The organism is Mycolicibacterium pyrenivorans, assembly GCF_025821625.1.
GTDB lineage: Bacteria > Actinomycetota > Actinomycetes > Mycobacteriales > Mycobacteriaceae > Mycobacterium > Mycobacterium pyrenivorans.
Genome location: NZ_JACKSH010000107.1, coordinates 1 through 56,592, shown reverse-complemented (window position 1 = coordinate 56,592; position 56,592 = coordinate 1). Strand labels below are relative to the sequence as shown.

53 protein-coding genes and 4 pseudogenes (1 of these 57 only partly in view) are annotated in these 56,592 nt (G+C 68.1%); 31 read left to right on the top strand and 26 right to left on the bottom strand.

Translation table 11 applies throughout. The features are described 5' to 3' along the window. The 3 genes in view from H7I57_RS13985 to H7I57_RS13975 are tightly spaced (at most 5 nt apart) and all read left to right on the top strand, a layout consistent with a single transcriptional unit that may run on beyond the window. Positions 1-426, top strand: the final stretch of a protein-coding gene (locus H7I57_RS13985; RefSeq protein ID WP_264024148.1) for a thiolase family protein. 639 nt of this gene lie to the left of the window's left edge; 426 of the gene's 1,065 nt are visible here — the last part of the coding sequence; the start codon falls outside the window, past its left edge; its stop codon occupies positions 424-426. After that, positions 426-1,616, top strand: coding sequence for a thiolase family protein (locus H7I57_RS13980; protein WP_264024147.1), 1,191 nt, complete (start codon positions 426-428; stop codon positions 1,614-1,616). Before H7I57_RS13985 ends, H7I57_RS13980 begins: the two co-directional genes overlap by 1 nt. Before the next feature lie 5 nt (positions 1,617-1,621). After that, positions 1,622-2,503: a TIGR03619 family F420-dependent LLM class oxidoreductase gene (locus H7I57_RS13975; RefSeq protein ID WP_264024175.1), complete on the top strand. Its 882-nt coding sequence runs from the start codon at positions 1,622-1,624 to the stop codon at positions 2,501-2,503. A gap of 80 nt (positions 2,504-2,583) precedes the next feature. Here H7I57_RS13975 and H7I57_RS13970 read toward each other — a convergent pair whose 3' ends face one another. Beyond that, positions 2,584-3,177 carry a TetR/AcrR family transcriptional regulator gene (locus tag H7I57_RS13970; RefSeq protein ID WP_264024145.1) on the bottom strand — a complete coding sequence of 198 codons (594 nt, stop codon included), beginning with the start codon at positions 3,175-3,177 and terminating at the stop codon, positions 2,584-2,586. 4 nt (positions 3,178-3,181) lie between these two features. After that, on the bottom strand, positions 3,182-4,432 hold the full coding sequence (locus H7I57_RS13965) for an MFS transporter (RefSeq protein ID WP_264024174.1): 1,251 nt from the start codon (positions 4,430-4,432) through the stop codon (positions 3,182-3,184). 169 nt (positions 4,433-4,601) lie between these two features. Between H7I57_RS13965 and H7I57_RS13960 the strand changes: the two genes are divergently transcribed. The 3 genes from H7I57_RS13960 to H7I57_RS13950 all read left to right on the top strand — a co-directional run bounded on the left by H7I57_RS13960 (position 4,602) and on the right by H7I57_RS13950 (position 7,658). Further along, entirely contained in the window at positions 4,602-5,780 is a 1,179-nt protein-coding gene (locus H7I57_RS13960) for a 3-ketosteroid-9-alpha-monooxygenase, oxygenase component (protein WP_264024144.1), read from the top strand. A 2-nt stretch (positions 5,781-5,782) separates the two neighbouring features. Beyond that, the gene (locus tag H7I57_RS13955) at positions 5,783-6,268 is read left to right on the top strand and encodes a hypothetical protein (protein ID WP_264024143.1); all 486 of its coding nucleotides are present in this window, start codon (positions 5,783-5,785) and stop codon (positions 6,266-6,268) included. Positions 6,269-6,455: 187 nt separating this feature from the next. After that, positions 6,456-7,658 (top strand): serine/threonine-protein kinase, encoded by a 1,203-nt coding sequence (locus H7I57_RS13950; RefSeq protein ID WP_264024141.1) that lies wholly within the window; start codon positions 6,456-6,458, stop codon positions 7,656-7,658. Here H7I57_RS13950 and H7I57_RS13945 read toward each other — a convergent pair. Genes H7I57_RS13945 through H7I57_RS13935 form a run of 3 tightly spaced genes read right to left on the bottom strand, consistent with a single transcriptional unit; the run spans position 7,655 to position 10,763 of the window. Next, positions 7,655-8,830, bottom strand: a complete 1,176-nt coding sequence (locus tag H7I57_RS13945; RefSeq protein ID WP_264024139.1) for a sulfotransferase family protein — start codon at positions 8,828-8,830, stop codon at positions 7,655-7,657. The genes H7I57_RS13950 and H7I57_RS13945 overlap by 4 nt on opposite strands. 1 nt (position 8,831) lies before the next feature. Further along, positions 8,832-9,632, bottom strand: a complete 801-nt coding sequence (locus H7I57_RS13940) for an SDR family oxidoreductase (RefSeq protein ID WP_264024138.1) — start codon at positions 9,630-9,632, stop codon at positions 8,832-8,834. Between the two features lie 3 nt (positions 9,633-9,635). Then, positions 9,636-10,763 carry a hypothetical protein gene (locus tag H7I57_RS13935; RefSeq protein ID WP_264024137.1) on the bottom strand — a complete coding sequence of 376 codons (1,128 nt, stop codon included), beginning with the start codon at positions 10,761-10,763 and terminating at the stop codon, positions 9,636-9,638. Positions 10,764-10,874: 111 nt separating this feature from the next. Between H7I57_RS13935 and H7I57_RS13930 the strand changes: the two genes are divergently transcribed. Next, on the top strand, positions 10,875-11,786 hold the full coding sequence (locus tag H7I57_RS13930; protein ID WP_264024136.1) for an IclR family transcriptional regulator: 912 nt from the start codon (positions 10,875-10,877) through the stop codon (positions 11,784-11,786). On the opposite strand, the gene H7I57_RS13925 is transcribed toward H7I57_RS13930, so the two are convergent. From H7I57_RS13925 to H7I57_RS13905, 5 genes are all read right to left on the bottom strand, one after another. After that, positions 11,787-13,886: a RecQ family ATP-dependent DNA helicase gene (locus H7I57_RS13925; RefSeq protein ID WP_264024135.1), complete on the bottom strand. Its 2,100-nt coding sequence runs from the start codon at positions 13,884-13,886 to the stop codon at positions 11,787-11,789. 83 nt (positions 13,887-13,969) lie between these two features. Then, complete coding sequence (locus H7I57_RS13920) at positions 13,970-14,455, bottom strand: heme-binding protein (protein WP_264024134.1); 486 nt, start codon at positions 14,453-14,455, stop codon at positions 13,970-13,972. Between the two features lie 164 nt (positions 14,456-14,619). Next, positions 14,620-15,663, bottom strand: a complete 1,044-nt coding sequence (gene dmpG / locus H7I57_RS13915) for a 4-hydroxy-2-oxovalerate aldolase (RefSeq protein WP_264024133.1) — start codon at positions 15,661-15,663, stop codon at positions 14,620-14,622. Continuing rightward, the gene (locus H7I57_RS13910; RefSeq protein ID WP_264024132.1) at positions 15,660-16,586 is read right to left on the bottom strand and encodes an acetaldehyde dehydrogenase (acetylating); all 927 of its coding nucleotides are present in this window, start codon (positions 16,584-16,586) and stop codon (positions 15,660-15,662) included. Before H7I57_RS13910 ends, dmpG begins: the two co-directional genes overlap by 4 nt. A 13-nt stretch (positions 16,587-16,599) precedes the next feature. Further along, positions 16,600-17,385, bottom strand: coding sequence for a 2-keto-4-pentenoate hydratase (locus tag H7I57_RS13905; protein ID WP_264024131.1), 786 nt, complete (start codon positions 17,383-17,385; stop codon positions 16,600-16,602). Positions 17,386-17,458: 73 nt separating this feature from the next. On the opposite strand from H7I57_RS13905, the gene kstD reads away from it, so the two are divergent. Together kstD and chsH3 are read left to right on the top strand one after the other, a co-directional pair. Then, a complete protein-coding gene (gene kstD, locus H7I57_RS13900; RefSeq protein WP_264024130.1) occupies positions 17,459-19,177 on the top strand; it encodes a 3-oxosteroid 1-dehydrogenase in 1,719 nt (572 codons plus the stop codon). Positions 19,178-19,179: 2 nt separating this feature from the next. Further along, positions 19,180-20,052: an enoyl-CoA hydratase ChsH3 gene (gene chsH3 / locus H7I57_RS13895; protein WP_264024129.1), complete on the top strand. Its 873-nt coding sequence runs from the start codon at positions 19,180-19,182 to the stop codon at positions 20,050-20,052. Positions 20,053-20,058: 6 nt separating this feature from the next. Here chsH3 and H7I57_RS13890 read toward each other — a convergent pair whose 3' ends face one another. Continuing rightward, on the bottom strand, positions 20,059-20,526 hold the full coding sequence (locus tag H7I57_RS13890) for a hypothetical protein (protein ID WP_264024128.1): 468 nt from the start codon (positions 20,524-20,526) through the stop codon (positions 20,059-20,061). 207 nt (positions 20,527-20,733) lie between these two features. On the opposite strand from H7I57_RS13890, the gene H7I57_RS13885 reads away from it, so the two are divergent. Beyond that, a complete protein-coding gene (locus tag H7I57_RS13885; RefSeq protein WP_264024127.1) occupies positions 20,734-21,618 on the top strand; it encodes an MPT63 family protein in 885 nt (294 codons plus the stop codon). A gap of 16 nt (positions 21,619-21,634) precedes the next feature. Here H7I57_RS13885 and H7I57_RS13880 read toward each other — a convergent pair whose 3' ends face one another. Together H7I57_RS13880 and H7I57_RS13875 are read right to left on the bottom strand one after the other, a co-directional pair. Beyond that, positions 21,635-22,336 carry a hypothetical protein gene (locus H7I57_RS13880; protein WP_264024125.1) on the bottom strand — a complete coding sequence of 234 codons (702 nt, stop codon included), beginning with the start codon at positions 22,334-22,336 and terminating at the stop codon, positions 21,635-21,637. Further along, positions 22,333-22,587 carry a hypothetical protein gene (locus H7I57_RS13875; protein ID WP_264024124.1) on the bottom strand — a complete coding sequence of 85 codons (255 nt, stop codon included), beginning with the start codon at positions 22,585-22,587 and terminating at the stop codon, positions 22,333-22,335. The genes H7I57_RS13880 and H7I57_RS13875 overlap by 4 nt, the downstream gene beginning before the upstream one ends. Positions 22,588-23,753: 1,166 nt before the next feature. Here H7I57_RS13875 and H7I57_RS13870 point away from each other — a divergent pair. Continuing rightward, positions 23,754-25,118 (top strand): PGRS repeat-containing protein, encoded by a 1,365-nt coding sequence (locus H7I57_RS13870; protein ID WP_264024123.1) that lies wholly within the window; start codon positions 23,754-23,756, stop codon positions 25,116-25,118. A 159-nt stretch (positions 25,119-25,277) separates the two neighbouring features. On the opposite strand, the gene ltp2 is transcribed toward H7I57_RS13870, so the two are convergent. Genes ltp2 through H7I57_RS13840 form a run of 6 tightly spaced genes read right to left on the bottom strand, consistent with a single transcriptional unit; the run spans position 25,278 to position 31,372 of the window. Beyond that, entirely contained in the window at positions 25,278-26,444 is a 1,167-nt protein-coding gene (gene ltp2, locus H7I57_RS13865) for a 17-hydroxy-3-oxo-4-pregnene-20-carboxyl-CoA lyase (RefSeq protein ID WP_264024122.1), read from the bottom strand. Beyond that, a complete protein-coding gene (locus H7I57_RS13860; RefSeq protein ID WP_264024121.1) occupies positions 26,441-26,845 on the bottom strand; it encodes a MaoC family dehydratase in 405 nt (134 codons plus the stop codon). The genes ltp2 and H7I57_RS13860 overlap by 4 nt, the downstream gene beginning before the upstream one ends. Then, a complete protein-coding gene (locus tag H7I57_RS13855; RefSeq protein WP_264024120.1) occupies positions 26,842-27,819 on the bottom strand; it encodes a bifunctional MaoC family dehydratase N-terminal/OB-fold nucleic acid binding domain-containing protein in 978 nt (325 codons plus the stop codon). Before H7I57_RS13855 ends, H7I57_RS13860 begins: the two co-directional genes overlap by 4 nt. Before the next feature lie 31 nt (positions 27,820-27,850). Next, on the bottom strand, positions 27,851-29,026 hold the full coding sequence (fadE29, locus tag H7I57_RS13850; RefSeq protein ID WP_264024119.1) for an acyl-CoA dehydrogenase FadE29: 1,176 nt from the start codon (positions 29,024-29,026) through the stop codon (positions 27,851-27,853). A 29-nt stretch (positions 29,027-29,055) separates the two neighbouring features. Next, positions 29,056-30,057, bottom strand: a complete 1,002-nt coding sequence (locus H7I57_RS13845; RefSeq protein ID WP_264024118.1) for an acyl-CoA dehydrogenase family protein — start codon at positions 30,055-30,057, stop codon at positions 29,056-29,058. A 37-nt stretch (positions 30,058-30,094) separates the two neighbouring features. After that, positions 30,095-31,372, bottom strand: a complete 1,278-nt coding sequence (locus H7I57_RS13840; protein ID WP_264024117.1) for a cytochrome P450 — start codon at positions 31,370-31,372, stop codon at positions 30,095-30,097. 121 nt (positions 31,373-31,493) lie between these two features. Between H7I57_RS13840 and H7I57_RS13835 the strand changes: the two genes are divergently transcribed. The 7 genes from H7I57_RS13835 to H7I57_RS13805 are packed head-to-tail and all read left to right on the top strand — an operon-like array spanning position 31,494 to position 36,613. After that, complete coding sequence (locus tag H7I57_RS13835; RefSeq protein ID WP_264024116.1) at positions 31,494-32,669, top strand: steroid 3-ketoacyl-CoA thiolase; 1,176 nt, start codon at positions 31,494-31,496, stop codon at positions 32,667-32,669. A 7-nt stretch (positions 32,670-32,676) separates the two neighbouring features. Beyond that, the gene (locus tag H7I57_RS13830; RefSeq protein WP_264024114.1) at positions 32,677-33,060 is read left to right on the top strand and encodes a DUF8021 domain-containing protein; all 384 of its coding nucleotides are present in this window, start codon (positions 32,677-32,679) and stop codon (positions 33,058-33,060) included. Positions 33,061-33,069: 9 nt separating this feature from the next. Further along, on the top strand, positions 33,070-33,570 hold the full coding sequence (locus H7I57_RS13825) for a nitroreductase family deazaflavin-dependent oxidoreductase (RefSeq protein ID WP_264024113.1): 501 nt from the start codon (positions 33,070-33,072) through the stop codon (positions 33,568-33,570). A 47-nt stretch (positions 33,571-33,617) separates the two neighbouring features. Next, on the top strand, positions 33,618-34,997 hold the full coding sequence (locus H7I57_RS13820) for an EspA/EspE family type VII secretion system effector (RefSeq protein ID WP_264024112.1): 1,380 nt from the start codon (positions 33,618-33,620) through the stop codon (positions 34,995-34,997). Beyond that, on the top strand, positions 34,994-35,533 hold the full coding sequence (locus tag H7I57_RS13815) for a hypothetical protein (RefSeq protein ID WP_264024111.1): 540 nt from the start codon (positions 34,994-34,996) through the stop codon (positions 35,531-35,533). Before H7I57_RS13820 ends, H7I57_RS13815 begins: the two co-directional genes overlap by 4 nt. 2 nt (positions 35,534-35,535) lie before the next feature. Then, positions 35,536-35,853 carry a hypothetical protein gene (locus H7I57_RS13810; RefSeq protein WP_264024110.1) on the top strand — a complete coding sequence of 106 codons (318 nt, stop codon included), beginning with the start codon at positions 35,536-35,538 and terminating at the stop codon, positions 35,851-35,853. 31 nt (positions 35,854-35,884) lie between these two features. Next, positions 35,885-36,613 carry a mycothiol-dependent nitroreductase Rv2466c family protein gene (locus tag H7I57_RS13805; RefSeq protein ID WP_264024109.1) on the top strand — a complete coding sequence of 243 codons (729 nt, stop codon included), beginning with the start codon at positions 35,885-35,887 and terminating at the stop codon, positions 36,611-36,613. Positions 36,614-36,639: 26 nt separating this feature from the next. Here H7I57_RS13805 and H7I57_RS13800 read toward each other — a convergent pair whose 3' ends face one another. Both H7I57_RS13800 and H7I57_RS13795 read right to left on the bottom strand, forming a co-directional pair. Then, on the bottom strand, positions 36,640-37,545 hold the full coding sequence (locus H7I57_RS13800; RefSeq protein ID WP_264024108.1) for an SDR family oxidoreductase: 906 nt from the start codon (positions 37,543-37,545) through the stop codon (positions 36,640-36,642). A 29-nt stretch (positions 37,546-37,574) separates the two neighbouring features. Beyond that, on the bottom strand, positions 37,575-38,354 hold the full coding sequence (locus H7I57_RS13795) for an SDR family oxidoreductase (protein WP_264024107.1): 780 nt from the start codon (positions 38,352-38,354) through the stop codon (positions 37,575-37,577). A gap of 67 nt (positions 38,355-38,421) precedes the next feature. Between H7I57_RS13795 and echA20 the strand changes: the two genes are divergently transcribed. From echA20 to H7I57_RS13765, 6 genes and pseudogenes are all read left to right on the top strand, one after another. After that, a complete protein-coding gene (gene echA20 / locus H7I57_RS13790) occupies positions 38,422-39,183 on the top strand; it encodes a (7aS)-7a-methyl-1,5-dioxo-2,3,5,6,7,7a-hexahydro-1H-indene-carboxyl-CoA hydrolase (protein ID WP_264024106.1) in 762 nt (253 codons plus the stop codon). Then, on the top strand, positions 39,180-40,091 hold the full coding sequence (gene ipdA, locus H7I57_RS13785; RefSeq protein ID WP_264024105.1) for a cholesterol ring-cleaving hydrolase subunit IpdA: 912 nt from the start codon (positions 39,180-39,182) through the stop codon (positions 40,089-40,091). The genes echA20 and ipdA overlap by 4 nt, the downstream gene beginning before the upstream one ends. Beyond that, the gene (gene ipdB / locus H7I57_RS13780) at positions 40,088-40,843 is read left to right on the top strand and encodes a cholesterol ring-cleaving hydrolase subunit IpdB (RefSeq protein WP_308204359.1); all 756 of its coding nucleotides are present in this window, start codon (positions 40,088-40,090) and stop codon (positions 40,841-40,843) included. The genes ipdA and ipdB overlap by 4 nt, the downstream gene beginning before the upstream one ends. Then, positions 40,840-41,913 (top strand): (3aS,4S,5R,7aS)-5-hydroxy-7a-methyl-1-oxo-octahydro-1H-indene-4-carboxyl-CoA dehydrogenase, encoded by a 1,074-nt coding sequence (ipdC, locus tag H7I57_RS13775; protein ID WP_264024103.1) that lies wholly within the window; start codon positions 40,840-40,842, stop codon positions 41,911-41,913. Before ipdB ends, ipdC begins: the two co-directional genes overlap by 4 nt. Positions 41,914-41,949: 36 nt before the next feature. Continuing rightward, a pseudogene (locus tag H7I57_RS13770) lies at positions 41,950-43,541 on the top strand (phospholipase D family protein). 54 nt (positions 43,542-43,595) lie between these two features. After that, positions 43,596-44,708 carry an NDMA-dependent alcohol dehydrogenase gene (locus tag H7I57_RS13765; RefSeq protein WP_264024102.1) on the top strand — a complete coding sequence of 371 codons (1,113 nt, stop codon included), beginning with the start codon at positions 43,596-43,598 and terminating at the stop codon, positions 44,706-44,708. A gap of 73 nt (positions 44,709-44,781) precedes the next feature. On the opposite strand, the gene fadA6 is transcribed toward H7I57_RS13765, so the two are convergent. From fadA6 to ipdE1, 4 genes are read right to left on the bottom strand one after another with little or no spacing between them, the layout of a single operon-like run. After that, on the bottom strand, positions 44,782-45,951 hold the full coding sequence (gene fadA6 / locus H7I57_RS13760; RefSeq protein WP_264024101.1) for a steroid 3-ketoacyl-CoA thiolase FadA6: 1,170 nt from the start codon (positions 45,949-45,951) through the stop codon (positions 44,782-44,784). A 2-nt stretch (positions 45,952-45,953) separates the two neighbouring features. After that, the gene (kstR2, locus tag H7I57_RS13755) at positions 45,954-46,574 is read right to left on the bottom strand and encodes a TetR family transcriptional regulator KstR2 (RefSeq protein WP_264024100.1); all 621 of its coding nucleotides are present in this window, start codon (positions 46,572-46,574) and stop codon (positions 45,954-45,956) included. Beyond that, positions 46,571-47,362 (bottom strand): (5R,7aS)-5-hydroxy-7a-methyl-1-oxo-2,3,5,6,7,7a-hexahydro-1H-indene-carboxyl-CoA reductase, encoded by a 792-nt coding sequence (gene ipdF, locus H7I57_RS13750; protein WP_264024098.1) that lies wholly within the window; start codon positions 47,360-47,362, stop codon positions 46,571-46,573. The genes kstR2 and ipdF overlap by 4 nt, the downstream gene beginning before the upstream one ends. Before the next feature lie 28 nt (positions 47,363-47,390). Further along, a complete protein-coding gene (gene ipdE1, locus H7I57_RS13745; RefSeq protein WP_264024096.1) occupies positions 47,391-48,545 on the bottom strand; it encodes an acyl-CoA dehydrogenase IpdE1 in 1,155 nt (384 codons plus the stop codon). Positions 48,546-48,627: 82 nt separating this feature from the next. On the opposite strand from ipdE1, the gene fadD3 reads away from it, so the two are divergent. The 5 genes from fadD3 (at position 48,628) to H7I57_RS13720 (ending at position 54,434) form a co-directional block, all read left to right on the top strand. Continuing rightward, positions 48,628-50,145 carry a 3-((3aS,4S,7aS)-7a-methyl-1,5-dioxo-octahydro-1H-inden-4-yl)propanoate--CoA ligase FadD3 gene (fadD3, locus tag H7I57_RS13740; RefSeq protein WP_264024095.1) on the top strand — a complete coding sequence of 506 codons (1,518 nt, stop codon included), beginning with the start codon at positions 48,628-48,630 and terminating at the stop codon, positions 50,143-50,145. Between the two features lie 19 nt (positions 50,146-50,164). Beyond that, positions 50,165-51,316, top strand: a complete 1,152-nt coding sequence (locus tag H7I57_RS13735; RefSeq protein ID WP_264024093.1) for an acyl-CoA dehydrogenase family protein — start codon at positions 50,165-50,167, stop codon at positions 51,314-51,316. A gap of 6 nt (positions 51,317-51,322) precedes the next feature. After that, a complete protein-coding gene (locus tag H7I57_RS13730) occupies positions 51,323-52,282 on the top strand; it encodes an acyl-CoA dehydrogenase family protein (protein ID WP_264024091.1) in 960 nt (319 codons plus the stop codon). Positions 52,283-52,313: 31 nt separating this feature from the next. Further along, a complete protein-coding gene (gene ipdE2 / locus H7I57_RS13725; protein WP_264024089.1) occupies positions 52,314-53,255 on the top strand; it encodes an acyl-CoA dehydrogenase IpdE2 in 942 nt (313 codons plus the stop codon). Positions 53,256-53,321: 66 nt separating this feature from the next. Continuing rightward, entirely contained in the window at positions 53,322-54,434 is a 1,113-nt protein-coding gene (locus H7I57_RS13720) for a pyridoxal phosphate-dependent aminotransferase (RefSeq protein WP_264024173.1), read from the top strand. Positions 54,435-54,444: 10 nt separating this feature from the next. Here the strand turns inward: H7I57_RS13720 and H7I57_RS13715 are convergent. Then, positions 54,445-54,685, bottom strand: a pseudogene (locus H7I57_RS13715) (ABC transporter permease); the annotation flags it as partial. Between H7I57_RS13715 and H7I57_RS13710 the strand changes: the two are divergent. Both H7I57_RS13710 and H7I57_RS13705 read left to right on the top strand, forming a co-directional pair. After that, positions 54,642-55,213, top strand: a pseudogene (locus H7I57_RS13710) (FGGY-family carbohydrate kinase); the annotation flags it as partial. The pseudogenes H7I57_RS13715 and H7I57_RS13710 overlap by 44 nt on opposite strands. 74 nt (positions 55,214-55,287) lie before the next feature. Next, a pseudogene (locus H7I57_RS13705) lies at positions 55,288-56,592 on the top strand (13E12 repeat family protein); the annotation flags it as partial.

The following is a 56,592-nucleotide window of genomic DNA, read 5'->3' as shown; positions in this document are numbered from 1 at the left end:
ATCGTGCTCGCCTCCGGAGACCGGGCCCGTGAACTGCGGGAGCGCCCGGCGTGGATCACCGGGATCGAGCACCGGATCGAGACCCCGGTGCTGGGCGCCCGCGATCTGACCACTTCCCCGTCGACGGCGGCCTCGGCGCAGGCCGCCACCGGAGGAGACAGGTCCTCCATCGAGATCGCGGAGCTGTACGCGCCGTTCAGCCATCAGCAGCTGATCCTCAAAGAGGCCATCGGACTCACCGGCTCCACGAGGATCAACCCGTCCGGCGGTGCGCTCGCGGCCAACCCGATGTTCTCGGCGGGTCTGGAGCGCATCGGCTTCGCCGCCCGGCACATCTTCGAGGGCAACGCGTCGCGGGTGCTGGCCCACGCCACGAGCGGGCCTGCGCTGCAACAGAACCTGGTCGCAGTCCTGGAGGGGAAGTAATGGCCAAGAAACTCGCCGCCGTCCTCGGGACCGGTCAGACGAAGTACGTCGCCAAGCGCAAGGACGTCTCGATGAACGGCCTGGTGCGCGAGGCGATCGACCGGGCGCTGGCCGACGCCGGCGCGACGATGGCCGATATCGACGCGGTCGTCGTCGGCAAGGCGCCGGACTTCTTCGAGGGCGTCATGATGCCCGAGTTGTTCATGGCCGACGCGACGGGCGCCACCGGCAAGCCGCTGATCCGGGTTCACACCGCCGGCTCGGTCGGCGGGTCCACCGCGATCGTGGCGGCCAGCCTGGTCCAGTCGGGCAAGTACCGCCGGGTGCTGACGATGGCCTGGGAGAAGCAGTCCGAGTCGAATGCCATGTGGGCGCTGAGCATTCCGGTGCCGTTCACCAAGCCGGTCGGCGCGGGCGCCGGCGGCTACTTCGCCCCGCACATCCGCGCCTACATCCGCCGCTCGGGAGCGCCGACGCACATCGGCGCGATGGTCGCGGTCAAGGACCGGCTCAACGGGGCCAGGAATCCGCTCGCGCATCTGCATCAGCCCGACATCACGCTGGAGAAGGTGATGGAGTCGCCGATGCTGTGGGACCCCATCCGCTACGACGAGACATGCCCGTCGTCGGACGGTGCGGCGGCCATGGTCATCGGGGACGAGGCGAGTGCCGACGCCCGTGTCGCCGACGGTCACCCGGTGGCGTGGATCCACGCCACCGCGCTGCGGACCGAACCGCTCGCGTACTCCGGCCGTGACCAGGTCAACCCGCAGGCGAGTCGCGATGCCGCGGCGGCACTGTGGAAGGCCGCCGGAATCTCCAGTCCCATCGACGAGATCGACGTCGCGGAGGTGTACGTGCCGTTCTCCTGGTACGAGCCGATGTGGCTGGAAAGCCTGGGCTTCGCCCCGGAGGGCGAGGGCTGGAAGCTCACCGAGGCCGGGGAGACCGCGATGGGCGGCCGCATTCCGTTCAACCCGTCGGGCGGGGTGCTGTCCTCCAATCCGATCGGCGCCTCGGGCATGATCCGGTTCGCCGAGTCGGCGATCCAGGTGATGGGCAAGGCAGGCGAGCACCAGGTCGAAGGTGCGCGCAAGGCGCTTGGCCATGCCTACGGTGGTGGCGCGCAGTACTTCTCGATGTGGGTGGTCGGCAGCGATAAACCAGCCAAGCCGGCCGAGCCGGCATGACGCGAATGCAGTACACCTGCAGTGTCGCGATGGGCCCGGTCGACCAGCTCGTCGAGATTGCGAGGACCGCGGAGGAAGTCGGCTTCGACTCGATCGCGTTGCCGGATTCGCTGTTCTACATGGAGAAGCAGGCTGCGGACTACCCCTACACGCCCGACGGCTCCCGGATGTGGGACGAGGACACCCCGTGGGTGGACCCGCTCATCGCCGCAGGCGCGATGGGCGCGGTGACGTCGACGCTGCGCTTCTACACCAACGTGATGAAGCTCGGCTCGCGCAACGCGCTGCTGCTGGCCAGGCAGGTCGGGTCGGTGGCCAACCTGACCGGCAACCGGTTCGGGTTCGGCGTCGGGATCGGCTGGGCACCTGAGGAATTCGAATGGTGCGGCGTGCCGTACGCCAAGCGCGGCAAGCGGGTCGACGAGATGATCGAGGTGATCAAGCTGGTCCTCGGCGGCGGCATGGTCGAGTTCCACGGCGAGTTCTACGACTTCGATCGGCTTCAGATGAGCCCGGCGCCGAGCAAGCCCGTCCCGTTCTACGTCGGCGGGCACACCGAGGTGGCGCTCAAGCGGGCGGCCCGCGTCGGTGACGGCTGGACCAGCGCGATGATGACGGGCGACCAGCTGGCCGAGACGATCGCGAAACTCAACGCGCTTCGGGCCGAGTATGGCCGCGCCGACGAGCCGTTCGAGTTCCAGGCGGTGTGCATCGACAAGTTCGGCGTCGACGGCCACCGCGAGCTGGCCCAGGCAGGCGTGACCGACAACATCGTCATCCCCTGGGTTTTCGACGGACTGGGTTTCGACGCGCCGATCGAGAAGAAGAAGGACTCGCTCAAGCGGTTCGCCGACACCTACATCCACTCGGGCTGGCAGGACGCCTAATTCCAATACTCGCCGGAATTGCATTCCAGCAGCACGCTTCTCGGAAAATCGCTGCAGGAATGCAATTCCGGCGCGGAGGCTCAGCGGCGGCAGCCCTGCCACACCGTCTGCACCAGCCGCAGCACCGCGTCGCCGTCAAGCGGCGCCATCCCGAACACGAGCCGGTAATACGGCGGCGACACCAAAGCGTCGACGGCCACCTCGATATCCACGTCGGCGGATAGTTCGCCGCGGTCGACGGCCTCGCGCAACGTCGCCGCCACGGCTGCGCGACGCGGCGTGATCCACTGGTCGAGCAGCGCCCGTTCGATGGCGGGGTCCGCCGGCGATGCCGCGATCACGTTGCGCAGCAACGGACCGACGGCAGGGTCGGCCAGGATGGAGTTGAGCGAGCCGACGTGATGCGTGACGGCCTCCACCGCCGTGCTGCCCGGTGGCCGGGTGATGGAATCGCGCACCGTGTCGAGCAGGCCCTCGAGAACGATCGCGGCCGCGGACGGCCACCATTTGTAGATCGTCGTGCGGCTCACCTGGGCACGCTTGGCGATCGCCTCGACTGTCGCCGCCGCGGGGCCGCCGTCGAGCGCGAGGTCTGCGGCGGCTCTGAGCACCGCTGTGCGCGCGGCCTGACTGCGCGGGCGGCCGCGGCGGGCCGGGTCTCGGGTCGGGCCCACGGGCTCAGCCTATTGCCGGCGGGCGCTTCGCTCCCGCGAGCACGACGAGCAGGCACCCGATGGCCGCGAGCCCACCCGCCGAGAACATGACGGGGTAGGTCAACCACGCCCACCTCTGCGACAGGAAAGCCAAGGCGGCGGGCACCGCGAAACCGAGGTAGCTGACGCCGTAGAAGATCGCGGTGAGGCCGGCGAGATCGTCGGGACCGGCGATGTGTTGGATCTCCTGCAGGCCCGCCAGTAGGGCCATGCCGTACCCGGCGCCGAGCACCGCGGCCGCGGCCAGCGCCGCCCAGACCGTCAGCACCGAGGCCGCCCAGGCGGCGATCCCCATGCCGAGCACCAGCAGCACCAACGCGATCAGCACGCCGCGTAGGCCGTCGCCGCCCAGGCACCGTCCGAGGTGCTGCACGGCGAAGCCGACCCCGAGCGTGACGGCGCACAGCAGGGCCGAGAACGCGATCGGAGCGGCCGCAGCGCGGTGGGTCATCAGCGCGGGCAGCACCGCGTAGGCCGACGCCGCCGCACCGAACACCCACGGGGCGACGGGAACGACGACAAGCCAGAACCGCCGATTCGGTGCCGAAACGGCATTCCAGCAGCGAAAGTTCGACCGCGCCCCTGCCGGAATGCCGTTTCGGCGGGGCGCGCGGGTCTCCGGGGCGCCGACGAGCAGCACGGCGGCCACCAGCGCCATCGCGACGTTGACGGCGTAGGACAGCACCGTCGGCGCCGGGGCCCACTGCGCGAGCACGCCTGCAGTGCCGGCACCGAGGCCGAACCCCGCGGTCAGGCTCATCGCGGCGCGACGGGCGCCGGTGTCGCGGTCATCCCACGGCGGGCTGGACAGTTCCTTGATCCAACTGCCGCCGACGGCCATCGCAAGCCCGAGGGCCAGCCCGCTGAAAACCCGGCCGACGGCCAGGGTCACCTCGGAGTCCGCCCCGGCGGCGAGGATCGTCGACCCGAGCGCGGCGAGCACCGGCGCAGGCAACATGAGCCGGCGACGGCCGAACCGGTCCGACAGCGGGCCGCCGATGAGCAGCGCGGGCACGATGCCGAGCACGTAGGCGAACAGCAGCAGATCGACCGCCAGCGGGGAGAAGTCGCCACGCGTGCGGTACATGACCAGCAGCGGGGTGAACTCGTTGCCGCCCCAGGCGATCGCGAAGGTCGCGGTCGCGACCGCGAGCCAGCCTCGCGACCGTGAGCCCGCCGCCGTCCTGGCTGCCTGTACCGCGACGGAGGCCGTCACCACGGCACCAACCTATTCCTGAACACTGTGTCCACTATAGATGGGTATCCAAGTGGGACGAGAGTGTCGTTCACAACACTTGCCGCAGGTAAACGGCAATTGCATTGCGCGGGCGACCACAAAAACTGTAACGTGTTCTAATTCGAGACACTTTGTTGGGAGGCCACAGGTGAGCACCGATTCAGCTGCGGGAACCGCGAACATTCGCGAGATCGACACCGGCACTCTGCCCGACCGGTACGCACGGGGCTGGCACTGCCTGGGCCCGGTGAAGGACTACCGGGACGGCAAGCCTCATGGCGTCGAGATCTTCGGCACCATGCTGGTCGTGTTCGCCGACTCGCAGGGCGAGATCAAGATCCTGGACGGCTACTGCCGCCACATGGGCGGAAACCTGTCGCAGGGCACCATCAAAGGCGACGAGGTCGCCTGCCCGTTCCACGACTGGCGCTGGGGCGGCGACGGCAAGTGCAAGCTGGTGCCGTACGCCAAGCGGACCCCGCGCCTCGCGCGCACCCGCGCCTGGCACACCGACGTGCGCGGCGGACTGCTGTTCGTCTGGCACGACCACGAGGGCAACCCGCCGCAACCCGAGGTCCGCATCCCCGAGATCCCCGAGTTCGCGAGCGAGGACTGGACCGACTGGCGCTGGAACACGATGCTCATCGAGGGCTCCAACTGCCGCGAGATCATCGACAACGTCACCGACATGGCGCACTTCTTCTACATCCACTTCGGGTTGCCGACGTACTTCAAGAACGTCTTCGAGGGCCATATCGCCAGCCAGTACCTGCACAACGTGGGCAGGCCCGACGTCGGCGACATGGGCACCGCCTACGGCGAGGCGCACCTGGACTCGGAGGCCAGCTACTTCGGCCCGTCGTTCATGATCAACTGGCTGCACAACAACTACAGCGGCTTCAAGGCCGAGTCGATCCTGATCAACTGCCACTATCCGGTGAGCCAGGACTCGTTCGTCCTGCAGTGGGGCGTCATGGTCGAAAAGCCCAAGGGCATGGACGACGCGACCACCGAGAAGCTGTCCTCCGCCTTCACCGACGGCGTCAGCAAGGGCTTTCTGCAGGACGTGGAGATCTGGAAGCACAAGACCCGCATCGACAATCCGCTGCTGGTCGAGGAGGACGGCGCGGTCTACCAGATGCGGCGGTGGTACCAGCAGTTCTACGTCGACGTCGCCGATGTCACGGCCGAGATGACCGACCGCTTCGAGATGGAGGTCGACACCACCGCGGCCAACGAGAAGTGGACCGTCGAGGTTCAGGAGAACCTGAAGGCCCGCGACGCCGAGAAGACCGAAGCCGCCGACCAGCCCACCGAGGTCTCCTAGGTATGAGCTCGAGTCAGCAGCCGCCCGACGTGGACCGCCTTGCCCGGTCGATGCTGCTGCTGCACGGCCACGACGACGACGAACACGCTCACGGTCACGGCGGCGGCGGCGAGACCAAAGACAGCGGCGAGAGCGGCGGATCATGGCGCAAGGCACCGGATTTCGCCTCCGATCCGGACCGCGCGGCGGCGGTGCGGGAGAGCACCCAGCGCGATCGCGAGCGCTACCTGACCTCCGGGCTGGTGTCGATCGACTGCCGCTTCTGCCATGTCGCCGTGTCGGTGAAGAAGCTGGGCCCCGCGCACACGGCGGTGCAGTGGAACTCCGAGGCGACCCAGCGATGCGCACATTTCGCGGAGATCCGCGCCTCCGGCGGCGACCCGGCCCGCGAACGCTCCTGCCCGCGTCTTGCCGACAGCATCAAGCACGCCGTGGCGGAGGGCTGTCTGGAGGAAGCCTCTACCGCGCCGTCCCCGGGGGACGGCTGACCGCGTTTGCGATCGCGGCACGACGGGCAATACCTTGAGCCAAAGGGTCGGGAAGTCTGCCCTGGGAGGTGCACCCATGATGATGACGACGCTTGCCGCGATCAGCGAGTGGGGTAAGGGACCCGTGGGTATCCCGGTCTGCCACGACCTGAACCCGGACTGCGTTAGCCATCGTTAGGCCGGCGTGATGATTGCCGGCCGATACCGGCTGGGCGACGCGCTCGGCTGTGGTGGGATGGCCGAAGTGCGCGACGGGTGGGACACCCACCTCGATCGCCCGGTCGCCGTCAAACTGCTGCATCCGGTCCTGGGCAGCCAACCGGAGATGCGTACGCGCTTTCGCGACGAGGCCCGTGCCGCCGCCTCGTTGAATCACCCCAACATCGTCTCGGTGTACGACAGCGGTGAACACGACGGTGTGCCGTTCATCGTGATGGAGCGGTTGCCGGGAACCTCGCTGGCGGACGAGATCGCCCGGGGACCGCTGGCGCAGGAACGGCTCCGCGGCGTGCTCGACAACGTGCTCGGCGCACTGCATGCCGCACACAGTGCGCGCATCCTGCATCGCGACATCAAACCCGGCAACATCCTGCACGCCGTTTCCGGTGACACGGTCAAGCTCGCGGACTTCGGGATCGCCAAGGCGCTCGATGCAGGCAACTTCACCAGAACCGGCGAGGTGCTGGGAACCATGGCCTACCTGAGCCCCGAGCGGATCGCCGGGGCGCCGGCGTCGATCGCCGACGACTTGTACGCGGTCGGCGTCGTCGGCTTCGAATCGCTGGCCGGGCGTCCGCGGTTCAGCCACGGCAATGCCGCCGCGCTGGCACACGCGATCATGACCGACCGACCACCGCCGGTGTCCGCCGTGCGGCCCGATGTGGAACCGTCGCTGGCCGCCGTGGTCGAACGCGCCATGGCGCCCGTCCCGACCGAGCGGTTCGACGCGGCGGCGGACATGCTCGCGGCGCTGCAGGGACGTCCGATCGCCGCACCCGCGGCGACGATGGTGCAGGGCGCGCCGGTGCGGACGCCGACCAAGGTGATGGAGATGCCGCCGCACCTGCAGCCCGTCTCGCTGGCCTATGTGCCGCCGGCGCCGAACCGGGCCTCGCGCCGGACCAAGGTGCTGGCGGCCGCCGGTATCGGTGTCGTCGCGGCAGTCGCGGCAGTCGCGGCGACGATCATCGTCGCAGCGTCCCAGTCGCCGCCGACACCTGCCGTGTCGGTTCCCGAGCCGACGACGAGCAGCCCGGCGCCGGCGCCGACACCCGTCGTCAGCACGCCCCCACCCGTGATCGAACAGGCCCCGCCGGTGAAGCCGAAACCCGGCAACGGGCGAGGAAATGGAAACGGGAACGGCAAGAAGGACAAGAAGGACGACGACTAGGCCGAAGGCCAGCGACGCTCCAGGCCGCTGAACCGCTCCCGGACCTGTTCGCCGGTCAGCCCGTAATCGGCCAGTGAGTAGGTGTGCTTCGGTGCGCGCGGGCCCTGCTTGCTCTGCGCGTGGGTGGCCGTCATCGCGTCCCTGGCGGCGTCGGTCCATTCGATGCCGAAATGGCTGTAGACCCCCTCCACGGTGGCGATCGGGTCCCTGATCAACGCGAAGTAGTCCAGATCGTAGAACTGTGCCGGATCATGCTTGGCGCGTTCGGCATTGAACAACTCGAGGCCCCGCGACCATGTCTCCATCGAGTCGGCGCCGATGACGTCCCCGACGAACGTGTTCGACCAGCCCTCGGTGGTGTGTTGGGCCAGCGAGCACATCGACGCCATGATGGTCTCGGCGGGCCGGTGACACTGCACCACCAGGGCATCCGGGTAGGTTGCCATCAGCGCGTCCAACGCGAAGAGATGGCTCGGGTTCTTCAGCACCCAGCGCTTTTCGGCGTCGTTGAGGCCGATCAGTTGCAGGTTCTTGCGGTGGCGTTGATAGGGCTTGGTCCAATCCTGCCGGGCCAGCCATTGGGAGTACGTCGGCAGATGCGCGAGCGTCTCGTAGGAGACCGAGTGCAGCGACTGGCGCAGCAGCTGCCAGCACTCCTCCACCTCGTCGGCGGTCATGTAGTGCAATCCGGTGTAGTCCGGGTTCTCCTCGTGCGCCTTGGTGAACTGCGCGTCGATCTGCGTGAAAACCGGGTTCTGCGACCAGGTCTCGCGGGGCGGACGCGGTTGGGGGAACTCCGCGAGCCACAGCTCCAGACCCTGGTGCCGCGGATCGGCGGCGAGCAGCCGGTGGATGGCCGTCGTACCCGTGCGCGGCAGGCCGGTGACGAAGATCGGCCGCTCGATGGGGACCTCGGCGTGCTGAGGGTATTGCTTGAACGCAGCCTCGGACACGAGCCGCGCCACCAAGGCGTTTCGCGCGAAGAACCGCTGCATCTTGCTGCCGATCTCGGTGAGGTCGGCGTCGCGCGCGTAGGAATCCAGCAACACCGCGAGCGCCTCGCGGTAGTTGTCGTCGTCGGTTCCGAAATCGTCGAGGCCGCACGCCTTCGTGGCCGAGGCGTGCAGGTCCTCGACGGTTCCCACATTGGTCCTCGCGGTGTGAGCACTCATGTCAGGCCTTGAACTCCCCGCAGTTGACGTCGAGCGCCTGGCCGGTGATACCGCTGGACAGGTCGCTGGCCATGAACAGGATCGCCGAGGCGACTTCGTCCTCGGTGGGCAGGCGCTTCAGATCGCTGTTGACCGCGGCGGCCTTGTAGATCTCCTCGACGGTGGTGCCGTACTTGCCCGCCTGGTGCTGGAAGTATCCCTGCAGCGTGCCGCCCCAGATATAACCGGGCAGAACGGAATTCACCCGGATACCTTGAGGGCCGAGTTCACTGGCCAGTGACTGCGACATGGCCAGCAGCGCCGACTTGGCCATCTTGTACGCACCCTGCTTGGGGTCCGAGTGCCGGACCACCATCGAATTGACGTTCACCACAGAGCCTTTCGACTCGGTCAGGGCCGGGGTGAATCCCTGGATGAGGCGCAGCGCACCGAGGACGGTGAGTTCGATGGTCTCGCGGATGTGCTCGAACGACGTGTTGGCGAAGGGCTTCATGGAGGGCACCCGAAACGCGTTGTTGATCAGGACATCGACCTTGCCGTACGCGTTGAGCGACTCCTCGATCAGGTTGTTCACCTGCGCCTCGTCGGTGATGTCCGTGCCGACGGACAGCGCGCGCCTTCCGAGACCGGTGATCTGCTCGGCGACGTCGTCGAGCCGCTCCACGGTGCGAGCGGCCAGCACCAGATCGGCGCCGGCCTCGGCGCACCGCCGCGCGAGCGTGGTGCCCAGCGCCGGCCCGACACCGCTGATCACCACGACCTTGTCCTTCAACAGCCCGCTGGAGCCCTCGGAACCGGCCATGTCCTAACCCACCATTCTCTCGCCTATTTGCTTCTGACGTAACGCGATCCGCGCTCGCCAGTCCTCTTCGGAGATCTTGTTCGACTCGTAGTACGGCAGTGCCCCGGCAACGTCGTCGATGCCGACGAGCTCGACCGTCGGACCGTCGGCGGCGGTGAGCTCGCGGGAGACCCGCTGCCAGCGGAACTGCAGGAAACCCTTGCGGTGCCTCAGCGTCTCGACCCAGTTGGTGACGCCCGGGTTCCTGTCGGACACCACGATGCGGATCTTGTCGTCCGGATCCGCTTGCGCCTGAGTGCCGTTCAGCGAGGTCTGGTGGTTGATGTAGTCCAGCGAGATGTACCACAGGCTGCCCAGCTGGAAGCCGAGATACGGTGCGTCGGTGACCGGCAGCGTGATGATGAGCGCCTGGTCGTCGGCCAGGTCGAACTGGCCGGCCGACGAGTACTGGGTGGCCAGCCCACCGGGTGTGAGGCGCGGCGGCACCATCGTGTTGGCCGGGCTGTCGGTGTAGAACCACTGCGGGAACTGCAGCCATGTCTTGACGCGCTGCACCAACTGCTTGCCGGCCACCGCGTACCGCTTCTCGATGAGTTCCTTGGTCAGCGGTGGCGGCGCGGTGCCTGCGGTGTCGGTGCGCGCGATCGCGAAGGTGCCGCGTTGTGCGGACCAGTCGTTGTACACCTCGCGGATCACCAGCTGCGACGGACTGGGTGGCGTGAAACGCCACTCGAAGGTGCCGTCGGCGGCGATGTCGAGCTTGCGGTCGTCGAACGCCGTCTCGCTGTCGGGCACGTTGTCGTCGGTGTACTCACCGCCCAGCAGCTGGAAGCTCACGTCGGTGGTGGTGCCCCGCTTGCCGGTGACGACGTATTCGTGACCGGGCTGCACGCGGGTGCCGAAGTACATCGTGTCGGGGTTGTCCAACCCCATCTTGGTGAACGGACCGGTGCCGCTGTGGAGAAACGGGTGGTCACGGTCGTAGTCGAAGGCGACGTGCGTGCACGCCGCGATACAACCGGCGAGGTACTGCAGACCCTCGAGCAGATCCGCCTCGGACTCGATGAAGGGTGCTTCGGCGACGAGGCGCTCGGCCTCGGCGACGGCGTCGGCCAGCGGCTGGGAGTACATCCGGGTAATCGCCTCTCACTGTCCAGTGCGGTCCAATATTGGACCGAGCTGGTAGACTTTCCGCCCTGACAGTAGAACGCGTTCTAATTCGAGTCAACGGGCGGCGGGAGCATGCGGCAACCGGACAGCGCAGGCAGGACGTCGCCACCCACCGAGCGCGTCGTGGCCGTCCTCGACTTCCTGGCCGAGCACCCGCACGACGGATTCGGCCTCTCGGAACTGGCCCGCCGCCTCGGGATGAGCAAGCCGACGTGCCTCGGCATCGTCACAACACTCACCGACGCGCGCTACCTGGTCCGCGACGCCCACGACAAGACGTATCGGGTTGGGCCGAGACTGATTTCGCTCGGCCACACCGCACAGGAGTCCATGCGGGTCAACCCCGCGGCGCGCACGGAACTGCGTCGGCTGTCGGCGATGTACGGCACCACGGCCGCGCTTTCCGCGGTGATCGACGACCGCATCACCCTGCTCGAACTCGTCGGGCCCCCCGGCGCGGACGTCGGCGTCCAGGTGGGCCAGAGCTATCCCTTCGCTCCGCCGGTGGGGCTGATGTTCGTGCTGTGGGACGACGACGCGTTGCGCGACTGGCTGGCCAAGGAGCCCACCATCCCGCTGCGCACCGACACCGAACACCTCGACCGCGTGATCGCCGCGTGCCGGGCCGACGGCCATCTCGTCGAACGGCTGACCCCCGGTGGTCGTCGGCTGTACTCGCTGATGGCGGGGATGTCGAGCAACCTGCCCGACGAATTACGGGCGCTGCTGGGCGAATTGGTGTCCGACATCGGTGAGCGGGTGTACCTGCGCTCCGAGACCGAAGGACGCCGCCGCGGTGCCCGTTCGGACATCAGCGTGATCTCCGCGCCCGTCTACGACCACCACCAACGGCAGGTCATGGTCGCGTCCATGCACGTCGGCGAATCGTTGACCGACCGCGAGATCTCCGAACGCGCGCGCTCCCTGATGGCGACGGCCGACGCGGTGACCGCCCAACTCGGGGGCGCGAAACCGCGACGTTAGTCAGCTGGTTCCGGCCAGCGCGAAGGGAAGCACCGCGGGCGCCCCCGCGGCGCGCACCACCCGCGAGGCCATCGTCAGCGTCCAGCCGGTGTCGGTCATGTCGTCGACCAGGAGCACCGGCCCGCCCGCCGCGCGGATCGGGCCCTCATCCGGCGCCGACCACGACCCGTGCAGTGCCGCGACCCGGTAGGCCGAGTTCACGGCGGTCACCTGCCGACGCTCGGGTGCGTACCGCAGCGTGCCGAGATCGGTGAGCCGGCCCAGCTCGGCCAGCTTCCGGGCCAGCGACGAGATCAGCAGCGGATGGGCGTGCGAGTCCAGCGCCATCACCGCGGTCGGCCGCTCGGCCCAGTCCCAGGACGCCAGCACCTTCACCGCCGCCGCAACGACGTCGTCGGACACCTCGGCGTCGGGTTCGTCGAGCAGCCTGCGCAACCGGGCGCCCCAACCCAGGTCGGTCAACCGGCCGATGACGCGCCCCGGCTCCGGGCCGTCAGTGATCCGGCCGGTGAGTTCGACGCCGAGCTTGGCCATGCCCGACGGCCACTGCTTGCGCGCCGCGATCTCCACTCCCGGTCGCATGAGCCGCTGCCGCGCGTCCTCGGCGGCGCCGGCATCGACCTCGCCGCCGAAGCGGGTGCCGGTGCAGTTGTCGCACCGGCCGCAGCGCTCGTCCTCGCCGAGGTCGGGATCGTCGAGTTGGCGGCGCAGGAACGCCATCCGGCACCCGTCGGTGGCCTGGTAGTCGAGCATGGCCTGCTGCTCGCGCCTGCGGGCCTCGTCGAGGGTGCGGTAGCGCGGCTCGTCGTACTCCCACGGCGCACCGGTGCCGATCCAGCCGCCCTTGACCCGGCGCACCGCCCCGTCGACGTCGAGCACCTTCAGCACCATCTCCAGGCGGGAGCGCCCGAGATCGACCAACGGCTCCAGCGCGGGCGTCGACTGCGGCCGTTGCGGCTCGAGGGCACCGATCACGTTGCGCACCATGGCTTCCGAGGGGAAGGCCACCGAGGAGAAGTAGCGCCACACGTCCTGGTCCTCACGTCCGGGCAGCAGGATCACCTCGGCGCTCGCCGTCGATCTGCCCGCGCGGCCGACCTGCTGGTAGTAGGCGATCGGAGAGGACGGCGCGCCCAGGTGGACGACGAAGCCGAGGTCGGGCTTGTCGAAGCCCATGCCCAACGCCGACGTGGCGATGAGCGCCTTGACCCGGTTGGCCAACAGATCCGCCTCGAGCTGCTCGCGTTCCACCGCCTCGGTGGCACCGGTGTAGGCCGCGACCTGGTGGCCGTGCTCACGCAACAGCGCGGCGATGTCATGGGCCTGCGCAACGGTCAACGTGTACACGATTCCGCAGCCGGGAAGGGAATCGATATGTGTCGCAAGCCAAGCCGCGCGCTGTGCCGGGTTGCCCGCCGTCACCACCGACAGCCGCAGCGACTCCCGGTCGAGTCCACCCCGCAGCACCAGCGTGCCGTCCCCGGCCTCGGAGCCGCCGACACCCAACTGGGCGGCGATATCGGCGACCACGCGGTCGTTGGCGGTGGCGGTGGTGGCCAGCACGGGGACGTCGGTGCCGAGTTCGGCGATGAGCGTGCGGATGCGCCGGTAGTCGGGACGGAAGTCGTGGCCCCAGTCCGACACGCAGTGCGCCTCGTCCACCACGACAAGCCCGGCGTCGCGGGCGAGTGCGGGAAGCACCTCGTCACGAAAGTCCGGATTGTTCAACCGTTCCGGGCTGACCAACAGCACGTCGAGTTCGCCGCCGCGCACCCGTTCGTGGATGTCGGACCACTCCGCGACGTTGCTCGAGTTGATGGTGGCGGCGTGCACGCCCGCGCGGTCCGCGGCGGCCACCTGGTTGCGCATCAGCGCCAGCAGCGGCGACACGATGACCGTGGCCCCGCGTCCCTCCTCGCGCAGCAGCTTGGCGGCGATGAAGTAGACGGCCGACTTCCCCCATCCGGTGCGCTGGACGACGAGTGCTCGGCGACGGTGCACGACCAGCGCCTCGATGGCCGTCCACTGGTCGTCGCGGAGTCGGGCGTCGGGGCCTGCCAGTTGGTCGAGGATCGCCTGCGCGTCCGCTCGTGTCGCCATGCCCCCATCGTGCCCGAACGCACTTGCCGTGCCTGCGCCGAAGCGCGGGCACGGCAAGCGGTGTTGCTACGTGATCACCGGCATCAGGTGGCCGGGATCTCCTCCATCACAGGACCCTCAGGAACCTCGGCCGTATCGGGAGTCACCGGAGCCGGCTCGGTGCCGCTCCAGACGGCCTGGGCCACCGGTGTCGGGACCAGCTTCAGATTGCACTCGGTCTGCAGCGCGCTGACCGGCTGGTGGATCGCCTTCAGCTGCTCCTCGACCTGCGGGTTCTGCGCGAAGAATGCGCGGTAGGCGACCTCCGCCTCGGGCTGCGGCTGCGACGAGATCGCCGACAGCGCCTCGTTGGTCTGCGGATTCGCCGTCAGGTAGGCGCCCTCGGACGCGGTGGCGGCGCTCACGGTCCCTGCCACGGCACTGGCCGAGCAGTTGGGGCCCGGGGCCGGAGCAGGAGCCGGTTGAGCATTGGCGACCGGCGCGATGATCGCCGCCGACCCGAAGGCGAGCAGGCCGCCGGCGAACATGCCGAACAGGCCGCGGCGCACTGTGGTAGCGGACGGGTTCATGAAAAATCACTCCTCTGGGACGTGATGTGTTTTCACGATCAGTTGATCGCACCCCGAGGCCTAGCCGGTCCGCGCGCAACCCAAACGCCCGACGGGCTTCACCGGTGGTCGGCCGCACGGCATAGCCGCAGGCCAGACCGGCCGTCGGGCGATCTCAGAAAAATCTAGGCGGAGGCGTCCATCTCCCGCTTGATCTCCAGCGCGATTTCGATCAGCTGGTCCTCCTGGCCGCCGATCAGCTTGCGTTGCCCGGCGCGGTGCAGCAGCTTGTGCGCGGGCACCCCGTAGCGCTCGGACTGCCGGATGGCGTGCTTCAGGAAGCTCGAATACACCCCGGAATAGCCCATGATCAGCGCATTGCGGTCCAGCAGGCACTCGGCGGGCATGGCTGGGGCGACCACCTCTTCGGCAGCGTCGGCGATATCGAAGAAGTCGATGCCGGTCTTTACGCCGATCTTGTCGAACACCCCGATGAGCGCCTCGACCGGCGCGTTACCGGCACCCGCACCGAACCGGCGGCACGAGCCGTCGATCTGCTTGGCCCCGGCGCGCACGGCCTCGATCGAGTTGGCCACGCCGAGCCCGAGGTTCTCATGCCCGTGAAAGCCCACCTGGGCGTCGTCGCCCAGTTCGGCGACCAGCGCGGCCACCCGGTCGCGAACCCCCTCGAGCACCAGCGCACCGGCGGAGTCGACGACGTAGACGCACTGGCAGCCGGCGTCGGCCATGATGCGGGCCTGGGCGGCGAGCTTCTCCGGCGGGATGGTGTGGCTCATCATCAGGAAGCCGACGGTCTCCAACCCGAGCTCGCGGGCCAGCCCGAAGTGCTGGATCGAGACGTCGGCCTCGGTGCAGTGGGTGGCGATCCGGCAGATCGAACCGCCGTTGTTCTGCGCCTCCTTGATGTCCTCCTTGGTGCCGACACCCGGCAGCATCAGGAAAGCGATCTTGGATTCCTTGGCGGTCTCCGCCGCGAGCTTGATCAATTCCTGCTCGGGGGTCTTGGAGAAGCCGTAGTTGAAGCTGGACCCGCCGAGCCCGTCACCGTGGGTGACCTCGATGACCGGCACACCGGCGGCGTCCAGCGCCGCGACGATGGCCCCGACCTCATCCTTGGTGAACTGGTGGCGTTTGTGATGACTGCCGTCGCGCAGCGACGTGTCGGTCATCCGCACATCCCACATCGGGTTGAAGTAGATATCGGTCATGATTGGCCTCCCGATGCGGACAGCGATGCTCCGGCCTTCTCCTTGGCGATCTCCTCGCCCACCTTGGTGGCCGCGGCGGTCATGATGTCCAGGTTTCCAGCGTACGGCGGAAGGTAGTCCCCGGCACCCTCCACTTCGATGAATGTGGTGACGAGCGCCTGCCCGCCCGAATTCATCGACGGGTCGTCGAACTGCGGCTCGTTGAGCAGCCGGTAACCCGGCACATACGTCTGCACCTCGGCGACGACGTCGCGGATCGACTGCGCGATCGCGTCGCGGTCGGCGTCCTCGGGGATCGCGCAGAAGATGGTGTCCCGCATGATCATCGGTGGGTCGGCGGGGTTGAGGATGATGATCGCCTTGCCGCGCCGGGCCCCGCCGATGTTCTGCACGCCTGCGGCGGTGGTCTTGGTGAACTCGTCGATGTTGGCGCGGGTGCCGGGTCCGGCCGACGCCGACGACACCGAGGCCACGATCTCCCCGTACGGAACGTCGACGACGCGGCTCACCGCGTAGACGATCGGGATGGTGGCCTGCCCACCGCAGGTCACCATGTTGACGTTCGGCGCGTCGAGGTGCTCGCGCAGATTCGCCGGAGGTATCACTCCCGGCCCGACGGCGGCAGGCGTCAGGTCGATGGCGCGGATGCCGGCCTCGGCGTAACGGGGCGCCGCGTCGCGGTGCACATAGGCGCTGGTGGCCTCGAACACCATGTCGGGCTTCTCATCAAGGCCGAGCAGCCAGTCCACACCCTCGTGCGAGGTCTCCAACCCGAGCTTGCGGGCGCGGGCCAACCCCTCGCTGCTGGGATCGATACCGATCATCCAGCGCGGCTCGAGCCATTCCGAGCGCAGCAGCTTGTACAGCAGATCGGTGCTGATGTTGCCGGATCCGACGATCGCGACGGATGCCTTGTCAGGCATTGGGTTCTCCCTGTCATTCGAAGCTGAGCTGTACTGAACCTAACCCGGTGAAGTCGGCGACAAAATGGCTGCCGGGAGGTGCATCTATCGCACGGGTGCACGACCCCGGAAGCACGATGTCGCCGGCCTTGAGCCGGACCCCGAACGCCTCCACCTTGCGCGCCAACCACGCGACCGCCGTGACGGGATTGCCCAGCACCGCATCGCTGCGCCCCTCCGCGACCACCTCACCGTTGTTGGTCAGCACGGCGTCGATGGCTCGGATATCTATGTCCTTGGGCGACACCCGCGCCTCGCCGAGCACCCAGCCGGCGGACGAGGCGTTGTCGGCGATCGTGTCGCAGAGCTTGATCTGCCAGTTCGTGATGCGGGTGTCGATCAACTCGATGGCGGGCGCGAACGCCGCCGTCGCGGCGAGCACGTCGTCCTCGGTGCAGCCGGCCCCGGGCAGGTCGTCGGCGAGCACGAACCCGACCTCGACCTCGACCCGCGGATACAGGTAGTTCGCCGACCTCACCGGGCGATCTTCGAAGACCTGCATCTCGTCGAGCAGGTGCCCGTAGTCGGGCTCGTCGACGTTCATCATCTTCTGCATGGCCTCCGACGAGAGACCGACCTTGTGCCCGATGATGCGGGCGCCCTCGGCGACACGCTGCCTGATGTTGATCAGCTGGATCTCGTAGGCGTCGACCACATCGATCTCGGGGTTGGCGTCGGTCAGCGGGGAGATCGGAACCCGGCTGCGCTCGGCCTGGGCCAGGTCAGCGGCAAGCTGCTCACGCACCTCGGAACTGAGCATTTCCGTGAAGTCCCCTCGTTTCGTCGACCGGCACAGTTGTTAGTCGGCCGGGCAATTCTATAACGTGTTCTACATGACTGAGCAGGAGTGCCGGGAGTTTGACGTGGTCGTGGTAGGCAGCGGCGCCGCCGGCATGGTCGCCGCTCTGACCGCTGCCAACCAGGGCCTCTCGACAGTAGTCGTCGAGAAGGCCCCGCACTACGGTGGTTCCACTGCGCGGTCAGGTGGCGGCGTGTGGATCCCGAACAACGAAATCCTCAAGCGTGACGGTGTCAAAGACACTGCCGAGTCAGCCCGCACCTACCTGCACACGATCATCGGCGACGTGGTTCCTGCCGAGAAGATCGACACGTACCTGGACCGCGGGCCGGAGATGCTGTCGTTCGTGCTCAAGCACTCGCCGTTGAAGCTGTGCTGGGTGCCGAACTACTCCGACTACTACCCCGAGACCCCGGGCGGCAAGGCGTCGGGCCGGTCGGTGGAACCCAAGCCGTTCAACGCCAACAAACTGGGCGCCGACCTGCCCGGCCTCGAGCCGCCGTACGGCAAGGTCCCGATGAACATGGTCGTCCTGCAGCAGGATTACGTCCGGCTCAACCAGCTCAAGCGTCATCCGCGCGGTGTGCTGCGCAGCCTGAAGGTGGGCGTGCGCGCGACGTGGGGCAAGGTCACCGGCAAGAACCTCGTCGGCATGGGCCGTGCGCTGATCGCCCCGCTGCGCATCGGCCTGCAGAAGGCCGGCGTGCCGGTGCTGCTCAACACCGCGTTGACCGACCTCTACGTCGAGGGCGGCGTCGTCCGTGGCATCTATGTGCGTCCCGCCGACGCACCGGAAAGCGCCGAGCCGCAACTGATCCGGGCACGCCGCGGCGTGATCCTCGGCTGCGGGGGTTTCGAGCACAACGAGCAGATGCGGGTGAAGTATCAGCGCGCCCCGATCACCACCGAGTGGACGGTCGGCGCCAAGGCCAACACCGGCGACGGAATCCTGGCCGCCGAGAAACTGGGCGCCGCACTCGACGTCATGGAGGACGCGTGGTGGGGCCCGACGGTGCCACTGGTGGACGCGCCCTGGTTCGCACTTTCGGAGCGCAACTCCCCCGGTTCGATCATCGTCAACATGTCGGGCAAGCGGTTCATGAACGAGTCCATGCCCTACGTCGAGGCCTGCCACCACATGTACGGCGGCCAGTACGGACAGGGTCCGGGGCCGGGTGAGAACATCCCCGCCTGGCTGGTGTTCGACCAGCGATACCGTGATCGGTACATCTTCGCGGGACTGCAACCGGGACAGCGGATTCCGAAGAAGTGGATGGAGTCGGGCGTCATCGTCTCGGCCCAGACCTTCGATGAGCTGGCCGCCAAGACCAGCGTGCCCGCCGACGCGTTGAAGTCCACAGTCGACCGGTTCAACGGCTTCGCACGCTCCGGCGTCGACGAGGACTTCAAGCGAGGCGAAAGCGCCTACGACCGCTACTACGGGGATCCCACCAACAAGCCGAACCCCAACCTCGGCGAGATCAGCCACGCGCCGTTCTACGCGGCCAAGATGGTCCCCGGCGACCTGGGCACCAAGGGCGGCGTCGTCACCGACGTGCACGGCCGTGCCCTGCGCGACGACGGCACGATCATCGAGGGTCTCTATGCCGCCGGTAACGTCAGCGCACCGGTGATGGGCCACACCTATCCGGGGCCCGGGGGCACCATCGGCCCCGCGATGACCTTCGGGTATCTTGCGGCACTGCACCTCGCCACCGCCGCGCGAGCGATCGAATCCAACAGAGCGGAATAGCCGTGCCCATCAACCTCGACGAAGCCATCGGCGCTGAACTCGATCCGGTCGAATTCTCCTGGACCAGTAGCGATATCCAGCTCTACCACCTCGGCCTCGGTGCCGGCGGCAACCCGATGGACAAGCGCGAGCTGCGTTACCTGACCGACGACACCCCGCAGGTGCTTCCGACGTTCGGCAACGTCGCGCAGAGTTTCCACATGACCGAGCCACCTGCGGTGAAGTTCCCCGGTATCGACATCGAGCTGAGCAAGGTGCTGCACGCGAGCGAGGCCGTCACCGTGCCGGGGCCGATCCCACCGTCGGGCACCGGCACCGCCGTGACCCGGTTCACCGAGATCTGGGACAAGGGCAAGGCCGCGGTGATCTGGTCGGAGACCACGGTGACGAACCCCGAAGGCGCGCTGCTGTGGACGCAGAAGCGGTCGATCTTCGCCCGCGGTGAAGGCGGGTTCGGCGGCGACCGTGGCCCCTCCGGGTCGTCGGCCGCACCCGACAGGGCGCCCGACCTGGAGCTCTCCATACCGACCTCGCCCCAGCAGGCGCTGCTGTACCGGATGTGCGGGGACCGCAACCCGCTGCACTTTGATCCGGATTTCGCTGCCGCAGCAGGCTTTCCGCGCCCGATCCTGCACGGGTTGTGCACGTACGGCATGACCTGCAAGGCGCTGGTAGACAACCTGCTCGACGGCGATGTCGCCGGGCTGAAGTCCTACGGCGCACGGATGGCGGGCGTGGTCTTCCCCGGCGAGACGCTGCGCGTGAGCGTCTGGAAGAACTCCACTGATCCGCAGGGCGGCTTCAGCGCCGTGGTGACCGCCCCGGACCGCGACGATGCCGTGGCGCTGGCCGGGGTCGAGTTCGTCCCGGCCTGACCCGGCCTACTTGCAGAGCTCCCCGACGCGGGTGGCGCTGGCCTGAGCGTCGTTGAGGCGGCTCGTCTGCGCGGGGTCGTCTCCCGCCATGCCCGCGAGCTGTCCCATCCCGAGGTACTCGAGGTTGTTCGCGAACGCACGCACCGCATCGGACAGGTCGGACGGCACCGCGGCGTCGAGGCGGGACAGCAGGAACTGCCCGCCGCCGAGGGTGGCCAACCGGGCGTTGGCGGCCACCGCCTGCGTGGCCACCCGGTCCTTGCCCAAGTCGGCATTGGTCTGAAGCGACACCGCGTTGCGCACCATGTCGAACGCCGCGCAGACCTCCGCCTTGGCCTCAGCGGTCTGCTCGGCGCCGGCCGCCGGAGCGGCATCCGAGGATGAGCGCACCAGTCCCCAGACCGCGAGAGCCACGGCGATGACGGCTGTTACGAGCGCGGCAGGGGCAATCCAGCCCGGCGTGGTGTCTGACATGGGGCGATCATAGCCCCGACCCCCGTCCGCGCCGCCGCAGGGACGTTTGCCAGGAGTCGCATTTCGCCTGTGGGACAGTCGATTTTCGGTTGCCGACCGCATGACGCTCGACAGGTTCCCGCTGGCTGCGCCCGGCACCGCAGCCGATTTGCTAGTTTCCTCGGGGGGAAACCTCGCTGCTCGCTCAACGAATCCAGGAGGCATCACGTGAAGATCAAGCCGGCAATGACCGCCATGACCGCTGCCGCCGCAGCCGCCCTCGGGGTCGCAGCCGCACCGTTCGCTTCGGCTGACGATGTAGAGGTTCGGACTCTGGGACAGCCGGCCGAACTAGTCAACGGCAGCGTCGTCCAGCACTGGACCGTCACCGGCCTCAAGCCAAGCACCGACACCATCCCGTACCGGCCGGCCGGCACGCTGTGGGAAGCCACCGCGACCGACGAGGCGATCTCGGGTTCGGCCACGCCCATCGTCTCGAACCTCAACGCGCGGGCCCACAACGGCGAGACCTACCGGGTGCTGTTCGGTGTCGCCACCGCGCAGGGTGTCAACCCGTCGACGCTGACGCAGGGCCAGAAGACGAGCGGGAAGATCTACTTCGACGTCACCGGCGAGAAGCCCGACAGCGTCGTCTACAACGCAGGCGGCAACGATCTGCTCCTGTGGGTCGAGCCGCCTCCGGCCCCGGCCACCGGCAGCGGTTCGTCGCAGGCACAGACCTACACTTCGCCTTCGGAGGCCTCGGGCGCCTCGGAAACCGGTGAGGCCCCGGCAGCGGCCGAGACCACCACCCCTGCCCCGGGTGCGGATCCGGCTGCGCAGACGCCGGCAGAGGCCGCTCCCGCTTCCATGCCGACCGCCACGCCGATGCCGGCTGGTAGCTCCGGCACGCCACTGCCGCAAGGAAGCTCGGGCACACCGCTGCCCGAGGGTAGCTCCGGCACACCGCTGCCCGAGGGCGTCGCCCCGGCAGGCGAGGCCGTCCCGACACCGGTGCCCGCCGCCGTCGCTCCGGAGGGCAGCGCGGGCACGCCGCTGCCCGCAGGGGCCGCGCCCACGACAACGATCGTGGTTCCCGCGCCGCCCGCCTGACGGCGGGCTCGGGTCCTCAGGAGTGCGACGCCCACCAGGTGTACAGCTGAACCATGTTCGGCCCCTGGGGTCCTGACTGCACCTCGCTGACCATCAATGCGGCGTCGGTGCTCCACGCGACCGTCGGCTTGCCCTGCTGGAAGCCGCACACCAGCGTGCCCGCCACCTGCTGCGGCGTCGCGTTGCGGCGCCACGGACCCGGGGACTGGATGTTGCCCGGGCAATTCACGACCGAGGAGGCGCTGACCACACCGTCGAACATCGCGCGTAGCGATTCGTCGTCCTTCACCAGGGTGTAGGTGGCCGACAGCGGGCCGCCCGCGTCCGCGTTCCGGGTGCAACTGACCTGTGCCAGGGCGTCTTTCGGCGGCACGACACCTTCACACGCGTCGGGTGCGTAACCCTTCGGGAGCATGCCCATCAACCGGCCTTCCGCCTCCTGCGGCGACTCCGTCTGCGTGGTCGTGGTTGTGACGCCTTCCGACTCCGCGGAGTCATCCGCCGATGGCCAGAACAGCCAGGCGAGCACGCCGAGGGCCACCACCGCCGCCGCCGCCAGCAGCACGACGGGTCTGCGGTCGTTGTGCACCGGGCGCGGATTCACCGACAGCGGCGCGTCGAAACGGCTGTACCCGGGACTTGCAGCCCGTTCCCGCACCTTCTCGAGGTGCAGTGGCCCGGTGCTGGCGTCATCGGGGTCCGGCTCGAGGGAGCTCATCCTGCCAAGGGTAATAGGCGCGCGGCGCCAGAGCCGTTCGCCGGTGGCGTCGGCACCGCAGAGTGGGTATTCGATTTCGCCTCGACCTCAGCGTGATGCGCTCGCACACCACACATCTTCAGCAGTTCGTCGGCGCCGCCATGCGAATACAGCAGAGCGTCCTCACCGCGAATGACCAGATCCCCGCTGTTGAACCACTTTCCGCGAAGGTCTCCCCGGTCGACGCCGCGCGTCTTGGGGACGATGCCCAAGGGACTGCTCTGCTCGCGCTCGCAACGTCGGCGGTGGTTTCACGTCCGTCTTTAGACGCGTCGCGGGTCATCACAGGGTTACCGGCTTGCACCTCGGAATCCGATAGCTGACCTCTCGAATACTGTCGCGCCTTGATCGCGTCGATGATGGGCGGTCGCCGCTTGGGGTCCTCATCCGTGCGGCATCCACGAGATCGCCGCCCCCAGTGTCCGGTGGCAGTTCAGCAGCCGTCATGGTTCGCGACTCACGGACGTAGAGCGCCTTGGGGTCCTCGGCAGGGGCTTACCGACTGCCAGCTCATGGAGTGCTGATATTCGCTAACTATTGCTATAGCAAGTTTCTGCTGTAGGCGACCGAGCCCTCAGTTGCCCTTGCCAGAAATGTACCAGTGTGTGGGGTTTCGGGATAGCACCCGTTGAAGGATCGATCACAGCAAGGAAATCAGATGGAGCGTCTCGGCGCTGAGATGTTGGGCGGTCAACAACCATGTGACCGGCATTTTTGTCGCGCGCCTACCGCAGGAAGCCGTGCCTGCGTTGCACGACCAGTTCGCGAAGAGGGAGGGCCAGCGCGTGATGCACCGTTGTGACAGCCTGCGATTTGCTTGAAATCGAACCTTTACGGTTGACAGTGATTTCAGCAAACTCATAGAATTTGTCTGCTTGCTCTAACCCCAGCGCGGAGTGAGCGTCGGGGAAGGCAGAGGCGATGGTTCGGATGAATAACCGTCGAGGTCGGGGGGCTAGCCGATCCCAGATAGATCCCGCATCCGTTGCATTCGCAAATCTTCATCGGCCACGAGGTCACCCTGCTCGCGCGCCACCCGCGGCCAGCGAACCGCCTTATGCGTCCATGCTGGACCGTCGCTCGACCATGTTCGGGCGATGCGATCGCACCGGACCCTCCGCCGAGCGGTCGCCCAAATCATCCGCTGCGTGGCCCGGTTCCAACTATTCGGAGCGCCTCAAAGACTGCAGTTCTTGAGCGCCCCAATCGCACAAAAGAACGGGGTACGGAAATGAAGAAGAAGCAGCAAAATTGCAAAGCCAGGCATCAGAAGTCGCGTGGTCCGGGACTCTCGGCTCGCCAATATCTCACGACGGGAGTCGGGGGAGCGGCGATGGTCGGGGTCGGCGTCCTGCTGGCCGCCCCTCCGGGTGCTCAAATGTCGAAAATCGCAAACCCGGATATTCAACTCGCGTCCTTCGGCTCAGTGCTGGCACCCCCTCCGCTGACCCCAGAGGGTGACGTCCTCTGGTGGTGGATCGATGGCGGATCGGATTCCAAATCCGCGTCGACGGCTTCGTCCGTCGGTGTCGGCGGCGGCGCGGGTTTCTTCGCGACCGTGTTCAACTCGTGCGGGCTGGTCTGTAACGGCGTCGACGGCATCGAGGGAGACCCCGACGGCCAAAGGGGCGGGCTGCTGTGGGGCGACGGCGGCGACGGCTGGGATTCGACCGTGGCGGGAGTGGATGGCGGTAACGGCGGCAAGGCCGGGTTGTTCGGCGGCAACGGGGGCGACGGCGGCGACGGGGCGGATGGAAACGCCACGATTATCGACGGCAGTAACGGCGGTAGCGGCGGCGACGCTGGATGGCTGTCGTGTGGCGCCGGCGGCAACGGTGGCAACGGCGGTGACGGCTACGCCGGTGCAGACGCCGGCGTTCCGACTGGCGAGCCTGTTGATGGAGAGGACGGCGACAGTGTTCCCCCCAACGAGGTGATCACTGACGGCGGGACCGGTACCGACGGCGGTGACGGCGGTGACGGCGGCAACTCGAACGGCACCACGGCGCCCAATGAAGCCGGTGACGGCGGGACCGGTGGTGCTGGCGTAGACGGCCTAGTCGGGCTAACCGGCGGTGACGGCGGTGACGGCGGTGACGGCGGTCACGGCGGTTGGTTCGACGGTGACGGCGGTGACGGCGGTGCCGGCGGCAGCGGCGGTGACGGCGGTGCCGGCAGTGACGCCCTCAACGATGGCGGTGACGGCGGTGACGGCGGCAACGCCAACGGCATCCCAACCACCCCGGACCTAGGCGGTGACGGCGGTACAGGTGGCACCGGCGGTGACGGCGGTGCCGGCGGAACCGGTGGTGACGCCGGGGCCGGCGGGGCCGGCGGCGGCAGTGGATTGTTTGGCGGCACCGGCGGTGACGGCGGGCCCGCAGGTGAGGCCGGTGACGGCGGTGACGGCGGAGACGCCACCGACGGCGGTGACGGCGGTGACGGCGGTAACGCGAACGGCGCTGGCGGTTTCGGTGGTGACGGCGGTGACGGCGGTGACGGAGGTGACGGCGGTGACGCCGGCACCGGTGGGGCCGGCGCTGACGGCGGTACAGGCGGCAGCGGCCCATTGTCCGGCGGCAGCACCGGCACCGACGGCACCGACAGTGACAGCGGTGGCACCGGCGATACCGGCACCGGCGGTCTCGGCGGTGACGGGGGTGACGGCGGTGACGCGAACGGCACCGGCGGCACCGACGGCAGCGGTGGCTCCTCCGGCTCGGACGGGAGCGGCGGCGTCTAACCGACAACCACTGATCAGGGGGTGGGCAATCCCCGCCCCCTGATCACCCCGTCAGCGATCAAATCTCTCGATGACCCCACCGAACGCTGTCGGGGCTCTGTCGTCGCATCAGGCAGCCGGTGCGGCAACACCTGCTCGAGGGCGCTGTTGCCAGGCATCTCAACCGAGGATGAGACCCGATGTCGGCACGCCGGTACCGGCGGTCACCAGCACGTGCTCGACGTCAGGCACGGGGTTGACGGAGGTGCCGCGTAGCTGGCGCACCCCTTCGGCGATGCCGTTCATGCCGTGGATGTAGGCCTCGCCCAACTGGCCGCCGTGCGTGTTGATCGGCAGCCGGCCACCGATCTCGATCGCGCCGTCGGCGACGAAGTCCTTGGCCTCGCCCTGCCCACAGAATCCGAGCTCTTCGAGCTGGATCAACGTGAACGGCGTGAAGTGGTCGTAGAGGATCGCGGTCTGGATGTCTGCGGGTGTCAGCCCGGACTGCTGCCACAGCTGCCTACCCACCAGCCCCATCTCGGGCAAACCCAGCTCAGGCCGGTAGTAACTGACCATCGAGTACTGGTCGGGGCTGGACCCCTGCGAGGCCGCCTCGATGACCGCGGGCCGGTGTTTGAGGTCCTTGGCCCGCTCGGGTGTCGTCACGACGACCGCGACGCCGCCGTCGGTCTCCTGACAGCAGTCGAGCAGCCGCAGCGGCTCGGCGATCCATCGCGAGTTCTGGTGTTCCTCGATCGTGATCGGCTTGCCGTAGAAATACGCCTTCGGATTGTTGGCCGCGTGCCTACGGTCGGCCACCGAAACGGCTCCGAAGTCCTTGCTGGTCGCCCCCGACAGGTGCATGTAACGCTGCGCGATCATCGCCACCTGGGCGGCGGGGGTGGACAGCCCGTGCGGGTAGGAGAACGAGTTGTCGACGCCGGTGGAATCGGCGTTCTCGACCAGCCGCATCTGCACCTGGCCGAACCGCATTCCCGACCGCTCGTTGAAGGCGCGGTATGCCACAACGCATTCCGCGACACCGGTCGCGACCGCGATCGCGGCCTGCTGGATCGTCGCGCAGGCCGCCCCGCCGCCGTGGTGGATCTTGGAGAAGAACTTCAACTCCCCGATCCCGGTGGCCCGTGCGACGGCGACCTCGGTGTTGGAATCCATGGTGAACGTGACCATGCCGTCGACGTCTGCCGGTGTGAGACCCGCATCGTCGAGTGCGTCGAGCACCGCCTCGGCGGCCAGCCGCAGTTCGCTTCGGCCGGAGTTCTTCGAGAAGTCGGTGGCGCCGATGCCGACGATCGCCGCCTTGCCGGACAGGCCGTCGCTCATGCGGCACCTCCGAGGGTCAGTGTCGCGTTGGCGATCACGTGATCGCCGAGGCTGTTGCTGCCGGTTACCTTCAGAGTGACGAGGTCGCCGTCGACGGCGGTCACCTCGCCGGTGAACGTCACGGTGTCATAGGCGTACCACGGCACGCCGAGCCGCAGACCGATCGACTTGATGACGGCGGTCGGGCCGGCCCAGTCGGTGATGAAGCGCTGCACCAGACCGGTGTCGGTGAGGATGTTGACGAAGATGTCCCTGGACCCCTTGGCCTGCGCCTTGTCCCGGTCGTGATGCACGTCCTGGTAGTCGCGCGTCGCGATCGCCGTCGAGACGATGAACGTCGGGTCGCCGTAGAGCTTGAGCTCGGGAAGCTTGGTCCCGACCTCTGCCACCGGGGCGCTCACTTCGCAGGCTCCCACGCGTAGAGCGTCCACGCCGGGCCGGAGTCACCGTCGGGGAAGTCGATGTACGTTGCGCGAACCGGCATTCCGATCTCCACGCTGGCCGGGTCGGCGTTGCGAAGTTCGCCGAGCATCCGCACCCCTTCCTCGAGTTCGACGAGCGCGATGACGAACGGCAGCGTGCGGCCGGGCACCTTCGGCGCGTGGTGCACGACGAAGCTGAACACCGTGCCGTTCCCGCTGGCGACCAGATAATCGGACGGCTCCACATCTTTCCCAGCGTCGGCCCACAGGGCAGGCACCGGCGGGTGCTGCAGGCTGCCGTCGGGTCGCTTCTGGATGCGCAGTTCGTGCGCGTTGACGCCGTCCCAGAAGAACTTGGTGTCCTTCGAGGACGCCGGCCGCATCATCGAGGCCGCGTCGAGGTCCTCGGGCACCGCCGAGGCGGGCGCATCTTGATCTGCCGGCCGGAACTTCATTATCCGCCAGAGCATCTCGGCCACTGGGCTGTCTTCGTCGTCGCCACAGTGCCAGGTGATCTTCTGCGTGATGAAGAACCCCTCACCGAGCGCGGTCCGCTTGGGGCCGACGACGTCGGTCAGTTCGGCGGCGACGCTCACCTCCTCGCCGGGGCGCAGATATCGGTGATAGGTCTGCTCACAGTTGGTGGCGACCACACCGACATAGCCTGCGTCGTCGAACAATTCGAGGATCTTGCCGAGTGGGTCGTCGTCGGGGCGGACACCGCCGAGCCCCATCATGGTCCACACCTGGATCATCGCGGGCGGTGCGACGACACCGGGATGGCCCGCGGCCTTCGCGGCCTCTTCGTCGACGTAGATCGGGTTCTTGTCGCCCATCGCGTCGAGCCAGTGGTCGACCATCGGCTGGTTGACCGGGTGGCGACCGGTGCGCGGCTTGCTCTTACCTTCGGCCTTGACGCGGTCCGCCGCGGCCTTGATGTCGTCCACACTCATCGTGATGCTCTGTTCTTCGCGCAGGCTCTCATCACCGCGGAACCCTCGGAACCTTCAGCCCCGCCGCAGCGATCATCTCGCGCATCACCTCGTTGACTCCTCCGCCGAACGTGATCACCAGGTTGCGCTTGGTCATCTTGTCCAGCCAGTCGAGCAGCTCGCCGGTCTCCGGATCGGCCGGGTTGCCGTACTTGCCGACGATCTCCTCGGCCAACCGGCCCACATCCTGAATACGTTCGGTGGAAAAGACTTTCGTGGCCGCGGCGTCGGCGACCGCGATCGTCTCTCCCGACGACGCCACCTGCCAGTTCAGCAGTTCGTTGACCCGCCAGATCGCTTTGATCTGCGCCAGCAACCGCTGCACGTCGGCGTGGTCGATCGGCGTGACACCGTCCGAGCCCGGCTTGGAGGCCCAATCGCGGACCTGGTCGTAGATGCCCGCGACGCGCCCGGCGGGACCGAGGCCGACCCGCTCGTGGTTGAGCTGGGTCGTGATGAGCTTCCAGCCGCCGTTCACCTCCCCCACGACCATGTCGGCGGGGACTCGGACATCGTTGTAGTAGGACGCATTGGTGTGGTGGGCGCCGTCGGACAGGATGATCGGGGTCCACGAGTAGCCCGGATCCTTGGTGTCGACGATCAGGATCGAGATGCCCTTGTGCTTGGCGGCCTCCGGGTCCGTGCGGCAGGCCAGCCAGATGTAGTCGGCGTCGTGGGCGCCGGTGGTCCACATCTTCTGGCCGTTCACGATAAAATAGTCGCCGGCCTCGTCCCTACGACGCACCGCCGTGGTCCGCAGCGACGCGAGGTCGGTGCCCGCGTCGGGTTCGGAGTAGCCGATCGCGAAATGGATGTCACCGGAGAGGATTCCGGGGAGGAACTTCTTCTTCTGTTCCTCGGTGCCGTACACCTGCAGCGTCGGGCCAACGGTCTGCAACGTCACCAGTGGCAGCGGGACGTCGGCGCGGTTGGCCTCGTTGACAAAGATCTGCTGCTCGATCGGGCCGAACCCCAGCCCGCCGTACTCCTTGGGCCAACCGACCCCGAGTTTGCCGTCGGAGCCCATCCGCTTGATGACCGCGCGGTAGGCCTCGTTGTGGCGGTTGGACTCCATCGCCTCGGCCTCTTCGGGCGTGATGAGCGTCGAGAAGTACTGCCGCAGTTCGGCTTGCAGTTGCCGCTGCTCTGGCGTCAGCTCGATGTACATTATTTCTCCCGTCGCTTCGCTCGCCCCATTTACGCTCCCACCAGGTCGAGACGATGAGTCGGACCGCCCAGCAGCCGGTTCAGGTCCTTGATCGACGAGTAGTAGCGGTCCATCGGGTAGGTGATGTCCATACCCATGCCGCCGTGCAGGTGATGGCACGTGCGCATCGCGGGCGGCGCCTGGGAGGTCAGCCAGTACCCGAGGATGGCCAGGTCGTCATCGGCGTCAAGGCCTTCGGAGAGCCGCCACACGACCGAGTTGGCGATCAGGGAGATGGTGCGCGAGGCGATGTAGACCTCCGAGAGTTGGGCGGCCACAGTCTGGAACGTCGACAGCGGCCTGCCGAACTGTTCCCGGGTGGCGACGTAGTCGGCGGTGAGCCGCAACGCGCCGGCGACCAGGCCCGCGGTGAACGCGCCGACCACGGCCAGCGCCAGTTGGTCGACCCGGCGCGCGGTGGTCGCCTCCAGCACGTCGGCGTCGTCGACCGCCACATCGACGAACGACACCACGAACTCGTCGGATCCGTTCGACGTCGGCGTCTTGGTGACCGTCAGTCCGTCGGCGTCACCGGGCACGACCGCCACGCCGGCGTCCGTGGTGACGACGATCCAATCCGCTTGTCCCGCATAGCCCACGCCGACCTTGGTGCCGTTGAGCTTGTTGCCTGCCAGCGAAGCCGACGGCCGATCCGGCAGCGGCGCGCCCGGCTCGCTCATTGCCAGCGCCAGGACGGAGCCCTTCGCGACGCCGGCCAGGTAACGATCCTGCTGGGCGTCGGACGCCAGATCGAGCAGCACCGCCGTGGCGCCGAGCGTGGTCAGCGCCGGGCCCACCGTGCCGCGCCTGCCGATCTCGGTCAGCGCGGTGGCGATCTCGGCGAGACCGAGGCCATCGCCGCCGAGACGCTCGGGCGCCGCCAGGGCGGGCACGCCACCGGCGACCAGTGCCTCCCAGCTGTTGTCGCGGTCCAGCACCGACGTCACCACATCGGCGACAGCCTGCTGCCCTTCATCGAGACCGAAATCCACTCGACTCCTCCTTGAGCCTTGCGCTGATCAGTGCTGCTCAGGCGTGATCCGCCGGAGCCCCGGCGACGGGGCACTTGCCGGTGTAGTCAACCTGCCAGTGCTTGATGCCGTTGAGCCACCCCGACTTCAGCCGCTCCGGTTCGCCGATCGGCTTCATTTCCGGCATCGCGTCGGCGATGGCGTTGAAGATCAGGTTGATGGTCATCTTGGCGAGATTCGCGCCGATGCAGTAGTGGGCGCCCGTGCCGCCGAAACCGACGTGCGGATTGGGGTTTCGCATGATGTCGAAGGAATGCGGGTTCTCGAAGACCTCGTCGTCGAAATTGGCCGAGCGGTAGGACATCACGACCCGCTCGCCCTTCTTGATCTGCACCCCGCCCAGTTCGACGTCCTCCAGCGCGGTGCGCTGGAACGCCGAGACCGGCGTGGCCCAGCGGACGATCTCGTCGGCGGCGGTCTCCGGCCGTTCCTTCTTGTACAGCTCCCACTGCTCGGGATTCTGCGAGAACGCGATCATGCCGTGGGTGATGGAGTTGCGGGTGGTCTCGTTGCCTGCCACCGCGAGCATCACGACGAAGAAGCCGAACTCGTCGTCGGAGAGCTTCTCGCCCTCGATGTCGGCCTCGATGAGCGTCGTGACGATGTCGTCGGTGGGGTTCTTCGCCCGCTCCTCGGCCATCTTCATCGCGTAGGTGATGAGCTCGAACGAAGACATGGCGGGGTCGACGTCGGCGTACTCGGGATCCTCACCGGCGGTCATCTCGTTGGACCAGCGGAAGAGCTTGTCGCGGTCCTCCTGCGGCACGCCCAGGAGGCCTGCGATGGCCTGCAGCGGCAGCTCGCAGGACACCTGCTCGACGAAGTCCCCGGTGCCTGCGGCCGCGGCGGTCTGGGCGATCTTCTGGGCGCGGCTGCGCAGTTCGTCCTCGAGGCGCCCGACGGCGCGCGGGGTGAAGCCACGGGAGATGATCTTGCGCAGCCGGGTGTGCTGTGGCGCGTCCATGTTCAACAGGACGGCCTTCTGCAGATCGATCGCGTCTCGGGTCATCCCCTGCGGCCACGTCGGGATGGCACCGTCGGGTGAGCTGCCGAAAACGTCGTTGCGCTTGGACACATCTTTGACGTCCGCGTGCTTGGTCACGAGCCAGTAGCCCTTGTCACCGAAGCCGCCCGTGCCTCCCGGCACGTCGACCCAGTGGACGGGCTCGGACTCGCGCAGCGCGGCGAGTTCCTCGACCGGCAGACGCTCGAGATTCAGCGTCGCATCGAGGAAGTCGAAATCTGACGCGATGGGGCAGGAATTCGGGCCTGACATAGGAAAGCTCTCCTCAGTTGCAACGTGTTCTAGTTCCAGTAAAACATGCCTTCACCGCAGATCAAAGGTGTGGTGGTAGCGCGGCTTGGCAAGCTGATGAAACGTGTTCTAGCCTGACGGAATGGGTAACCCTGTCATCGTTGAAGCCACCCGCAGCCCAATCGGCAAGCGAAAGGGATGGCTGTCCGGCCTGCACGCCACCGAGTTGCTCGGGGCCACCCAGCGGGCCCTCGTGGAGAAGGCCGAGTTGGATTCCGGCTTCGAAGCCAGCCAGGTGGAACAGGTCATCGGAGGGTGCGTCACGCAGTTCGGTGAGCAGTCCAACAACATCACCCGGGTGGCCTGGCTGGTGGCCGGCCTGCCCCACCATGTGGGTGCGGCGACGGTCGACTGCCAGTGCGGCAGCAGCCAGCAGGCCAACGGCTTGATCGCGGGCCTGATCGCGGCGGGCGCCATCGACGTCGGCATCGCGTGCGGCATCGAGGCGATGAGCCGCGTGGGATTGGGCGCCAACGCCGGCCCGGACCGCAGCATCATCCGTCCCGAGTCGTGGGACATCGACCTGCCCGATCAGTTCACCGCCGCCGAGCGGATCGCCAAGCGTCGCGGCATCACCCGCGAGGACATCGACAGGTTCGGCTTCGACTCGCAGCGCAAGGCCAAGCAGGCGTGGGCCGAGAACCGGTTCGAGCGCGAGATCAGCCCCATCGAGGCGCCCGTCCTCGACGAGAACAGGCAGCCGACCTCCGAGCGCGCGTTCGTCAGCCGCGACCAGGGCCTGCGCGACACCACGCTGGAAGGTCTGGCGTCGCTGAACCCGGTGATGGAGGGCGGCATCCACACCGCGGGAACGTCTTCGCAGATCTCCGACGGCGCCGCGGCGGTGCTGTGGATGGATGAATCCGTGGCACGCGCGCAAGGCTTTGTTCCCCGGGCCCGCATCGTCAGTCAGGCGCTCGTCGGCGCCGAGCCGTACTACCACCTCGACGGCCCCGTCCAGTCGACCGCGAAGGTGCTGGAGAAGGCCGGGATGAAGATGGGTGACATCGACATCACCGAGATCAACGAGGCCTTCGCGTCGGTCGTGCTGTCATGGGCCCAGGTGCACGAGCCCGACATGGACACCGTCAACGTCAACGGCGGCGCCATCGCGCTGGGTCATCCCGTGGGCAGCACCGGCAGCCGGCTCATCACCACCGCGCTGCACGAACTGGAGCGCACCGACAAGACCACCGCGCTGATCACGATGTGTGCGGGCGGCGCGCTGTCCACCGGAACGATCATCGAGCGGATCTAGGGACCCAGTGATTCCGGAAGCCGACCGCATCGCCGCGGCGCAGGCGTACATCAACGCACTGGCCAGCCATGACGCCGACGCCGTGCCGTTCGCGCCGGGCTGCACCCGCACCGAGGTCGGCCTCAAGACCGGATTCTCGGGTAATCACCTGCGCCGCAGCCTGAACCGCGGCATGCAGTACCGGGTGATCAGGTCGGTCACCGCGCCGGAGTTCTCCGTCGACGGCGACACCGTACGGGCCCGCTTCGACTTGTCGACCAGGCCGACCCTGGCCGGGCGCCGTGTCGGAGCGCATGTCGACGAGACGTTCCTCATCCCCGCCGACGACCCGTCCGGGCAGGCGCTGATCCACCACATCCGGGCCGACATCCGCCCGTTCCTGACCCGATAGGATCCGGCCATGGCCAAACCCCCACGCCCTCTGAGCCCCAAGCAGGTCGAAGGACTCAACTCCAATGCCGTCGGCGTCGGCATCAAATGGATGTCGAAGTTCAACACGTGGGCGTTCAAGGCCACCGGCGGGCGGCTCGGGTCCAAGTGGCGTGGCGGGTCCAACCGCTTCAGCGCGCCTCCCCCGGTCGGCATCCTCACGACCATCGGAAGGAAGTCCGGCCAGCCGCGGGAGAGCCCGCTGCTGTTCCTGCGCGAGGGCAACCGGGTGGTGCTGGTCGCCTCACAGGGCGGGCGTGCCACCAATCCCATGTGGTACTTGAACATTCAGGCCAATCCCGAGGTCTCATTCCAGATCAAGAACGAGAAGCTGAAGCTGACGGCCCGCGACGCGACCGACGCGGAGCGCGAGCAATACTGGCCCAAGCTCGACGCGCTCTACCCGGACTTCGCCAACTACCGGACCTACACCGACCGCCAGATCCCGATCATCATCTGCGACCCCGCCTGACATTTCGGTGCGCCTGACCGGTTCCAGCCGGTGGGATACTGGTGCGCGTGGGTGTGCTCGCCGCGTTCCTTGCGACGTGGTCCCGCGCGCGCTCGACGTTCGGGCAGGGCACCCCGCAGAACGGCGCCCCCTACGACGGCAGCGCGCCGCTGCGGCAGCTCGAATCCCGGGTGGCCGCGGCCGCACCGGGCGCGCAGTGGTCCGGCGGAGCGGCCACGGCCTACGGCACGGCCAACGCCGACCACGGCCGCGTCCTCGGTGCCCTTGCGGGCCTCGACCTGAGGTTGCGCGCCCAGCTCGATCGGTCCGCACGGGTGGTGACGACCGGGCGGGGAAACCTCGACGCCGTGCATCAGTGGGTGATGGCCGCCGCGAGCAGCGTTCCGCAGAACGCCGCAGGGGAACGGATGCTGCTGCCGATCGTGCAGAAGGGCATCGGTGAGGTCGTCGAAATCGTGTCGAAGTCCAACAGCGAGTTGAACTCCATCGGCGCCCGGATCGCCGGCATCGGTGAGGAATACCGCGCGCTGGGCATCGGCCAGAAGTTCGGCTCGGGCGGCCCGGGTGAGAACCCCGCCGACCCGACCCGGCCGCCGACCGAGCCCCGGGACGAGTACGAGGGGGCGCTGCGCGAGGCAGGTCTGCTCACCGGGCCCCCTCCCGAGGGCTTCTACAGGGAATGGCTGGAGAACGCCCGGCGTCAGGGCGTGCCGCCGGAGATCATCGCCGACATCGCCCGGCGCCACGACATCACGCCGTCGAGCTTCGATGTCCTCACCGGCATGCAAAAGGTCGTCGACAAGGACGGCAAGTCGTTCTTCCTGATCCCGCAAGACACCTCGGGTGCGGACGCCCGCAAAGCCGCGCGGATGACCTACATCCTCAACGCGGGCACCGATTACGGCGACCACGGCACCGGCAACGACTTCACCCCGGAGCCGTACTCGGCCGACGAAGTCCAACGCATCATCGACCGGCAGAACGCGAACTCGTGGAGCTACGACCGAGACGTCGACTTCGTCCACGGCAACGGTGGCCGACTCATGACCACGCCGAACGGGATGCTGATGGGGCTGGGAGGCAACGGATTACAGGACCTCTACAGCCAGGCGGGCGGCTCGACATGGGGGGACATCTTCATGCTCAACATCGACGACCCCGACGACGCGGCCCAGCAACTCCGCGACGTCGCCGAGTCAGGCGTCATGTGGTACAGCGGCGACGACGGCAACGGTTACGCCGGCTCGAACCGGCTCGATCTGGACCGCATGCTTCACCACAAGGAACGCCACTCCCAGCAGTGGGCCGACAGGGGCTACGGCGGATTCCTGCGGGACTACGGCTGGGAACTGTTCCGGGAGAACGTGCTCGGCAAGACCAACAGGCTCGAAGAAGACGCCGGTTTGGCGGACGGGGGGTACTCGTGATCCACCGGATGCTCACCATGCTGACCGCACTGGCCGTGGTCGGAGCGACGGTCGTCGCGTGCCAGCGCGACGGTTGGGAACCCCAACGCGGCGCCCCGTCGCTGCCACCGGCCTTCGGCGCGCGGGTCACCGACGGGCGGCTGCACATCTGGACGGGATCCCCGTGCACCGCCGCGACCAAGGTCAATCTCGATTTCGCGCCGAACAAGGGCCGACTGCAGCTTTCGGCCCCGCCCGGGCAGACCGCCAGCGTGGAACGTCTGGTGCTGGGCGGAACCTATCCGGGTCTCGAGGTGACCGAGGCACTACCCGAGGACTTCGACTGGCGCGACGCGGAGTCGTTGCGGTTCTGGATCGTCGGCCATCCCGGTGGGCTCGGGTCGAGAACCGACATCGACGAAATCGTCGACAGCTCAGCCCGATATCCCGACGACACGTACTGGTTCCAGGACGTCGGCTGGCTCGGCCCTGCAGAGGTGGCCGAGCAGGACGGCAAGACCTTCCTGGCGACCTGCACCCCCGACCCGGCGGAGTGAACGTGACAGCCGGGCGTTCGCGGGTGGCGGTCACCATCCGGGTGGTGGCCGGCGTGGTCGGTGCCGCGGCCGGCCTGCTGTGGGCGTTCTGCGCATTCACGGTGGCGAGCTCTCGGTTCGCCACCGATCCGGCCCACGATCCGCACGGTTACGGATTGATGTTCGGCTCGGCCCTGGCGCTGGCCAGCGGGCTCGTCGCGGCCCTCGTGGTGCCGTTCGCGTTTCCCGCGCGACGCCGGCCGCGCGTCACGCTGATCGCGATGGCGACCTACGTCATCTGCTCGGCGCTGCTGGTCACCGCGTGGTTCACCGCGTCGTGACTCGCGCGCCATGGACCGTAGTCTGCGAACCATGACGACCTCAGCGGACCTTCATTTCTATTTCGACCCGGTGTGCCCGTTCGCCTGGATGACCAGCAAGTGGGTGCGCATCGTGGCCGCCCAGCGTGACTACGCGGTGGACTGGCGGTTCATCTCGCTGCGAATCCTGAACGCAAACGTCGACTACGCAACGCACTTTCCCGAACACTACGTGGACGGCCACACCGCGGGCCTGCGGTTGCTGCGGGTCTGCGCGCGGGCGCGACAAGAGCACGGACGCGAGGCCGTCGGGCTTCTGTACACGGCGCTCGGCACCCGGTTGTTCGACACACGCCGTGACGTCGATCCGCTCTCGGCATCGGAGCAAGGATCGCGAGGCATGCTGGAGCCGTTGCTACGCGGCGTCGGACTCCCGACCGCTCTCGCAGACGCGCTCGACGACGCGACGTTCGACGAGGTGATCCGCGCCGAGACCGAGGACGCGCTGGCCCTGACGGGTCGCGACGTCGGAACGCCGATCCTGCACTTTCAACCGCCGGGCGGGACGGCGTTCTTCGGACCGGTGATCAGCAGGCTGCCGAGCCCCGACGACGCGGGTCGCCTCTGGGATCACGTGATCGGCCTTGCGAGCTTTCCCGGCTTCGCCGAGATCAAGCGCAGCCTGCGGGAACGTCCCCAGCTGGCGAGTTTCGGAGTCGACACCGAAACCGGCGGCACCGAAGAAGACTGGCACGGAGGTAGTCGCCGCCCGAAGAAGTGAGCGGACCACTTATGCAGGTGGCAGGTTCAGGCTCCGTAAACGGGTACCGGTGGGCGCGCCTTGGCGAGCAGGTCGGTGACCACGGGGCCGAGTTCGGCGGGGTCCCACTTGGCCCCCTTGTCGATCTCCGGGCCGTGTGCCCATCCCTCGGCCACCCGGATCTTGCCGCCCTCGACCTCGAACACCTTCCCGGTGACGTCGCGGGATTCGACGCTGCCCAGCCACACCACCAGCGGTGAGATGTTCTCCGGCGCCATCGCGTCGAAGTCGGCGTCCTGGGTCGACATCATTTCCGCGAAGACCGTCTCGGTCATCCGGGTGCGCGCCGACGGCGCGATAGCGTTGACGGCGACACCGTAGCGACCCATCTCGGCCGCGGCGACCAGCGTCAGCGCGGCGATCCCGGCCTTGGAGGCGCTGTAGTTCGCCTGTCCCACACTGCCTTGCAGTCCGGCACCGGAACTGGTGTTGATGATGCGGGCATCAACGGTTTCACCCGCCTTGGACTTCGCACGCCAGAACGCGGCGGCGTGCTTCATCGTGGCGAAGTGCCCCTTCAGATGCACGGCGGTGACGGCGTCGAACTCTTCCTCGCTGGTGTTGGCGAACATCCGGTCACGCACGATGCCTGCGTTGTTGACCAGTACGTCCAGCCCGCCGAAGCAGTCGACAGCGGTCTGGATGAGGCCCTCGGCCTGCGCCCAGTCGGCGACGTTGGCGCCGCTGGTGACGGCTTCGCCACCGGCGGCGACGATTTCGTCGACAACGCCTTGGGCCGCGCTGCCGCCACCTGCCGGTGAACCGTCCAGGCCCACCCCGATGTCGTTGACGACGACCCGTGCGCCCTCGGCGGCGAAGGCCAGGGCATGCGCCCGGCCGATCCCGCCACCCGCACCTGTCACGATGACCACGCGGCCGTCGAGCAATCCCATGATTTTGGTCTCCTTGCTGTGTTTTCGCGCTATTTGATGTCGGCGGTGGTGGTCGACAGGTAGTGCGGCGGCTCGCCGCCGCCGTGCACCTCGAGCGACGCCCCGCTGATGTAGGACGCCGCATCCGAAGCCAGAAATGCGGTGGCCCAACCGATGTCGGCCGGCTTGGCGAGCCTGCCGAGCGGCACGTTCTTCGAGATCGCGGCGATGGAATCGGCGTCACCGTAGAACAGTTCCGACTGCTCGGTCTCCACCATGCCCACCACCACGGAGTTGACCCGCACCTTGGGCGCCCACTCGACGGCCAGGGTCGCGGTCATGTTCTCCACCCCCGCCTTGGCCGCGCCGTAGGCGACGGTGCCCGGCGTGGGACGCCTGCCGCTCACGCTGGTGATGTTGACGATCGATCCCCCGGACCCCTGCGTCTGCATGACGGTATTGGCGTGTGTCGAAACCGACAGCGCGCCAAGCAGGTTGAGTTCGAGGATCTTCCTGCTGAACTTGGCCGAGGCCTCGGCGGCGAGCACGTACGGCGAACCGCCCGCGTTGTTGACGACCACGTCGAGCCGGCCGTGGTCGGCCACCACCGCGTCGATGAGCGCCTTCACCGCGTCGTCGTCACGGATGTCGCAGGAGTGGAAGTCGTAGGGCAATCCCTCCACGGGGCGGCGCGCACACGTCACCACGGTGGCGCCCTGGTCGGCGAAGACCTTGCTGATGCCTGCGCCGACGCCCCGCACACCCCCGGTGACGAGCACGACGCGGCCCCGTAGACCCAGGCTGATGGCACTGTCGACGGCGTCAGTCACTGTGCTAGCGTACCAAGCAAGTGCTTGCTTAGGTAGCCACCCCAATCGAGAGTTCACTGGAGATCTCATGAGCATCACCACGAGGACGGTCGAACCGGGCATCGTCTCGGTCACCGTCGACTACCCCAAGGTCAACGCGATCCCGTCGCGAGGCTGGTTCGAACTCGGCGACGCCATCACCGCCGCGGGCCGCGACCGCACTACCCATGTGGTGATCCTGCGCGCCGAGGGCCGCGGCTTCAACGCGGGCGTGGACATCAAGGAAATGCAGAACACCGAGGGCTTCACTGCCCTGATCGACGCCAATCGTGGCTGCTACCACGCCTTTCGGGCGGTCTACGAGTGTGAGGTGCCCGTGGTGGCCGCGGTCAACGGCTTCTGCGTGGGCGGCGGCATCGGGCTGGTCGGCAACGCCGACGTCATCGTCGCCTCCGACGACGCGACGTTCGGCCTGCCCGAGGTGGAGCGCGGCGCGCTGGGCGCGGCGACCCACCTGTCCCGGCTGGTCCCGCAGCACATGATGCGGCGGCTGTTCTTCACGGCGGCCACCGTGGACGCCGCGACCCTTCACCATTTCGGCTCGGTCCACGAGGTGGTTCCGCGTGCCGACCTCGACGAAGCCGCCCTGCGCGTCGCCCGCGACATCGCCGTCAAGGACACCAGGGTGATCCGCGCGGCCAAGGAGGCGCTGAACCTCATCGACGTGCAGAGGGTGAACGCGAGCTACCGCATGGAGCAGGGCTTCACGTTCGAGCTCAACCTGGCCGGGGTGGCCGACGAGCACCGCGATGCGTTCGCGGGCACCGAGAAGCGAGCGGGGACCAAATGACCGACAAGCGAACCACTCTGGACGACGCCGTCGCGTCGATCGAGAGCGGCATGACGATCGGCATCGGCGGCTGGGGTTCCCGGCGCAAGCCGATGGCCTTCGTGCGCGCGCTGCTGCGCACCGACGTCACCGACCTCACGGTCGTCACCTACGGCGGCCCCGACCTCGGCCTGCTCTGCTCGGCCGGCAAGGTGAAGCGGGTCTACTACGGCTTCGTGTCCCTGGATTCGCCGCCGTTCTACGACCCGTGGTTCGCCAAGGCGCGCACCACCGGCGCCATCGAGGCCCGCGAGATGGACGAGGGCATGCTGCGCTGCGGGCTGCAGGCCGCAGCGCAACGGCTGCCGTTCCTGCCGATCCGCGCCGGACTCGGCAGCGACGTCAGGGCCTTCTGGGGCGACGAGCTCAAGACCGTGCGCTCGCCGTACCCCACCCAATCCGGCTACGAAGAGCTGGTGGCGATGCCCGCCCTGACGCTGGACGCGGCATTCGTGCACATGAATCTCGGTGACGCACGGGGCAATGCGGCCTACACGGGAATCGACCCCTACTTCGACGACCTGTTCCTGATGGCCGCCGAGAAGCGCTGCCTGTCGGTCGAGAAGGTGGTGTCCACCGAGGAGCTGGTGAGTTCGGTTGTGCCGCAGCAGCTGCTGATCAACCGCATGATGGTCGACACAGTGGTGGAAGCACCCAACGGCGCACACTTCACCACCGCCGAACCCGACTACCGCCGCGATGAGAGGTTCCAGCGTCACTACGCCGAGGCGGCGGGCTCCGACGACACCTGGGCCGAGTTCGTCAGCACCTACCTGTCGGGCAGCGAAGCCGACTACCAGGCCGCGGTGCGCACGTTCGCCGAAGAGCAAGCGGCCGCGAAGTCGGCTGCAGAGGGGGCAAGCAAGTGATGTCAGTGACACGTGCCGAGGTGTGCACCGTCGCGTGCGCCGAACTCTTCCGCGACGCCGGCGAGATCATGGTCAGCCCGATGACCACCATCGTGTCCATCGGCGCCAGGCTGGCACGGCTGACCTTCTCCCCCGACATCGTGCTCAGCGACGGCGAGGCCCGGCTGATCGCCGACACGCCTGCCATCGGCGCGCCTGCCGCGATCGAAGGCTGGATGCCGTTCGGTCGCGTCTTCGAGACACTCGCCTGGGGCCGGCGCCACGTCGTCATGGGCGCCAATCAGGTCGACCGGTACGGCAACCAGAACCTGTCGGCGTTCGGCCCGCTGCAGCACCCGACCCGCCAGATGTTCGGGGTGCGGGGTGCGCCGGGAAACACCATCAACCACGCCACCAGCTACTGGGTGGGCAACCATTCGAAGCGGGTGTTCGGCGAGTCGGTCGACATCGTGTCCGGAATCGGTTGGGACAAGGTCGATCCGGACAACCCCGCCTACCGTTTCGTCAACGTCTACCGGGTGGTGACCAACCTCGGCGTCTTCGACTTCAACGGCCCGGACCACCAGATGCGCGCAGTGTCGTTGCATCCGGGCGTCGAGGCCGACCAGGTGGCCGAGAACACGTCGTTCGAGGTTCACGGACTGGACACCGCGGAGACCACCCGGCTGCCGTCGGACGAGGAGCAGCAGCTGATCCGCGAGGTCATCGACCCGAAAGGACTGAGGGACCGAGAAGTGCGAGAAGTGAAGTGAGCTCCTTGAAGACCCCGCTGACCGAGCTGGTCGGCATCGAGCATCCAGTCGTCCAGACCGGCATGGGCTGGGTGGCGGGCGCGCGACTGGTGTCCGCGACCGCCAACGCGGGCGGTCTCGGCATCCTGGCCTCGGCGACGATGACCCTCGACGAGCTCAAGACCGCGGTCGCCAAGGTGAAAGCCACCACCGACAAGCCGTTCGGCATCAACATCCGCGCCGACGCCGGCGACGCCAACCAACGCGTCGACCTCCTGATCAGCGAAGGAGTCAAAGTCGCCTCCTTCGCCCTGGCTCCCAAGCCGGACCTCATCGCCAAGCTCAAAGAGGCAGGCGTCGTGGTCATCCCGTCGGTGGGACTGGCCAAGCACGCCAAGAAGGTCGCGGGCTGGGGCGCCGACGCCGTGATCGTGCAGGGCGGTGAGGGCGGCGGGCACACCGGCCCGATCGCCACCACGCTGCTGCTGCCGTCGGTGCTCGACGCCGTCGCCGACACCGGGATGCCGGTGATCGCCGCGGGCGGCTTCTTCGACGGCCGGGGCCTGGCCGCGGCACTGTCCTACGGCGCGGCTGGGGTCGCCATGGGAACACGCTTCCTGCTGACGTCCGACTCCACCGTCCCCGACTCGGTCAAGCAGCGCTACCTGCAGGCCGCCCTCGACGGCACCGTGGTGTCCACCCGCGTGGACGGCATGCCGCACCGGGTGCTGCGCACCGGGCTGGTCGAGAAGCTCGAGAGCGGCTCGCGGCTGCGCGGCTTCTCTGCCGCAATCGGCAACGCCCAGAAGTTCAAGAAGATGTCCCAGATGTCGTGGCGCTCGATGATCAAGGACGGCCTCGAGATGCGTCACGGCAAGGAACTCACCTGGTCGCAGGTCGTCATGGCGGCCAACACCCCGATGTTGCTCAAGGCCGGACTGGTCGAGGGCAACACCGAAGCCGGCGTGCTGGCCTCGGGCCAGGTCGCCGGCATCATCGACGACCTGCCGTCCTGCGCCGAGCTGATCGACTCCATCGTCACCGAGGCGATCCAGCACCTTCGGTCCGCTGCAGGGTTCATCGCCGACTGACGCCTCACCCGGCCCGCTTCGGGGTACTCCCGGGCCATGCCCGATCCGACGGAGTGGTTCCTCACCAAGGCCGAGCGGGGTAACTCGTTCTCACGGCTGCCTGCCTGGTGCGAGGGCAACCGGGCCGAGCCGCTTGTCCACGGGGCGACGTACTTCGACCAGCTAGCGACGGAGGTCGAGGCGCTGCGCGCCGGCGATCACGTGTTCTTCACCGACTGGCGCGGTGACCCGGATCAGAAGATGCGCGAGGACGGCCCGACCGTCGCCGAGTGTTCTGCCGGGCCGCCGAGCGGGGCGTCGTCGTAAAGGGACTGATGTGGCGGTCGCACCTGGACAAGTTCTCCTACAGCAAGGAGGAGAACCGGCAGCTCGGCGATGCGATCTCGAACGCGGGTGGCGAGGTGCTGCTCGACCAGCGGGTCCGCCTCGGCGGGTCGCATCACCAGAAGCTGGTGGTGATTCGCCATCCCGGCGCGCCCGATCGTGACGTCGCGTTCGCCGGCGGCATCGATCTGTGCCATTCCCGCAGGGACGACGCGTCGCACCGCGGCGACCGGCAGGCGGTGCGGATGGCCGAGAACTACGGCGATCATCCGCCCTGGCACGACGTGCAGCTGCGACTGCAGGGCCCGGTGGTCGGTGCGCTCGACAGCACGTTCCGGGAACGCTGGGACGACCCCGCGCGGCTGAACACGCTCTCCCCCATCGCGTGGGTCGAGGACAAGTTGCGCGGTGCCGACCTGACCGCGGACGAGTTGCCCGTCCAACCACCCGACCCGCCACCGTGCGGACCGCACGCCGTGCAGGTGCTGCGGACCTACCCCGACGGGCGCTTCGAATACGACTTCGCTCCGCACGGTGAGCGCAGCATCGCCAGGGGGTACAGCAAGGCGCTGCGCCGCGCCCGCCGGCTCATCTATCTGGAGGACCAGTACCTGTGGTCGAAGCAGGTGGCCCGGCTGTTCGCGCGTGCCCTGGCGGACAACCCCGAACTGCACCTGGTGGCGGTGGTGCCCCGGTATCCCGACGTCGACGGCCGGTGGGCGCTGCCGCCGAACCAGATCGGACGCCACGAAGCCATCCGGGCCTGCCGGGAGGCCAGCCCCGACCGGGTACACGTGTTCGACGTCGAGAACCTTCTCGGCGCACCGGTGTACGTCCACGCCAAGGTCTGCGTGGTCGACGACGTGTGGGCGAGCGTCGGCAGCGACAACTTCAACCGCCGATCATGGACGCACGACAGCGAACTGTCCTGCGCTGTCCTGGACGACACGAGGGACGACCGCCCGCCGCTCGATCCCGCCGGACTCGGTGACGGCGCTCGCGTCTTCGCCCGCGATCTGCGGCTGCAACTGCTGCGCGAACACCTCGACCGGGCGCCCGACGGCAGCCAGGACGACGGGCTGGCCGACCCGGAGACCGCGGTGCAGCAGATCACCGCGGCGGCCCAGGCACTGGAACAGTGGCATTCATCCGGGCGCCTGGGTCCGCGGCCGCCGGGCCGGCTGCGGCCCCACCGGCCTGAACGGCTGGGTCTGCCCACCCGGTTGTGGGCGGGACCCGCCTACCGGATGTTCTACGACCCAGACGGCAGAAACTACCTCGACCGCATCCGGGGCCGACTCTGACCGGTGCCGCCGAATCGCCACGGCGAGCCTTGGCGGCTTCCTAGACTCGGCCAGATGAAGACCAACGCGGCGATTCTGTGGGAGTACGGCGGCGACTGGACGGTCGAAGAGATCGACCTCGATCCGCCGGGTGACGGCGAGGTGCTGGTGTCCTGGGAGGCCACCGGTCTGTGCCATTCCGACGAGCACATCCGCACCGGCGATCTGCCCGCGCCGCTGCCGTTGATCGGCGGCCACGAAGGTGCGGGCATCGTGCGCGAGGTGGGCCCGGGCGTCGTCGGCCTCGCTCCCGGCGACCACGTCGTCGCGTCGTTCCTGCCGGCGTGCGGCCGCTGCCGGTTCTGCTCGACCGGGCACCAGAACCTGTGCGACCTCGGCGCGATGATCATGGCGGGAACCCAGCTCGACGGCACCTACCGGCGCCACATCCGCGGGCAGGACGTCGGCGTGATGGCGCTCGTCGGCACGTTCTCGCAGTACGGCACCGTGCCGGAGGCGTCGATCGTCAAGATCGACGACGATCTGCCGCTGTCGCGGGCGTGCCTGCTCGGCTGCGGCGTCACCACGGGGTGGGGGTCGGCGGTGAACACCGCGGATGTGTCGCCCGGTGACACCGTCGTGGTCATCGGGCTGGGCGGGATCGGCAGCGGTGCGGTCCAGGGAGCGCGGCTGGCCGGGGCCGAGAAGATCGTCGTCATCGAACCGGTGGAAGCGAAGCGCGAGTTGGCTTTCCGGTTCGGCGCCACGCACTTCGTCACCTCGATGGAAGAGGCGACCGCGCTGGTCGCCGAGCTGACCCGCGGCGTGATGGCCGATTCGGCGATCCTCACCGTGGGCCTACTCGAGGGCTCGATGCTCGAGGATGCCGCCAACATCATCCGCAAGGGTGGCGCCGTCGTGATGACGGCGCTGTCGACGATGGCGGACAACCAGCCGACGCTGGGGATGATGATGTTCACGCTGTTCCAGAAGCGACTGCTGGGCAGCCTCTACGGTGAGGCCAACCCGCGCGCCGACATCCCGCGGCTGCTGTCGCTCTACCGCGAGGGCAAGCTGCTGCTCGACGAGACCGTCACCCACGAATACAAGCTGGCCGAGGTGAACGAGGGCTACGAGGACATGCGGGCGGGCCGCAACATCCGCGGCGTCATCCTCCACGACCACTGAGCGATCCGCCGGAATTGCATTCCAGCAGGCCTCTACTCGAACTTTCCCTGCTGGAATGCAATTCCGGCGCGGGCTAGAGGCGCTCGATGATGGTGACGTTGGCGGTGCCGCCGCCTTCGCACATCGTCTGCAGCCCGTAGCGGCCTCCGGTGCGCTCCAGCGTGTTCAGCATCGTGGTGAAGAGCTTCGCGCCGGTCGCACCGAGGGGATGCCCGAGCGCGATGGCACCGCCGCTGGGGTTCACCTTCTCGGGGTCGGCCTTGGTCTCCTTGAGCCAGGCCTGCACGACGGGCGCGAACGCCTCGTTGATCTCGACGGTGTCGATGTCGTCGATCGACAGCCCGGTCTTCTCCAAGGCGTAGCGCGTCGCCGGGATGGGGCCGGTCAGCATGAACACCGGGTCGGCGCCGCGCGCGCTGATATGGTGAATCCTGGCCCGCGGCTTGAGGTTATGAGCCTGCACTGCTTTCTCCGAGGCCAGCAACACGGCGCTGGCGCCGTCGGAGATCTGACTGGCCATGGCCGCGGTGATGCGGCCGCCCTCGACGAGCGTCTTGAGGCCGGCCATCTTCTCCAGCGACGTCTCCCGCGGACCCTCGTCGATGGCGAAGGGAACCCCGTCCAGATCGACCGGGATGATCTCGTTCTCGAAATGTCCGGCACGGATGGCCGCCTGCGCGCGCTGATGGCTGGTGAGCGCGAACTGCTCCATCTCCTCGCGGGAGATGTCCCACTTCTCGGCGATCAGCTCCGAGCCGCGGAACTGCGAGATCTCCTGGTCGCCGTAGCGGTGCAGCCAGCTCTTCGATTCGTTTGTCGGAGAGGTGAATCCGAACTGCTCGCCGACGAGCATCGCCGAGCTGATCGGGATCTGGCTCATGTTCTGCATCCCGCCGGCGACGATCAGATCGGCCGTGCCCGACATGATCGCCTGCGCACCGAACGAGATGGCCTGCTGGCTCGATCCGCACTGCCGGTCGACGGTGACGCCGGGGACCTCTTCCGGGAACCCCGCGGCCAGCCAGGACAGCCGGGCGATGTTGCCGGCCTGCGGGCCGATCGCGTCGACACACCCGGCGATGACATCGTCCACCGCACCCGGGTCGACATCGACGCGCTCGAACAGGCCACGCCAGCCGATCGCTCCGAGGTCGACCGGATGCACACGGGCAAGCGACCCGTTGCGCTTCCCGATCGCGGTGCGCACGGCATCGATGACATACGCCTCAGACGCTACGGCCATTTCTAGACTCCTTCTGTCGTTATGCCACCGAGCACGATGGCGAGGTATTGCTCTCCCACCTGGTGAGCTGTCAGCGGCCCGCCGGGCTGATACCAGCGGACCGAAACCCAGGTGGTGTCACGGATGAATCGATACACCAGGTCGACGTCGACATCGGGACGGAAGTAACCCTCCTCGATGCCCTGGGTCAACACCTCCACCCACATCTTGCGCTGCTCCTTGTTGCGCTCCTCGACGTAGGCGAATCGCTGCTGCGCGGACAGGTGCTTGGCTTCGTCCTGGTAGATCACCACCGCCGCGTGCTGGGTCTCGATCGCCTCGAACGACGCCATGAACAGGCCCTTGAGGCGCTGCACCGGGTTCGGCTCGGTCGCCACGATCTGCTGGTAGCGGTCGAACAGCCAGTCGAGAAATCCGCGCAGCACCTCGTCGACCATCTCCTCCTTCGACGAGAAATGGTGGTAGAGGCTGCCCGACAGGATCCCGGCGGAGTCGGCGATGTCACGCACGGTGGTGGCCCGCATCCCGCGCTCGGCGAACATCGTCGCGGCGAGTGCGAGAAGCTCGTCGCGTCTGGTGTTGGCCTGCGGGGTGGCCCCAGCGGCCGGGCGCTGCGCGGTCACGGGTGCTGGCTCGACACCGAGATCACTTCGCCGGTCAGGTAACTGGAGTAGTCGCTGGCCAGGAACGCGATGGTGGCCGCGACCTCCCATGGCTCGGCGGCCCGTCCGAACGCCTCGCCCTCGGAGAGCCGGTCCAGCAGCTCGGAGCTGCTCGTCTTCTCGAGGAACTTGTGCCGGGCGATGCTGGGCGACACCGCGTTGATCCGCACCCCGTACTCGACGGCTTCGATTGCGCTGCAACGGGTCAGCGCCATCACGCCGGCCTTGGCCGCCGCATAGTGCGACTGCGAGTGCTGCGCGCGCCAGCCGAGGACGCTGGCGTTGTTGACGATGACGCCGCCGTGCGGGGCGTCGCGGAAGTAGCGCAGCGCGGCACGCGTCGCACGCATCACCGAGGTGAGCGTGACGTTCAGGACGCGGTCCCACTCGTCGTCGGACATGTCGACGACGGGCGTCTGCCCGCCCAGGCCGGCGTTGTTGACGAGGACGTCCAGGCGGCCCGCGGCGGCGACTGTCCGAGTGATCAGCGCGTCCACGGCCTCGGTGGAGGTGACGTCGCAGACGACGGCGTCGACCTTGCCCAGCCTCAGTGAGGCGAGTTCGTCACGCGTCTCGTTGAGCCGCCGTTCGTGGTAGTCGGAGACGACGACGTCGGCGCCTTCCAGCAGTGCCCGGCGGGCGGTCGTGGACCCGATACCGGTGCCCGCGGCGGCCGTCACCAGGACGACCTTTCCGGTCAGAAGTCCGTGGCCGTCAATCTCTTTCGGGGCGATGGAAAGGTCGGTCATGCTGCTCCTCTGGTCTTCGCGCAAGCGCTCATCCCTTCACCTCTCGGGGTAGGCCGAGCACCCGCTCGGCGATGATGTTGCGCTGGATCTCGTTGGATCCGCCGTAAATGGTGTCCGAGCGTGAGAACAGATACAGCCGCTGCCACTCGTCGAACTCGCCGTCGTCGAGCGTCAGGCCGGCCATGCCCTGAACCTCCATCGCGATCTCGCCGAGTTCGCGATGCCAGTTGGCCCACAACAGCTTCGAGACTGAGTCTTGGCCGGGCTGTTCCACATCCATGGTCGCGAGCGCGTATGAACGCATCGCCTTCAGCCCCGCCCACGAACGGGTCAGCTGCTCGCGGATCAACGGGTCGTCGGCGGCGCCGGTGCGCCTGGCGAGTTCGACCAGGTTGGAATGCTCACGCGCGTAACGGATCTGCTGACCCAGAGTCGACACGCCCCGCTCGAACGTCAACGTCCCCATCGCGACCCGCCACCCGTCGCCGGGCTCGCCGACCACGAGGTCGGCGTCGGTGCGGGCGTCGTCGAAGAACACCTCGTTGAACTCCGAGTCACCGGTCAGCTGGATGATCGGCCTGATCTCCACGCCGGGCTGATCGAGGGGCACGAGAAGGTAGGACAGGCCAGCGTGTCGCTTGGATCCCTTCTCGGTGCGGGCGACCACGAAGCACCACTGCGCCCAGTGCGCCAGCGAGGTCCAGACCTTCTGGCCATTGATAAGCCACTGCTGACCCTCTTCATCGAGCACGGCCGACGTCGAGACGTTGGCGAGGTCGCTGCCCGCGCCGGGTTCGGAGTAGCCCTGCGACCACAGTTCGGTGACATCGAGGATCCTGGGCAGGAAACGCTGCTGCTGCTCGGGGGTGCCGTAGGCGATGAGCGTCGGCCCGAGCAGTTCCTCGCCGAGGTGGTTGACCTTGTCGGGGGCGTTGGACTTGGCGTACTCCTCGTAGAACGCGACCCGGTGGGCAACGGACAACCCGCGGCCGCCGTGCTCCTCGGGCCACCCCAGACATGTCAGCCCCGCGGCCGCCATATGCCGGTTCCATGCGAGCCGTTCCTCGAATGCCTCGTGCTCGCGGCCGGGGCCGCCGAGACCCTTCAGCGCGGCGTAGTCGCCGACGAGGTTGTCGGCGAGCCAGTCGCGGACCTCAGCCCTGAACTCCTGGACCTCTATCACCCCTGTAGGCTAACCTACCAAGCACTTGCTTTGTTAGAGGAGCGTCGATGAGGACCGCCGGTTGGCAGGAGCGAAGCGAGGGATGACACAGCGGAGAACCACTCCCGCGGTTCTCGACCGGATCGCGCGCGAGCTTCCCGACCACCCCGCGGTGGTCACGGCAGACCGAACGATGACGTTCGCCGAGCTGCGCTCGGAGGTCCGGCAGGCCGCGGCGGCGATGATCGACCTGGGCGTGCAGCCCGGTGACCGGGTCGCGATCTGGTCGCCGAACACCTGGCACTGGGTGGTGGCGTGCCTGGCCGCCCACCACGCCGGCGGCGTGCTCGTCCCACTCAACACGCGCTACACCGCCAGTGAGGCCACCGACATCCTGGTCCGCACCGCTGCGCCGCTGCTGTTCGCCTCCGCCGAATTCCTCGGTGCCGACAAGGCGGCGAGCGTCGATCGCGATGCGCTGCCCGCGCTGCGCCACGTCGTGCGGATCCCGATCGAGAAGGACGACGGCACGTGGGACGAGTTCGTCGGCCGCGGTGGTGATCTCGACGAGGTCGACGCCCGCGCCGCGGCCGTGGCGCCCGACGACGTCTCCGACATCCTGTTCACCTCCGGCACCACCGGGCGCAGCAAGGGTGTTCGCTGTGCGCACCGCCAGTCACTCGACGCATCCGCCGCGTGGGCCGCCTGCGGTCAGCTCACCAGCGACGACCGCTACCTGTGCATCAACCCGTTCTTCCACAACTTCGGCTACAAGGCAGGCATCCTGGCCTGCCTGCAGACCGGCGCGACGCTCATCCCCCAGCTGACCTTCGATCCCGAGCAGGCGATGCGGGCGGTGCAGGACAACCGGATCACCGTGTTGCCCGGCCCGCCGACGATCTACCAGACACTGCTCGACCACCCCGGGCGCGGTGACTTCGACCTGAGCTCGCTGCGGTTCGCGGTCACCGGTGCCGCCACCATCCCCGTCGTGCTGATCGAGCGGATGCAGAGCGAACTCGACATCGACATCGTCCTCACCGCCTATGGGCTGACGGAGGCCAGCGGCTTCGGCACCATGTGCCGCGCCGAGGACGACGCCGTCACCGTGGCCACCACCTCCGGCCGTCCGATCGCGGACTTCGAACTGCGGATCGGTGATCGGGGCGAGGTGTTGTTGCGCGGGCCCAACGTGATGCTGGGATACCTCGACGATCCCGAGGCCACCGCCGCGGCGATCGACGACGACGGCTGGTTGCACACCGGAGACGTCGGCGAGTTGGACGACGCGGGCAACCTGAAGATCACCGACCGGCTCAAGGACATGTACATCTGCGGCGGCTTCAACGTCTACCCGGCCGAGGTCGAGCAGGTGCTCGCCCGCCTCGACGGCGTCGCCGAGGCCGCCGTAATCGGAGTGCCTGACGAGCGACTGGGCGAGGTGGGCAGGGCGTTCGTCGTCGCGCTGCCGGGCGCCGAGCTGGACGCCGAGACCGTGATCGCCTTCACCCGCGAACATCTCGCGAACTTCAAGACCCCGCGGTCGGTCGAGTTCCTCGACGCGCTGCCGCGCAATCCGGGCGGCAAGGTGGTCAAGCCCCTGCTGCGGAGCCTTAAGTGAAAGGGGCTGACACTTTCTAATGGACCTGAACTTCGACGACGCCACCCTCGAATTCCAGGCCGAGGTGCGTGAGTTCCTCACCGCCCACAAGGATTCCTTCCCGACGAAGTCGTACGACACCGCCGAGGGATTCGAGCAGCACCGCCGGTGGGACAAGGTGCTTTTCGACGCCGGACTGTCGGTGATCACCTGGCCCCAGAAGTACGGCGGCCGTGACGCGACCCTGCTGCAGTGGGTCGTGTACGAGGAGGAGTACTTCCGCGCGGGCGCGCCGGGACGCGCGAGCGCCAACGGCACGTCGATGCTGGCGCCGACGCTGTTCTCCCACGGGACCGAGGAGCAGCTGGACAGGATCCTGCCGAAGATGGCCAGCGGCGAGGAGATCTGGGCGCAGGCCTGGTCGGAGCCCGAGTCTGGCAGTGACCTGGCGTCGCTGCGGTCGACGGCGACCAGGACCGACGGCGGCTGGCTGCTCAACGGGCAGAAGATCTGGAGTTCGCGCGCGGTCTTCGGCGAGCGCGCCTTCGGGCTGTTCCGCTCCGACCCGGAAGCGCAGCGCCACAAGGGCCTGACCTACTTTATGTTCGACCTGAAGGCCGACGGGGTGACCGTCCGGCCGATCGCCCAACTCGGCGGCGACACCGGGTTCGGCGAGATCTTCCTCGACGACGTGTTCGTCCCCGACGAGGACGTCATCGGCGGCGTGCACGACGGCTGGAAAGCGGCCATGAGCACGTCGAGCAACGAACGCGGCATGTCGCTGCGCAGCCCCGCGCGGTTCCTCGCCCCGGCTGAACGGCTTGTGGCGCAGTGGAAGGACAACCCCGACCCGGCGTTCGTCGACCGTGTCGCCGACGCGTGGATCAAGGCCCAGGCCTACCGGCTGCACACCTTCGGCACCGTCACCCGCGTGAGCAACGGCGGGGAGCTCGGCGCGGAATCGTCGATCACCAAGGTGTTCTGGTCCGACCTCGACGTCGCGCTGCACCAGACCGCGCTGGACCTGCGGGGCGCCGACGGCGAGCTGGCCGAGACCGCCGGACGCGAGGAGGCATCCTACAACTGGACCGACGGTCTGCTGTTCGCGCTCGGCGGCCCGATCTATGCGGGCACCAACGAGATCCAACGCAACATCATCGCCGAGCGGCTCCTGGGCCTGCCCCGAAAGTAGACGATCGTGAACTTTGAGTTAGACGAACAGCAGCGCGACTTCGCGGCCAGTATCGACGCCGCCCTGGGCGCTGCCGACCTGCCCGCCGCCATCCGGGCATGGGGCGGGGGTGACACCGCGCCCGGCCGCAAGGTGTGGGCGCAACTGGCCGACCTCGGCGTGACGGCACTGATGGTGCCCGAGAAGTTCGACGGCATCGAGGCGCACCCGACCGACCTGGTGGTGGCCCTGGAGCGGCTCGGGCGGTGGGGTGTCCCCGGTCCCGTCACCGAATCCATTGCGGTGGCACCGATTCTGCTCGCCGGTGATGAGCGCAGCGCCGCTCTGGCGTCCGGTGAACTGATCGCCACGGTAGCTCAGCCGCCGCTGGTCCCCCGCGCGGTCGACGCCGACACCGCCGGGCTGATCCTGATCGCCGAGGACGGGCAGGTACGCGTCGGCACGGCGGGTGACAAACACGCGTCGGTGGACCTGAGCCGCACGCTGTTCGACGTCACCGCCACCGGCGACGCCCAGCCGGCCGATGTCGCTCGCGCCTTCGAGTTCGGTGCACTGGGGACCGCGGCGCAACTGGTGGGTGCAGCGCAGGCGATGCTGGATACGGCCGTCGAATACGCCAAGCAGCGCAGCCAGTTCGGCACCGTCATCGGCACGTATCAGGCGATCAAGCACAAGCTCGCCGATGTGCTCATCGCGGTGGAACTGGCCCGGCCGTTGGTCTACGGAGCGGCGCTGTCGCTCGCGGACGGATCCGACGACACCGCCCGCGACGTCAGCGCAGCCAAGGCCGCAGCGGCAGACGCGGCTCTCCTGGCCGCGCGGTCGGCGTTGCAGACCCACGGCGCGATCGGCTTCACTCAGGAGCACGACCTGTCGCTGCTGCTGGTGAGGGTGCAGGCGTTGCGCCCCGCATGGGGCGACCCGACGTGGCACCGGCGCCGAGTACTGGAGGCACTGACCGCATGACGGTTCAGCGAGGAGCGAAGGCGGATCGCGCATGACAGAAGAACGGAACCTGCTGCGCGACACGGTCGCTGCGCTCGTCGAGAAGCACGCGTCGCCGGAGGCGGTGCGCGAGGCGATGAGTTCTGGGCGGGGATACGACGAGTCGCTGTGGCAGATGCTGTGTGAGCAGGTCGGCGCTGCGGCCCTGGTGGTTCCCGAGGAGCTGGGCGGTGCGGGCGGCGAACTGGCCGATGCCGCGGTGGCGCTCGAGGAGTTGGGCAAGGGCCTGGTCCCGACCCCGCTGCTCGGCACCACGCTGGCCGAGTTGGCGCTGCTGGCGGCCGACGAACCGGATGCCGACGCGCTCGAGAAGCTGGCGGAGGGAAGCTCGATCGGCGTGGTGGTCTTCGATCCGGGGTACGTCGTGAACGGCGACATCGCCGACGTCGTGATCGCCGCCGACGGGGAGAAGCTCACGCGCTGGACGTCGTTCACAGCTCAGCCGGCGGTCTCGATGGACGTGACGCGCCGCCTGGCCCGGGTGGAGGCCACCGAGACCTCCGCGATCGGCACGGATCCCGGCCTGGCGGACATCGCGGCGATCCTGCTGGCGGCCGAGCAGATCGGCGCGGCATCCCGCTGTCTGGACCTGACCGTGCAGTACACCAAGGACCGGGTGCAGTTCGGTCGGCCGATCGGCAGCTTCCAGGCGCTCAAACACCGGATGGCCGACCTGTACGTCGCCGTGCAGTCGGCGCGCGCGGTAGTCGACGAGGCGGTGGCCGACCCGTCGCCGACATCGGCGGCGCTGGCGCGTGTCGCGGCCAGCGAGGCGTTCTCGAAGGTGGCGGGCGAGGCTGTCCAGATGCACGGCGGCATCGCCATCACCTGGGAGAGCGACATCCAGCTGTACTTCAAACGCGCCCACGCCAGCGCGCAGCTGCTCGGGGCGCCGCGCCAGCATCTGCGTCGCCTCGAATCCGAACTGTTCTAGCCTGGACTCGTGACCACCACGGCAAGAGGCCCATCACTTCGGGCAGGTATCCCGCCGTTCTACGTGATGGACGTGTGGCTGGCGGCCGCCGAACGTCAACGCACTCACGGCGATCTGGTGAACCTGTCAGCGGGACAGCCCAGCGCAGGGGCGCCGTCGCCGGTCCGCGACGCCGCCGTGACGGCGCTGAAGGGCAACCAGCTCGGGTACACCGTGGCATTGGGAAAACCGGAGTTGCGCGCGGCGATCGCCGACTCGTACTGGAGCAAGTACGCACTCGAGGTCGAGGCGCGTGACGTGGTGGCCACCACCGGCTCGTCCGGCGGGTTCCTGTTGGCGTTCCTCGCATGCTTCGACGTCGGTGACCGCGTGGCGATCGCCAGCCCGGGATACCCGTGCTACCGCAACATCCTGTCCGCGCTCGGCTGCGAGGTGGTGGAGCTGCCCTGCGGCCCCGAGACCCGTTTCCAGCCGACGGCGCAGATGCTGGCCGAACTCGATCCCCCTGTCGCGGGCGTTGTCGTGGCGAGTCCGGCGAACCCGACCGGCACGGTGATCCCTCCCGACGAACTCGCGGCGATCGCGTCCTGGTGCGCGGCGTCGGGGGTTCGCCTGATCAGCGACGAGGTGTACCACGGCCTGGTCTACGACGGTTCCCCGGCGACCAGCTGCGCGTGGCAGACGTCGCGAGAAGCCGTGGTCGTCAACAGTTTCTCGAAGTACTTCGCGATGACGGGGTGGCGGCTCGGCTGGATGCTGGTGCCCGATGAGCTGAAACGGGCCGTCGACTGCCTCACCGGGAACTTCACCATCTGCCCGCCGACACTGGCCCAGGAGGCCGCGGTCGCGGCGTTCACCCCCGAGTCGATCGCCGAGGCCGATGCGCTGCTGGACGGGTATGCGGCCAACCGGGCGCTGCTGCTCGACGGGCTGCGCGGGATCGGGATCGACCGGCTGGCCCCGACCGACGGAGCCTTCTACGTCTACGCCGACGTCTCACATCTGACCACCGACTCGCTGGATTTCTGCTCGAAGTTGTTGGCGGACACCGGGGTTGCGATCGCACCCGGTGTCGACTTCGACACGGTCCGCGGCGGCGCGCACGTGCGGTTGTCGTTCGCGGGCCCGACCGGCGACATCGAGGAGGCGTTGCGCCGGATCGGCGGGTGGCTGGCCTGACGTCTGCGGCTCATCCAAGGCACGTGTACGAGCGCCGCCTGCGGGATATCGCATCCACGCTCGCCGCGAGCAGGAGCACGCCACCGGTGACCAGGAAGTCGATGTAGGACGACTGGTTCAGCAGGCCCAGTCCGGTTGGCGATCGTCGCGACCACCACGCCACCGATGACGACGTCGACGGCGCACAGCAGTGTGTTGCCCGCGCCCTTGCCGCGGGTGCTCAGACCGCGCGACTCGGCGGGCATCACGCCGCGGGGAACCGCTCTGGGTCCCGGCGCCGGCGACAACGCCTCAGCCGCACTGGGATTGGGCGCAGGAGCCGGCGACTGCGTGGTGTCGTTGGGGACGTCGGGGGTTGTGAGCGCCGTCGGACAGGTGGCTCCGCGCGACGCGGAGGGCCTCGTCGCCGGCTTCGCCGACGCCACAGGGCGCCAGCTTCCGCTGGTGTGCACTCTCAACGGGGCCCCTTTGCTGGCCGCGGTCGCCGAGATGCTGAGTCTGGATTTCGACGAGTTCGATCGGCTCGCTCTGTCGGCGCCCGCCGGGGCCGACGGCCTGGTCCTCATCCCCCAGTTCGACGGGGAACGCTCGCCGAACCTGCCGCGGGCCGCCGGTGCCCTGCACGGGATGACGATGCGAACCTCCACTCCCCGAACATCGCTCGTGCGGCCGTGGAAGGCCTGCTGTCCTCGATGGCCTACTGCATCGACAAGATCGCCGGGCAGGGCGTGGATGTGGAGCGCATCATCCTGGTCGGTGGTGGAGCGCGATCCGAGGCCGAGCAGTACCACGCCGCCCAGCAACTCACACTTAGGTGACCGGACTTGTCGGGGGCGTGGTTTAGCCTGGGTTCATGTTCGAATGTTTGTTCGATGTGGATCCGGGGGCGGGTGAGGCTGCGCTGCGGGATCAGGTCGAGCAGCTCGAGCGGTTGAAGTCGGCGACGGCGGCGGCCCAGGCGCGGGCGACGGCGTTGTGGGCGGCCAAACGCCGTGCTGCCGAGGAGGCAGCCGGGGTGCCGGCCCGCAAACGGGGCCTGGGGTTGGCGTCGGAGGTGGCGTTGGCCCGCCATGACGCCCCGTCGTGCGGGAACCGGCACCTGGGGTTCGCTCAGGCCCTGGTCCATGAGATGCCCCACACCCTGGCCGCGCTGGAGTCGGGGGTGCTCTCGGAGTGGCGGGCCACGCTGATCGTCAAACAATCGGCCTGCCTGAGCGTCGAGCATCGCCGCGCGTTGGACGCCGAACTGTGCGCCGACGTCGCCAAACTGGCGGGCTGGGGTAACGACCGGGTGGAGGCCGAAGCCAAGAGGATCGCCGCCCGCCTCGACGCCGCGGCGGTGGTGGCCCGCTCAGCCAAGGCCGCCGCCGATCGTGGGGTGTGGATCCGCCCCGCCCCCGACACCATGACCTACGTGACCGTCCTGCTGCCTGTGCAACGAGGGGTGGCGGTGTTCGCCGCACTCAAACGCGAAGCCGACGTGAGCTGTGACGGGCGCTCCCGGGGGCAGGTGATGGCCGACACCGCCTACCAACGCCTCATTCGCCGCACTCAAACGCGAAGCCGACGTGAGCTGTGACGGGCGCTCCCGGGGGCAGGTGATGGCCGACACCGCCTACCAACGCCTCACCGGCCGCCCCGCTCAACAGCCGGTGCCGGTGGCGTTGAATCTGGTGATGGCCGACACCACGCTGGCCGGCGACGACCACGAACCGGCCTGGCTGGACGGCTTTGGACCGATCCCGGCGGGGTTCGCCCGCCGACTCACCGGTGACGCGGTCGCCGACAAGGCGGTGAAGGCCACGCTGCGGCGGCTCTACCGCCACCCGAAATCCGGACAACTGGTGGCCATGGAATCCCGGGCGAGGATTTTCCCGAAAGCGCTGGCCGCCTTCCTCCGGTTGCGCGATCAGCGGTGCCGGACCCCGTTCTGCGATGCNCAACTGGTGGCCATGGAATCCCGGGCGAGGATTTTCCCGAAAGCGCTGGCCGCCTTCCTCCGGTTGCGCGATCAGCGGTGCCGGACCCCGTTCTGCGATGCCCCGATCCGGCACTGCGACCACGCCACCCCCGATCGTGCGGGCGGGCCGACCAGCGCGCTCAACGGGTTGGGTGATTGCGAAGCCTGCAACTACGCCAAAGAAGCCCCCGGCTGGAC

Excerpts from the sequence above, each read along its gene's own strand:
- H7I57_RS13980 (WP_264024147.1), top strand. The coding sequence starts at position 426 with ATGGCCAAGAAACTCGCCGCCGTCCTCGGGACCGGTCAGACGAAGTAC.
- H7I57_RS13975 (WP_264024175.1), top strand. The coding sequence starts at position 1,622 with ATGCAGTACACCTGCAGTGTCGCGATGGGCCCGGTCGACCAGCTCGTC.
- H7I57_RS13955 (WP_264024143.1), top strand. The coding sequence starts at position 5,783 with ATGAGCTCGAGTCAGCAGCCGCCCGACGTGGACCGCCTTGCCCGGTCG.
- H7I57_RS13950 (WP_264024141.1), top strand. The coding sequence starts at position 6,456 with ATGATTGCCGGCCGATACCGGCTGGGCGACGCGCTCGGCTGTGGTGGG.
- H7I57_RS13945 (WP_264024139.1), bottom strand. The coding sequence starts at position 8,830 with ATGAGTGCTCACACCGCGAGGACCAATGTGGGAACCGTCGAGGACCTG.
- H7I57_RS13940 (WP_264024138.1), bottom strand. The coding sequence starts at position 9,632 with ATGGCCGGTTCCGAGGGCTCCAGCGGGCTGTTGAAGGACAAGGTCGTG.
- H7I57_RS13935 (WP_264024137.1), bottom strand. The coding sequence starts at position 10,763 with ATGTACTCCCAGCCGCTGGCCGACGCCGTCGCCGAGGCCGAGCGCCTC.
- H7I57_RS13930 (WP_264024136.1), top strand. The coding sequence starts at position 10,875 with ATGCGGCAACCGGACAGCGCAGGCAGGACGTCGCCACCCACCGAGCGC.
- H7I57_RS13925 (WP_264024135.1), bottom strand. The coding sequence starts at position 13,886 with ATGGCGACACGAGCGGACGCGCAGGCGATCCTCGACCAACTGGCAGGC.
- H7I57_RS13920 (WP_264024134.1), bottom strand. The coding sequence starts at position 14,455 with ATGAACCCGTCCGCTACCACAGTGCGCCGCGGCCTGTTCGGCATGTTC.
- dmpG (WP_264024133.1), bottom strand. The coding sequence starts at position 15,663 with ATGACCGATATCTACTTCAACCCGATGTGGGATGTGCGGATGACCGAC.
- H7I57_RS13910 (WP_264024132.1), bottom strand. The coding sequence starts at position 16,586 with ATGCCTGACAAGGCATCCGTCGCGATCGTCGGATCCGGCAACATCAGC.
- H7I57_RS13905 (WP_264024131.1), bottom strand. The coding sequence starts at position 17,385 with ATGCTCAGTTCCGAGGTGCGTGAGCAGCTTGCCGCTGACCTGGCCCAG.
- kstD (WP_264024130.1), top strand. The coding sequence starts at position 17,459 with ATGACTGAGCAGGAGTGCCGGGAGTTTGACGTGGTCGTGGTAGGCAGC.
- H7I57_RS13890 (WP_264024128.1), bottom strand. The coding sequence starts at position 20,526 with ATGTCAGACACCACGCCGGGCTGGATTGCCCCTGCCGCGCTCGTAACA.
- H7I57_RS13880 (WP_264024125.1), bottom strand. The coding sequence starts at position 22,336 with ATGAGCTCCCTCGAGCCGGACCCCGATGACGCCAGCACCGGGCCACTG.
- H7I57_RS13870 (WP_264024123.1), top strand. The coding sequence starts at position 23,754 with ATGTCGAAAATCGCAAACCCGGATATTCAACTCGCGTCCTTCGGCTCA.
- ltp2 (WP_264024122.1), bottom strand. The coding sequence starts at position 26,444 with ATGAGCGACGGCCTGTCCGGCAAGGCGGCGATCGTCGGCATCGGCGCC.
- H7I57_RS13855 (WP_264024120.1), bottom strand. The coding sequence starts at position 27,819 with ATGAGTGTGGACGACATCAAGGCCGCGGCGGACCGCGTCAAGGCCGAA.
- fadE29 (WP_264024119.1), bottom strand. The coding sequence starts at position 29,026 with ATGTACATCGAGCTGACGCCAGAGCAGCGGCAACTGCAAGCCGAACTG.
- H7I57_RS13840 (WP_264024117.1), bottom strand. The coding sequence starts at position 31,372 with ATGTCAGGCCCGAATTCCTGCCCCATCGCGTCAGATTTCGACTTCCTC.
- H7I57_RS13835 (WP_264024116.1), top strand. The coding sequence starts at position 31,494 with ATGGGTAACCCTGTCATCGTTGAAGCCACCCGCAGCCCAATCGGCAAG.
- H7I57_RS13825 (WP_264024113.1), top strand. The coding sequence starts at position 33,070 with ATGGCCAAACCCCCACGCCCTCTGAGCCCCAAGCAGGTCGAAGGACTC.
- H7I57_RS13805 (WP_264024109.1), top strand. The coding sequence starts at position 35,885 with ATGACGACCTCAGCGGACCTTCATTTCTATTTCGACCCGGTGTGCCCG.
- H7I57_RS13800 (WP_264024108.1), bottom strand. The coding sequence starts at position 37,545 with ATGGGATTGCTCGACGGCCGCGTGGTCATCGTGACAGGTGCGGGTGGC.
- echA20 (WP_264024106.1), top strand. The coding sequence starts at position 38,422 with ATGAGCATCACCACGAGGACGGTCGAACCGGGCATCGTCTCGGTCACC.
- ipdA (WP_264024105.1), top strand. The coding sequence starts at position 39,180 with ATGACCGACAAGCGAACCACTCTGGACGACGCCGTCGCGTCGATCGAG.
- H7I57_RS13765 (WP_264024102.1), top strand. The coding sequence starts at position 43,596 with ATGAAGACCAACGCGGCGATTCTGTGGGAGTACGGCGGCGACTGGACG.
- fadA6 (WP_264024101.1), bottom strand. The coding sequence starts at position 45,951 with ATGGCCGTAGCGTCTGAGGCGTATGTCATCGATGCCGTGCGCACCGCG.
- ipdF (WP_264024098.1), bottom strand. The coding sequence starts at position 47,362 with ATGACCGACCTTTCCATCGCCCCGAAAGAGATTGACGGCCACGGACTT.
- fadD3 (WP_264024095.1), top strand. The coding sequence starts at position 48,628 with ATGACACAGCGGAGAACCACTCCCGCGGTTCTCGACCGGATCGCGCGC.
- H7I57_RS13735 (WP_264024093.1), top strand. The coding sequence starts at position 50,165 with ATGGACCTGAACTTCGACGACGCCACCCTCGAATTCCAGGCCGAGGTG.
- ipdE2 (WP_264024089.1), top strand. The coding sequence starts at position 52,314 with ATGACAGAAGAACGGAACCTGCTGCGCGACACGGTCGCTGCGCTCGTC.
- H7I57_RS13720 (WP_264024173.1), top strand. The coding sequence starts at position 53,322 with ATGGACGTGTGGCTGGCGGCCGCCGAACGTCAACGCACTCACGGCGAT.